Consider the following 50,469-nt stretch of genomic DNA (forward strand, 5'->3'; position numbering starts at 1 on the left):
CATACACCTGCTGAAATGTTCAGCGAATGCGTTGCATCGACCGGTTGAATCCGCCCCTCTTGGGAGCTCCCCTCTGCCTGGTTGACCAGCAACACGAAGATGGCGTACCGCAGATCCGAGTCGCGGGTGTCGATTGCCAAGCTGTACAACTCATCGGCAGTCGCTGCGTCGAGCGCGCCCAGCTTGCCCAGCGCTTTGACAGCAGCCTGCGCGATTGGGAGATTCTCCTCGTCGTAGTAGGCCGCCTGAGTCGACCATCCGTTCTTAGAAAGCAGCAACAGTGCGGCAAGATGGTCGGGATGAGGCTTCGCGTCGAGCAGATCCACGAGAGTCCGACAGACGCGACTACCCTTGTTCTCGGCGAGAGCAAGAACCGACGGAGGCAGCGGAGCCTGCAGTGGCGCCGCTACGGCAGTCAGTGCCGGCGCGACGACATCTGCGAACCGATGCGTCAGGCCAGCCTGAACATCCTCAGTCAGGCCGTGCCGGATGGCGAAGTCAATCGCGAATTCCGCAGCCGTCTCATCATCCGTCCACCCGCTCACCGTAGGTCTGCGCGTGCAGCGCCGCGTAGCAGTCCAGCGTGGCCTTCAGTTCCGCCGACAAGGTGACGATGAGCTTGACTGGCTTGCTCTTGGGTAGCGGCCCGAGCCGCAGCTTGTTCGTGCTCACTGCGACGATCCCCGGTTGAAGAACAAGGGCTGGTAGGGCCGCAGCACCAGATCCTTGTTCACCATCACGCGCATCGGAAACCCTGGCCGGATCGTGAGCGTCGGCTGGACGCTGAGGTTGCGCTTGGTGATCTCCTGGCCCACCTGATTCACCGTGTCCTGCGCGCTCTCACGGCCCGCGATGATCACGCGGTCGCCGGTACCACCGTTGATCGTGCGGGTCTCGGGCGCGGCCAGCTCGGCGCCGATGCCCAGCAGCGTCGAAAGCGCGGCCCCAGCGAGGATGCGGTCCCAGTGCCAATCGACGCCATCCTCCAGGCCGGCATAGCCCGCGGGGTCGATGCCCGGCAGGCGGTCCAGCGCCACCGAAGACGTGTCCGGCAGAATTAGCCGCGTCCACACCAGCAGCACGCGCCGCTGTCCGAAGGCGACCTGGCTGTCGTAGCGCCCGATCAGTCGCGAGCCCTGCGGAATCAGCAGATGGCGCCCAGCGGCGGTGTCATAGACCGCCTCGGTCACGGTGGCGATCACCTGGCCCGGCAGGTCGGAACTGATGCCCGTCACCAGCGCGGCCGGAATGATGGTGCCCGCCATGACTTGGTACGGCGATGCCGGCAGCTGCAGACTTCCGGGATTGCGCGTGGCCACGTCGCCCGCCTTGGCAACGAAGGCCTCCTTCTGGTCCTGGCGGTTCTGCACTGCGGTGGGGTCGGCTGGTGGCGCCGCCGTTGTGGGAGTCACGGCGCCGGCCAGCGCATCAAAAGGCTGCACCGCACGGGCCTCGCCGGCCGGCGCGGCCTGAGCAGGCTTAGCCCCGGCGCCGCCCGTGGCGCGGAAGAACACCCCGGAGCGTGCCGCCTCCTCGGCCGCCAGTTGCGCCGCATGCGCGGGGTCTACACCGCCACCCGGCACGCGCGTCTCCATCGGCTGCTGCGACTTCACGATGGCCGGCCCGAGGTCGCCGGGCAGCGGCTCACCCAATTGGGGCACCCCAGGCCGGGCCGGCAGTCCCGCATAGTCCTTGGGCAACTGGTCCAGGCTCTCGGCCTTGGCCACGCGATCGACGTTGTACAGTTCGGCGGCCGGGTTGCGTTCGCGCCTGTGCGGCTGCAGCGACCACATGGTCGCGCCGAGCACCACGGCAGCCAGCGCGCCGACTATGACGGCCAGCATCCGCCGGTTCAGGCGCACCACCGAGCGCGGCGGCGCGCGCAACGCCATCGCCTCCGGGTCGGCCTTCGGCGGGACGGTGGCAGACTCGCTCATGATCCGTTGCTCCCCGTCGCCGCACGGGACACGCCGTCGGTGCGCTCGATGCGCACCACTTCGGCCTTGCCGCCTTTGGCGCCTCCTACATAGCCGCCCAGGCGTAGTTCGGCCGCGCCGAACAGCCGGTCCACCACGTAGTACGGCGCGCGGAAGCGGTAGTTCACAAGCTGGCCGTCGCCCTGCGGGCCGATCACGAACAGCGGCGGCAGCTCGCCCTGCGCGATGCCGCCTGGGAACTGGATGTAGACCTTCTGCCCGTCGTCGAAGACGCGCAGCGGCTTCCACGGCGGGCTGTCGCCGCTGACCGCGTAGCGGAAGCGAAGGTTCTCTATCGACAAACCAGCGTCTACTGGGGCCGCCGCCTGCGCCTCGCGCGCCTGCTTCTGCAGCGCCAGCATGCGGTCCTTCGGGTAGTCCCAGGACACGGACGCCATCCAGGCCTGCGGCGTCGAGGACAGCTCGACAAAGTAGGTGCGCCGGTTGGTCGTGATCACCATGTTGGTCTTCAGGCCCGTGCGTGTGGGCTTGACCATGACGTTCACGCGCTGCGCTGGCCCGGCGCCGCTGGTCGTGTCGCCCACGATCCAGCGCACGGTGTCGCCGGCTGAGACGGTCACCAGTTCCTCGCCCTCCTGCAGCGCGATGACGGTGACACGGCCAGGGCTCGTGTAGACCTGGTACAGCGCTCCCTCGGTGAAAGGCCAAACCTGGATCGCATTGACGTAGCCCTCGCGCGTAGGCGAGATGCGGGCCTCGTCGTTCGCCTTGGACACGCGCATCTTCTCGTCGGCGGGCTCCGGGGCGGGCGGCGGCGCCTCGGCCGAGGGCAGCGCCTTCATCTGCTCCGGCAGAGGCAAGGGCTTGGGCACCTCCACCACTTCGATGGGCGCGGGCGGCGCGGGCAGGCGCTGCGCCTGCACGGGCTCGTCCAGCGTGATGGCCGGCGGTGGCTTGCCCTGCGTCGCGCAGCCGGAGAGGCCAGCGATCAGCAATGCCGGTATGACGTAAAGGCGGAAATGGGGAATGGGTTGATTCATGGTTTCCTGGCTCCTTCGGTGGCATCGAGTTCGCGGCTCCACGACAGACCATTGACGTAGATGCCCAAGGGGTTCTTGCGCAGCCGCTCCTCGGTGCGCGGTGGCTGCAGCACGATGGACAACACCGCGGTCCATCGCTGGGTGGTGGACGGCGCGCCGTTCACGTAGCCGCGCTCGATCCAGCGCACCTGGAACGAGGAATCGCTGGCGCGCACGACGCTGGTCACCTCCACCGCGACCGAGTTCTGACCGATGCGCGAGAACGGATCGTTGGTGCGGGCGTAGTCGTTGAGCGTGGCCGCGCCCCGGTCGGTGGCGTAGTCGTAGGCTTCGAGCCAGTTGCGTCGCACGACGATGGGATCGACGGACAGCGAACGCACGTCGCTGACGAAGCGCGCGAGGTGGTGTGCGATCTGCGCATCGCCCGGCCGGTACGGCGTGGCGGCCTCGCCGACCGTGCGCACCTGGCCGGCCTGGTCCACCTCAATCACGTAGGGCGTGACGATGGACTGCGCCGAGCGCCACACGAGGCCACCGGCCATCAGCAGCGCCAGCGTGAGGGAGCCGAAGGCCATCAGGCGCCAGTTCTTCGCCTGCACGCGGGCCGAGCCAATGCGCTCGTCCCACACCTGCGCGGCGGCCTGGTACGGGGTGACGGGCGCCGGCGTGTCGGAGTAGCGCACCTGGGGTCGTTTGAATCGCATGAAGGGTTCTCCTTAGCTGTCCTTAACTGTCGTCCCGCAGGCTGGGACTGGCACCGCTGCCGCCGCTGTCGCCTGAGCGCAGCGCGTGGGCGGCAGCCGTCGCACCGTGCGCGAGGCTCTGGTGACGTTGGAGGCGCTGCGCCCAGGCGGGCGGCGCGGTGGGCGCCGCTGAAGCACCGGCAGGCGCTGCCGATGCAGCCGCTGGTGGCGCGGCCGCCTCGGCCACGAAGTTCGCCACGCGGTCGCGCACGGCCTTGGCGCCCGAGGCGACGCGATCACCGACTGCCCCGGCGCCGCTGCGCGCGACATTGGCCAAGCCCGCGCCGGCCGCGCGCAGGCCACTATTCCCCGAGGCCGCAGCCCCAGCTTGGTAGGCCGAGCGCGCGCCGCCGGCGAGTGTGCTGGCCGAACGGCCTGCAGCCGCAGCGCCGCTGATCGCGCTGCGCGCTGCGCCGGGCGCCATGCGCGCACCGGCCGCGACCGCTGCACCAGTGCCGGCCACGGCCGCGCCACCAGCGACCGCGAGCCCTGCCCCACCGACCAAGGTCCCCGCCGCAGCGCCGGCGCTGAGCTGCGGCGCGCCGGACACCAGCCCGGTGGCAATGCCAGGGCCTTGCAGGCTTCGCGCAGTTCCTTCAACCGCTGCGGATTGGCGACCAGGGATTCGACGGACTCGATGGGCGCGGGCTTCTTCTCGCACGCGGCGAGCGCAAGGGCGAACAGGCTGAGAGTCAGGATTCGTCGCATGGCGGCTTCTCCCTCAGTTGCCGTAGAAGTTGACGACGGCGGGCGTGTACGGCGTGCCGTCTCCCTGGAAGCGACGGCGCACCTCGCGGGCGCGCTCCTGCACGGCGACCTGGCGTGCCTGTTCGAGCGCCGCCGCACGGTCCTGCGTGATCTGGAGTTGCTGCGCCTGCATCGCCTGGCGCGACTGCAGCGCGAGCAACTGGTTCGTCGCCTGCGTCGCCTGCAGTGCCCCCACGGCCGACTGGCTGCGGTTCACCAAGTCGGTCAGCGTGCGCTCGTCGGCGGCGAAGTTCTGCACCGCCTGCGACTGCACCTTGGTGGCCGTGCGCAGCGCTTCCAGAGAATTGCGCCAGCGTGAGCGCGCATCGGTCGCCATCTGCGTGCCCGAGGTCGCGGCGCTGTAGGAGTCCGGATAGAGGCGGCGGAAGTCCGTCTCCATCTGCGAGACGTTGAAGGCCAGCCCCTGCGCCTGTTGGATCAGCTGGTTGGTCGCCGAAAGCGTCGCGCGCAGTTCGGCCAACGCGCTGAAGTCCAGACTGGTCAGGTTCCTGGCCTGATTCATCAGCGACTGCGCCTGGTTCTGTAGCTGCTTGATCTGGTTGTTGATCTGCTCCAGCGTGTTGGCCGCGGTCAGGATGTTCTGCGCGAGATTGGTCGGGTCGATCACCACCCATTGCGCATGCGCGCCGGGCGCCAGCGCAATAAGAATGGCCGCAGCGGCGGCCAGCGAAGTCTTCTTCATGGCTGAATCTCCTAAAGTGAAGGCAAGGAACGGAAAGAGGGGATGAGATCCGCGGCCCAGCCCAGGCCGCTGTGGCGCAGCCAGTGGGCAGCGAAGTCCGGTGCGCCGTGCGCGGCGAGCACGGCATCGATGTCGCGCTGGTGCTCGGGCGTGGACGCGCCCGCGAAGGCGAGCGCCACTGGTCCCAGGTCCAGGTCGAAGACCCGGTTGCCCAGCCGCGACTGGTAGTAGTAGTCGCGCTTTGGCTGGGCGGTGGCGACGATCTCGATCTGCCGGCTGTTGAGGCCGAAGCCCTCGTAGATCGTGCGAATCTGCGGCTCGGTGGCCTGCGGGTTGGGCAGGAAGATGCGGCTCGCGCAGCTCTCGATGATCGCGGGCGCGATGGCCGAATCCTTCACGTCGGCGAGCGACTGCGTGGCGAAGACGATCGACGCGTTCTTCTTGCGCAGCGTCTTGAGCCACTGGCGGATGCGCGCGGCGAACACCGGGTCGTCGAGGAACAGCCACGCTTCGTCAAGTATCAGCAACGTGGGCGCGCCGTCCAGCCGCTCCTCGAAACGTGCGAACAGGTAGCGCAGCACGGCTAGCACCGCGGCCTTGCTGTGCATCAGCTCCTCCATCTCGAAGCCCTGCACGTCGGCGCCGCCCAGCCGGTCGTGGTCGGCGTCCAGCAGCTTGCCGTGCGCGCCACCCAGCACGTAGGGCGCGAGCGCCTGGCGCAGCATGTTGGACTGCAACAGCACTGACAGGCCCGTCAGCGTGCGCTGCTCCACCGGCGCGCTGGCCAGGCTGCCGAGCGCCGACCAGACCGCTTCGCGTTCCTCCGGACCGACGGCCACGCCCTCGTGAATCAGCCGGCCCTCGACCCATTCGGCCGCCCAGGTGCGGTAGCCTTCACGGTCAATGCGCGCGAGCGGCTGGAAGGCGATATCGCCACCCTCTTCCTGCGATGTGCCGAGGTCATAGTGCTCTCCACCCAGGCCCAGGATGGTGGCGCGGATCGAGCGGCCCATGTCGAAGGCGAAGATTCGCGAGCCAGCGTAGCGGCGAAACTGCAGCGCCATCGTCGCCAGCAGCACCGACTTGCCCATGCCGATGGGGCCGACCACCAGCGTGTTTCCAACGTCACCGATGTGCGTCACGAGTCGGAACGGCGTCGCGCCGTCGGTGCGCGTGACGATCAGGGGCGGGCCGTCCAGATGCGCGTTGCGCTCCTGCCCGGCCCAGACCGCAGACACCGGCATCAGGTGCGCGAGGTTCAGCGTCGAGACGATGGGCTGACGCACGTTGGCGTATGCGTGGCCTGGGAGCGAGGACAGCCAGGCCTCGACCGCGTTCAGCGTCTCGGGGATCGTCACGAAGCCGCGTCCCTGGATAACGCGCTCGGCGGCGCGCAGCTTCTCGTCGGCCGCTTCCGCGCTCGCGTCCAGCACGGTCAGGGTGGACGTGACGTAGCCGTAGGCCACCTCGTCGCTGCCCAGCTCCTGTAGCGCCGCATCGGCGTCGGCCGCCTTGTTGGCAGCATCGGAATCCACCAGCGGCGACTCCTGCTGGAAGATCGTCTCGCGCAGCAGCGCGACGATGTTCTTGCGCTTGGCGAACCACTGGCGGCGCAGCCGGCCCAGTTCGCGCTCGGCCTCGGCCTTGTCGAGGAACAGGAAGCGCGTGCTCCAGCGGTAGGCGAAGCCCAGGCGGTTCAGCTCGTCGAGCAGGCCCGGCCAGGTGGAGGTCGGGAAGCCACGCACCGTGAGCACGCGCAGGTGCCGCGCACCCAGCATCGGCACCAGGCCGCCCGTCAGCGCTTCGTCGGCGAGCAGCGCATCGAGGTGCACCGGCACCTCGGGCACGGCGACCGCCTGCCGGCGCGTGGAGACACTGGCGTGCAGATGCGCGAGCGTGGCCGCGTCGTAGAGCCAGCCGATCTCGGGCATCACGCCTTCGAGCAGTCCGTGGAAGCGCTCGGTCTCGGCGACGAAGCCCTGCAGGCGCTCGCGCCAATCGACGCGGCGCTGGCCGCGCGTCTCGCCGGCGTTCTCGTAGATCAGGCCCGCGGCGCGCGAGCGCGATTCTTCCGGCGGCAGGTAGAGCTGCGTCACGTGGTAGCGGCTCTCGAAATGCGAGCCGGCTTCCTCGAACCCGGCGCGGCGCTCCTCGTCCACCAGCCAGGACAGCGGCTCGGGAAACGTCGAGCGCGGATAGTCCGCAGCCTCGCGCCGTTCGGCTTCAACGAACAGCGCCCAGCCCGAACCCAACCGGCGCAGCGCGTTGTTCAGGCGCGCGGTGGTGGCCACCAGTTCGCCGGCGGTGGCGCTGTCCAGGTCCGGGCCGCGGAAGCGCGCAGTGCGCTGGAACGAACCGTCCTTGTTCAGCACCACGCCGGGCGCGACCAGCCCGGCCCATGGCAGCCAGTCGGCGAGCAGCGCCGGGCGCTGGCGGTATTCGGCGAGGTTCATCATGGCCGTGCCTTCAGGTATCCAGCAGCACGCGGTGCTTGATGTGGCGCGCGAACACCTGCATGAATTGGGGGTCCGCACGTGCGCCCCAGACCGCGAGTGAATGGCCCACAATCCAGAGCACGATGCCCGGAACCCAGAGCTGCAGGCCCAGGCCCACGGCGGCCGCGAGCGTGCCGTTGGCAATCGCCACCGTGCGTGGCGCGCCACCCATCAGGATGGGCTCGGTCAGGGACCGATGAAGAGGGACTTCAAAGCCCCGCACCTCGAAGCCCGGCGCATCATGCGAGTTCATGTGCGGGCTCATGCCAGTACCGCCCCGCCGGTGAACGAGAAGAACGACAGGAAGAAGCTCGACGCGGCAAACGCGATCGACAGCCCGAAGACGATCTGCACCAGCTTGCGGAAGCCCCCGCTGGTGTCACCGAAGGCGAGCGTCAGGCCCGTGGCGATGATGATGATCACCGCGACGATGCGCGCCACCGGCCCCTGGATAGATTCGAGGATGGACTGCAGCGGCGCCTCCCAGGGCATGTTGGAGCCGGCGGCGTGCGCCGGCAGCGCGAAGGCCACCAGCAGCGCAGCCAACAGCATCACTTGCAGCGCTAGACGCAAGCGCCCGGTGTGCAGAGACGGATTTACGGAAATGCTCAAAGGCGTCATGAAAGTTCTCCTGGAAGTGATGGCAATGAAGGAAGTGAAGGCAATGGCGCGAGCTCCAGTTCGTAGCTGAGCCGGTAGCCGTTTGCGTCGAGGCCGACGACGCGTGCAATGGCCTCGACGCGGCGCGTGCGGCCGCGCCCGGCGATGAAGACAATGACGTTGATGGTCTCGGCGATCAGCGCGCGCGGCACGTTCACCGAAACCTCCTGCACCAGCTGTTCGAGGCGCGTGAGGGCGCCCATCGCCGAGCCCGCGTGCACAGTGGCGATGCCCCCCGGGTGGCCCGTGCCCCAGGCCTTGAGCAGGTCCAGCGCCTCCGGGCCGCGCACCTCGCCGACGACGATGCGGTCCGGTCGCAGGCGCAGCGTAGAGCGCACGAGCTCGGTCATGCTGACCACACCAGGGCGCGTGCGCAGCGGCACGTGATCGTGCGCCGTGCATTGCAGCTCCACCGTGTCTTCGAGCACGATCACGCGGTCGCCAGTGGCGGCCACCTCGTCGAGCAGCGCGTTGGCAAGCGTGGTCTTGCCGGTGCTGGTGCCACCGGCTATCAGTATGTTCTGCCGGTCGCGCACGGCCAACCGCAGGAACGCGGCCTGGTCGGCGGTCAGGATCCCGTCGGCCACGTAGTCTTCCAAGCGGATCAGCGCGACGGCCCTCTTGCGCAGCGCGAACACCGGGCCGGGCGTCACGGGCGGCAGCGCGCCCTCGAAGCGCTCGCCGGTCTCGGGCAGTTCGGCCGTCAGCAGCGGCTTGTCCGCATGCACCTCGGCGCGCACGTGCGCGGCGATCAGGCGGATGATGCGTTCGCCGTCGGACGGTGACAGCGTGACGCCCATTGGCGCACGCCCACTGCTGAGGCGGTCCAGCCACAGCGAGCCATCGGGGTTGAGCAGCACTTCGACCACATCGGGATCGGCCAGCGCCTGCGCGATTTCCGGTCCCATCGCCGTGCGCAGCATGCGGATACGACGGTCCAGCGCCAGCGAGGCCGGCGCGGCAGGCTTGTTCGGATCGCGCGGCGTCCCGGTCATGAAGCCGCCTCCGGTTTGCTGCCGGCCGGGGTCGCCGGCCGATCGTCTCCAGTGGTGTTTCCCACGGGATCACCTAATCCGAAGAACTGGCTGTCCTCGGGCTGGATTTCCTCGTACACGTCCTTGACCAGGCTGCGCCCGCGCAGCAGGTGGCGGCCGAGCTGTTCGATGAACTGCTCGAAGCGAGCGCGGCCCTGAGCGCGCGCCGCCTCCTCATGCACCTCGGGGACGGGCGTGCTGACGGTCAGGAAGTAGCGCACGTACAGCGCCACGGTCTCGATCAGGATGTTCTGATCGCGTTCGAGCTTGTCGTACTGGCGCGAGAGACGGTCCAGCCGCTTGGCGATGGCGGCCTCGCGCTGGTCGCCGCTGTCGGGCGAGAGGAACGAGGACAGCGCGGCGGCGATGATCGAGGACTTGGACAGGCCCTTCATCGCGGCCAGCTCGTCGAGCCGGCGCGCATGGTCGCGTTCGAGGAAGATGTTCAGACGAGCGCGGCTCATAGCGCGATTCCGTCGTCTGGGTCGAGCACGGCCAACCGCGCGGCGCGCTGCAGGCGCGGGTCGACCTGAGTCGGCAGGGGAAGCGGCACGTCGTCGTCATCGAGCAGGCCGAGATCGTCGGCGCCGGGCTCAGGTTGGGGGGTGTAGGCGACCTCGTCCAGCTCGGGCTGATGCTGGCGCCCGCCGTCATCGACGGTGCCGGCCTGGCCCGCCAGGGCCATGTCCAGCATTGGAGCAGCCAGCGGTGCTAGCCCGCTCCAGTCGTCCGCGCGCGGCGCCGGGGCGTCGGCGTAGTGACCAGCCGCGGTGAGCAGCGGCGCTGGCTTCACGCGCACCGCGAAGTTGCGGTCGAGGTAGTAGCGGATCTTGTGCGCGCGAATCGGTGCATGACCCGACACCATCACCACGGCGTCGTCGGGAGGGAGCTGCATCACCTCGCCTGGTGTGAGCAGCGGCCGTGCCGTCTCCTGGCGCGAGACCATCAGGTGCCCGAGCCACGGCGCGAGCCGGTGGCCGGCGTAGTTGCGCTGCGCGCGCAGCTCGGTGGCAGTGCCCAGCGCGTCGGAGATGCGCTTGGCGGTGCGCTCGTCGTTCGTAGCGAACGCGATGCGCACGTGGCAGTTGTCGAGGATCGAATGGTTCTGGCCGTAGGCCTTGTCGATCTGGTTGAGCGACTGCGCGATCAGGAAGGCGCGCAGGCCATAGCCCGCCATGAAAGCCAGGGCGGACTCGAAGAAGTCCAGACGCCCGAGCGCCGGAAACTCGTCAAGCATCAGCAGCAATTGATGCCGCCGTGCGATGCCATCGCTACCGTCGAGCGACTCGGTCAAACGCCGGCCAATCTGGTTGAGGATTAGCCGGATCAGCGGCTTGGTGCGGCTGATGTCCGAGGGCGGCACCACGAGGTACAGCGACACCGGATGCTTGGCCGAGATCAGGTCGGCGATGCGCCAGTCGCAGCGCGAGGTGACTTGGGCCACCGTCGGATCGCGGTACAGGCCGAGGAAGCTCATGGCCGTGGACAGCACGCCCGATCGCTCGTTGTCGCTCTTGTTGAGAACTTCGCGGGCAGCAGAAGCGACCACAGGATGCGGTGCCCCACCTTCTTCGTTCGCGAGGTGCCGCGTCGTCATCATCCGGTGCAGCGTCACCTCGAACGGACATGCGGGATCGGACAGGAAATTGGCGGCGCCGCGCAACGTCTTGTCCTCGCCGGCATAGAGCACGTGCAGGATGGCTCCGACGAGAAGCGCGTGACTGGTCTTCTCCCAGTGGTTACGCCGCTCCAGCGCGCCCTCGGGATCGACGAGGATGTCCGCGATGTTCTGTACGTCGCGAACCTCATGGGCGCCGCGGCGCACTTCAAGCAGCGGGTTGTAGGCCGCCGAACGCGCGTCGGTGGGATTGAACAGCAGGCAATGTGAGAAGCGCGCGCGACAGCCGGCCGTGTGCGTCCAGTTCTCTCCCTTGATGTCGTGAATCACGGCGGAGCCGGGCCAGGACAGCAGCGTCGGCACCACGAGACCCACACCCTTGCCCGAGCGCGTGGGCGCGAAGGCCATCACGTGCTCGGGGCCGGCGTGGCGCAGGTAGCTGTCGTCCTTGCGACCAAGGAAGACCCCGGCCGGCCCGGTCAAGCCGCTTTGCGAATCTCTTCGCTCTCTGCCCAGCGGGCGGAGCCATAAGTGGTGACGCGCCGGGCCACACGCGAGCGCCACACCGCCATGCCAATGGCCACGCCTGTGGCGAGCAGCCCGCTTCCCGCGGCGATGGCGCCGCCTCGCAGGAAGACATCCGGCGCATAGGCGTCGTACCAGTACCACCACTCGAACAGCTTCCAGGGCTCGTAGATTCGCAGGCCAGCCACGTTGGCCCACGCGGGCCCCAGCCGTGGCTGATAACTGAGCGCATGGGCGGTCCACTGCGTGGCTGTCCACACGCCGGTCAGGACCACGCCGAAGACGGCCGCGACCTGGCCGAGCAGAATGCCTGTTTGGATGCTCGATCCGGCCGCCTCACCTGTTCCCTGTCGAAAAGCCATCTCCGAAGGCCCCTTCGGCGCAGCTGCGCCATGCGCATGCGCGCCCCCATGGCGCGCATGGCACGAGTCTGGAATCGATGTGCCGCGCGGTACACCCACATGGGCGTAGCTCAGCGAAGCTGGCGCACACGTCGCAAGAAAGTTCGGGATTCCAGGAAGCTGGCGGCGTAACAGCCCCAGCGTCTCGGACCATGAGCATCCTCAGGATGCGGCCAGACGTCCAATGCTGATGATGCAGTCCGACCGTGCGTCGAAACCGCGCTGCGTAACGATCACGACAAACAGCCGACGTGGGTAAGAAAGCGTTTCACAGGGGCAGCAGTGCCAAAGCGCTGCTGCTTGTGCAGCACGAAGGTGGTGATGTGCTCCTCCTCGGCCAGCGGGAGTGCTAGCACGTCGCTGCGCCAGAGAGTCTGCACATGCCCCTCGTCACCCAGTCCAACGCCCGCGCCGGCCGCGATGCGGATCACGTAGCCCGACAGGGTGCAGGCCTCACCCGCGAGGGTAGCGCGGTCGATGTATTTACGCACGATGGCGCGCATCTGCCAGAGCAAACCCGGCAGGCACTTCTCGTTGCAAGACAGCAGCGGGAACGCCAGCAAGTCTGACAGGGCGACGATCTCCCGACTGGCCAATTCATGGCTCTGCGGTAGCACCGCCATGAGACGGTAGCGCCACGCAGGAGCCTGCGCGATGGCCTCGTCATTGGGAACACCGAAAGAGAATCCGACCTCGATTTCTTCGCTCTTGAGTGCGCCGACAAGTTCGCCTGCACGCATCTCTGCGAGTTCCAGCGGGACCTCGGGCGCCACGGCACGCCAGCTCGTGAGGCATTCGGAAATGCTTGGGTTGTGCAATGCCATCAGCAACGCCGACACGAAGCGGTGCCCGGTACAGGGTATGCGTCTGGCGGACCGTGCGTTTGATTCGCTCTAACCGGATGAGAAGCCTGCGCGCTTCCTTCAGCAACCTCGATCCAGCCGGCGTCAAGTGCAGCTTGCGCGGGAGTCGAACGAACAAGGGCACGCTCAACTGATCTTCAAGATCGCGGATCGCCCGCGACAGCGAGGTCTGATCGATGTGGATCCGCTCTGCGGCGCGGCGAAAGCTCAGGTCTTCCGCGACGGCAACGAAGTAGCGCAAATGCCGCAGTTCAATCATTTGGACTTGCCGATGAGAGATGACGCCCAAAGATCGAGGACGCCCAGCCCGTTCCGGCAGCCATCTTAGGCAGGCGTTCTGAGAACGTATCCACGATCTGCCGTGAAGCAGGCACAGGAACGCAACCGCCGGTTCTTGGACCCAGCGAGATCCAAGCTGGAGTTAGATGACCACAGGCGTTTCGTAGTCCAGCATCTTTCACGGGCTCGTCTCCAAGCGCATGGCGACGGCATCCGGATCGGCTTGGCCATATGACGAGAGGTCTGCATCCTTGGGAAGGTACTGACGCACCAACCAGTTAGTGTTCTCGTTCGTTGCTCGCTGCCACCGCAGAAGTCGACGTGCAAATTGGCTGCCGCCTCGGCTAAGGCTAGCGTTTCACGACCAGGGCATCCACTGCCAAGATGCGCTCCGCGGTGCAGATCAACGGGTTGACATCGACCTCCGACAACATTGCGCGGTGGTCGGAGATCAGTTCCGACACGCGTTGAACGATGGCGCACAGAGCAGTCTCGTCCACTGGTGCTGCGCCACGAAAGCCTTGCAGCAACCGATAACCGCTGAGGCGCTGGAGCATCTTCAACGCTTCGCCGGCAGTAACAGGCGCTTGCTGTACCACGCTGTCGCGGAGCAACTCTACCAGGATGCCGCCCATCCCCACCACGATCAACGGGCCGAACAGGGGATCGACTCGACCGCCGACCATGATCTCGACTCCTGCGGGCACCATCGGTTGTAAAAGCACGCCGTTGATACGCGGTGCCGGCACAACCCTGTTCGCGTTCTCCATGACCTCTGCGTAGGCGCGCTCCACGTCCGCACGGCTACGGAGATTGAGCCGCACCACACCGGCCTCAGTCTTGTGGGGTAGATCCGGCGACTCCACCTTGAGCACCACCGGGAACCCCATCTCCATGGCGGCTATGACCGCGCCATCGATGTCTTTCACGAGCCGATCAGAAACCACCGGCACCCCGTAGGCTGCGAGCACCGCTTTTGATTGGCTTTCCGGCAAAGTGCGAGTGGACGTCGATGCTTCCAGTAAGCCGGCGACATCATGCACTGCGTTCGTCTGGCTCAGCCGGACGAGCTGTCGATCTTCCTCGTCAATACGCTCCCACCAATGCGTCCAGGCGGCAAGGGTTCTGAAGCATCTGGCCGTCGTCCGGAACAACGCAACGTCGGGATCCGTCTCCAGATCGAACGAGCCCGGACCTTCCAGCCAGCCCGTGAGCCAGTATGCGCAGACGATTTTCCCCGCGGCTCGTGCCATGGGTCCGATCGCCTTGATGCGCTGCGATCCAGCCTCGTGCGCATAGCCATTGGGCACCGCGATCGCGCCAATGTTCGGCTGCAACAGAAAGCCTTCTGCACATGCCGGAAAGGACACCGGGTTGTTGAGGATTTGCGCCGTCACGTCGCACGGATTGCGCGCCGCGCCAAACAGCGGGATGTGTTTCGCGAGCAGCTGCTGCAACTCCGTACCCGGCTGCGGCATTGGCACAGCGTGCAGTTCGGCCTGGTCTGCCGCAAGGATTCCCGCGCCGCCCGATGGCGTGAGCACAGCAACACCTGGAGCCACAGGCCGCGGTGCCTTGGCAAAGAACGCGGCGGTCTCCAAAAGTTCCTCAAACTCGGTGACGCTGACAAAGCCTGCTTTCTCGAAGAATGCCTCGTAGGCTGCCGCTGAACCCGCCAGGGCCCCCGTATGGGACTTTGCCGCCTCGGCACCACTCTCCCCCGTGGCCAGCTTAAAGATCACAACGGGCTTGCGTGCCTTGCGTGCCAACTCCCCGGCTTCCAGAAGGCGCTGAGGCGAGTCAGTGCCTTCAAAGACACAGGCGATTACGTCGCAGCTCGAGTCACCGCTCAGGTAAGAGATCTGGTCTGCAACATCCACGTCACAAGCATTCCCCAGCGTGAAGACATGGCTGAAAGAAACGCCGCGCTCGCTGGCTTGAGCCAGGCCCATGCCCAGAGCACCGGACTGGCTGATCAGCCCAATACGCCGACCACCGGGATGGATGGGCTTGGCCGGGGCGTTCGCGAAGACCGCATGGAATCCGGAGACGCCGTTGACCACACCAAGGCAGTTCGGGCCAAGCAGACGCGTTCGCGAGCCTTCGGTGAGCGCGACGATCCGTCGCTGTGCTGCCTCCCATTCGGGGTCGCCAGACTCCCCGAAGCCTGACGCGAAGATGATCAGCCCGCCGACGCCAATCTGGACGCTCTCGCGTACCAAGTCCTCGACAGCATCACGAGGCACCGCAGCAACCACACAGTCCGGCACCTCCTCGATAGCAGAGATGCTCTTAAAGCAAGGACGGCCATTGATCTCTTCGTACTTGCCATTGACAAGGTGAATTGCGCCGGAGAACTTGGACAAACTAGCCAAGGTCCGTGCTCCGAACGAAGCTGCGTTCTGCGATGCGCCCACGATGGCGACGCTCTTCGGATCGAACATCCGAACCAGTTGATCGTGGCTGTAGACGCCACGGGCTTGTTTCAAGCTCATAGAACTCCTTGATCGATTGCGCGTACTTAGGAACCGCCAGCGTGCACAGAGGCACACCGCTTCTCAACTTCGGGTCTCGTCCGGTTGACGAAGAGCATTATGGTATCTACATTTCATTGGTCTTGCCATTTCATTGAAGGAGAATACATGAGCCCACGTCGTCGTGCCTGCATTGCTATCGCCAGCGCCTGCCTTTTCGCCCTCCCCACTGCGCATGCAGTCGACAAGCCAGTGCGTCTGGTTGTCTCCATCGCGGCAGGAGGAGCAACCGATGTGGTGGTCCGAACCATCGGCATCGGGATGGCCAAGACGTTGGGAACCACGGTCATCGTCGACAACAAACCGGGCGGGAACGGCACCGTGGCCGCGGCAGCAGTCGCGACCGCACGACAGGACGAGATCACGATGCTCTTCATCCCGAGCAGCATCGTTCAGAACGCCTCGCTCCGCACGGACATCCCGAACTATCTTCCCAAGTTGACGCCTGTCGGCCTCGCCGCCGTGATCCCGGTAGCCCTCGTGGTATCGCCCGATCTCGGCCCTAAGAACCTCAAAGAGTTCATTGCACTGGCAAAGTCCAAGCCAGGCACGCTTTCGTTCGCCTCGCCAGGCAGTGGTTCGTCGAGCCATATCCTGGGCGAGGTCCTTGCGCGCGAGACTGGGATCAAGCTGATCCATGTGCCGTACAAGGGAGAAGCGCAGTCTGTTCCGGACGTCTTCGGCGGTCGGCTGTCGAGCGCATTTGGTGCCGTGGGTTCCCTGGAAAAGTACGAGGCAAACGGCAAGAAGCTTGTCTTGCTCGCCGTCACCGGTGCGCAACGACTGCGCAGCGTTCCCAACATCCCGACTTTTGAAGAGCAAGGCGTTCCGAACATGACGATGCTGGGTTGGATGGGCACCTTCGTCGCCAACTCAACGCCGAAGGAGACCGTCAACAAACTGGCGGAGGCACTGAAGCTCGCTGTGGCAACACCCGAAGTTCAGTCGGTGTGCACCCGCGTGGGCTTCGAATGCCGCGCCACGTCACCTGAGGAGTTCTCGGCTCACCTGGACAAGGAGCTGAAAGCATGGCCTGAACTCGTGAAGGGCCTGGACATCAGCTTCCAGTAGCCATTGCTCGAGCAGATGAGTTGTGGCGCCGCCTTCGCGCGGCGCCTTGCTCGATTCGGAGGAACCGCTTTGCTCCGCTCAGCAGAATCTAGCGATCCCTCGGCTAAGCAGATGCCCCCAAACGGTTCGTTGCGACAGGGGATCCGCTCCGCCTGGGTCGGATCCCCAACAATGCAGAGAACGAGCAGCGACCGCTTCAGGACGACGACAAAGCCTTGAGCCGAACCAGGCCATCCCCGAACGGCTGATCACGCCGACGGATGGCGTCCCGCACCCCATGCTCAGCTACATCGCTCGAGAACTGGTTCATGGCCTGCGACGCGCTGTGCACCCTCGCATCTGTTTCCGCGGCAAAGCGTTGCAGTTGGGCCGCCCCACACAAGTCCAAGCCCATGTTGACGACCCGCTTGTGCGCGGACAACAGGTCGCTGTGAACCAGGGCCATGCGGCGGACCAGTTGGTCGACCTCGGCGTCGAGCTGGTCACGCGGCACCGCGTCAGACACGAGGCCGATCCGAGCTGCATCCTTGCCGCTCAGGCAATCACCTGTGAACATCAAGCGCTTGGCCCACTGGGGGCCGACATGGTAGAGCCACATGTTGCTCGGCGGCGTTCCGTTCGCGCGCGTCGCCGGGTAGCCGATGCGCGCATCGTCGCTGGCAACCAGCACATCACACATTAGTGCCAAGTCCGTACCACCGGCCAAGCAGTTGCCGTGGATCTTCGCGACTACCGGCTTGTGGATGTCCCTGATGGCAACCATGAACGCCTGCTTTCGCTCCAACCGCAGGCACTCATCATCTGCGCCCGAACCGCTTCGGTACTTTGGAGCGTCGACGCCCTGATCGTTGGCAGTGCTCGGCCCATAAGCAGAGTCCAGGTCGAAACCAGCGCAGAAATCGATCCCCGCCCCCTGCAGCAGAATGACCCTCACGTCCTCGCGATCGTCGGCCTCGTACAGAGCATCGCGTAGCTCTACTAGCAGAGCAACGCTGAGCGCGTTGCGCTTGGAAGGCCGATTCAGTGTGATCGTCGCGACGTGCGATGCCACGGAGAATTCGATGAATTCGGTCGACGTGAGCCAGCGGTTCATCGGGCATCTCCATGTTGCTTTGCCAGGTACTCGGCCTGCTCATCCGCATCACCAAGGATGCTGTCAAAAACCACGAAGCGTTGCAGGTAATGGCCAACCGAGTACTCCTCGGTCATCCCGATTCCGCCATGCAGTTGAATAGCGTCTTCGAGCGACTTGCGGCCATGGACGCTAAGGATCAGCTTCGCTCGGGCAATGTCGCCTGCCATCGCAGAGCCCGGGTCGTCATAGGCGATGGCTGCCAGCAGCGACATGCTCTTGATCGACTCCAGGCCGACCAGCATCTCAGCGATCTTGTGGCGCACGGCCTGGTTGTCTGCAAGGGGCTTGCCGAACTGACGCCGGTTTCTGACGTACTCGGCTGTGAGTCGGACGGCAGCTTCGACCGTTCCAAGCCCGTCCGCGCAGGCGGCAGCCGTCCCCGCGCTTCTAACCCGCGCCATCACCTGTGCATATCCGTGCGACGTATCGCCGTCGAACAGCGGCAGAGCGATGGCGTCGAGAAAGCTGACCGTCGCCGCAGGACTGGCGTCCACCAGGCAATACGGAGCGGCCTTGACAGCGTCGGGCACCTGGTTCTTGCGGTCCACCAAGAAGATGCCCTCAGCAGGTCCCGAACCGGGCGAGACAAACTGCGCAGCGACGATGTAGCCACCAGCCAGCGCGCCGCATGCCACGTTGCGCACGCCACCGCTGACCCGCCAATGTTTTCCATCGAACGTTGCTCTTGTCGCAGGTACGCCGCCAGCGCGCTCGCCTGCCCAGCAAACCATGAGATCACCCGAGGCCATGAGCGGCAGGTAGTCCTTCTGAAGGCTAGAGGCACCCGATTCGACGAGCGCAACGGTAGACATAACCATGCTACTGATCAAGGGTGCGATGAGCAACGACGCGCCCGCTTCTCGCAAGACACCGTGGAGGTCGCCCATCGAGCCGCCGAACCCACCGTAGTCCTCCGGCACTAGCACGCCTGTTAAACCGAGGTCGGCAAGCTCGCGCCAAACCCGGGGCACTGCTCGGCCGGGGTCTGCGAGCAACGCCTTGCGCTGCTCGAAGCTGAAATTGTCGCGCAGGTACCGTGCAACGCTGTCGCGCAGCATCGCCTGCTCATCGCTGTACGAGAAGTCCATGGCTAGCTCAAGAATGTCTTTGAAAGAATGTCCTTCTGGACCTCGCTGGCTCCGCCGTAGATGCTCGAAGCGCGGCTGAAGAAATACCGCGAGACCAGCGGCGACGCCCAATCCGAGGAGCCGTTCGGCAGATCGTTGGCAGCCCGCAGGCCATCTGCGCCCGCCAGCTTCGCGAGAAGAGCCAGCACTCTTTGCTGGACCTCGCTGCCTTTGAGCTTCAGGACCGACGCGAACGCCTGGGGCACTGCACATGTGTCGGGCGACAGCAGCAATCGCCAGTTCGTCATTTCGAGACTGCGAATCTCGGCGTCGAGAACGGCAAGCTCCTTGCGGACACCGGGAAGCTGAGCCAGAGCATGGCCGTCGCGTTGATGCGCGTTGGCGATCTCGACGGCATAGTTCCATCGCTCGCGGCACAGTCCAACGTTGGCGATGCCCGTACGCTCGTTGGACAGCAGGAACCTGGCGTAGCTCCAACCACGCCCCTCTTCGCCAACCAGGTTGCTCACCGGCACACGGACGTCGTCGAAGAAGACCTCGTTGAGGTGGTGCATGCCGTCGATCGACGGGATCGGGCGAACAGTGATTCCAGGTTGTCGCAGGTCGATGAGCAGGAAGCTGATGCCATCCTGCTTCTTGGCCTCCGTGCTCGTCCGCACGAGGCAGAAGATCCAGTCGGCGTGGTGCGCGGAGGTGGTCCAGATCTTCTGCCCGTTCACCACGTAGTGGTCACCATCGCGCTCGGCTCGGGTCTTCAACGAAGCCAGATCCGACCCCGCCTCGGGCTCCGAGAACCCCTGGCAGAACCACAGGTCCATGTTCAGCAGCTTGGGCAGAAAGGAGCTCTTTTGCTCTTCCGTGCCGAACTGCAACAGTACGGGCCCAAGCATGGTGATGTTGAACACCTGAGGCAGCGGCGCCGAGGCTCGAAAGATCTCGTCCAGCAAGATGAGGCGCTCGACCTGGCCCAACTCCGCACCGCCGTAGCGCTTCGGCCAATGCGGTGCCGCCCAGCCGCGCTCATTCAAGATGCGCTGGAAGGTGACAGTGTCCTGCTTGGTCGCGGCGAACCCTCTGCGCAAGCGGTCACGCGTGTCCGTCGGAAGCCGCGCCTCGATGAACGCACGCACCTCTTTCTGGAAGGTCGCCTGCTGATCCGATAGTGTTATGTCCATGATTGCATCGTCCTGATGTCGCGCTCTCGATCGCGAACGGTCATTTGGCCGCCAGGGTGGCTGTTCCGTTTGACAGCACCCTCACACCACGCTCCGCGACTGCAGCTTCGAAGCGAAGGTCCGTCTTGTCGAGCCAGAAGCGCAGTTGCAGCACATCGCCGGGAAACACCGGCGCGGAAAGCCGCGCTGCAAACGACGTGATCTCGCCAAGGCCGGCCTGGTGGAGGTGCGTCGTGAGCATGCGGCAAGCGACCCCATACGTCGCAAGTCCATGCAAGATCGGTTTGTTGAATCCCGCCTTCTTGGCCACGGCCGGGTCTGCATGCAAGGGATTCCAATCGCCGGAAAGCCGGTAGAGCAAGGCAGCGCTCGTTGCAATCTGGCTCATCAGCTGCCCATCCGGCTCTCGCGTAGCCACGAAGTTGTCGGCCGGCGCGGGCATGTCCGAAACGCCGCCCTCGGAGAACCCCCCATCGCCGCGGCAGAAATAGACTTGCTCGATCGACGCGATCGCCTCCATGGTGCCCGACTCCAGGAGTTGGCGCTCCACGGTCACAAGCGCACCTTTGGCAGCGCCCTTGTCGACGATGCGGGTGACACGGGTCCGTCCGTAAACCGTGGCCTCGGGTGCAAGGGCGCGATGCATGACGACCTTCTGCTCACCATGCACCAGTCGCATGTAGTCGATCCCGAACTCGGGGTTGTCCTTCATCCAGAAGCCGGGGGTCGCCAGTACGCTGCACATCGTCGGAAGTGTGCTGAGCCCTTCCTCATAGACGTAGCGCAGCTCGGCCGGATCCAGCGGGTTCACGCCAAAGCCGAGCCCGAGGTTATAGAGGATGGTGTCTTTGCGGGTGTAGTGGTGACGAACGTCCTGCGGCGCCCACGACTTGATCTTCTGGTAGTTAAGCATCCATGCTCCACTTCGCCGCGATGCGGCACTTGAAACTCGAACAGGCCAGGATGGACAGACCTCCCGGCTTGAGAAGCCTGCACATCGTGTGTGCAGGCACTTCGTCATGCAACGCCAGTGCAACGTTGCCAACCGACGGAGAAGCGCCAGCCGACCCCTTGGGGTCCGCTCCTCGCTTACATGGAGTCAAAGGCTGATGTGGTATCCGCCGTTCACGCCGAGGTGTTGGCCGGTCACATAGCTCGCGGCGTCCGAGAGAAGGAAGCAAACCGCTTTGACGACCTCGTCCGGCGTCGACCAACGACCCAGCGGGATCTGGCTGAGGATCTTGTCGCGGAACTTGTCACCGCGGATGACCTCGGTCATCGGTGTTTCCACGACGCCGAAACAGATGGAGTTCGCACGAATGTTGTACTTGCCCCACTCGCGCGCAGTCGTCATCGTCACACCCAGGATGCCGGCCTTGGCGGCGGCATAGTTGACTTGGCCGATGGCACCCTTGCGACCCGCGTCCGACGAGATGTTGACGATCGATCCGCCTTTGGTGTCACCAGCCTTGGCACGCGCGATCAGGTGCTGACCCAGTGCCTGGGACCAAAAGAACGAAGCGGACAGATGAACGTCCAGCACATCGCGCCAGTCCTTCACCGTCATCTTGTCCATCATCGCAGGCCGTGTGATGCCAGCGTTGTTGCACAGCCCATCGACACGTTCGAACTTCTCGACCGCCTGGGCTACCACCCGTTGGGCAGCCTCCGGATCGGACACATCCGCAACAGCCGGCATGAGACGGCCTGCGGGCAGTTCCCCCTCGAGCTTCTTGAGCGTCTCTTCGTTCCGATCGACGGCGACCACATTGCCGCCCAACTCGATGACCAGCCGCGCGATGCCCTCACCGATCCCCTGGCCCGCGCCCGTCACCACGATCGTCCGGTTCTTCAAGCTCACCAACTCCGACATGAATGCCTCCATTTGCATTACCAATTGAATGGCAAGACCATACTAGAATGTTGTGCAGTTGTCCATCGGCTTGGGCTGCCGGCGCTGACTGCTGGCTCGAGGATCGTGGTCGTCACGGTCAGGTGTGGGCTGCGCAGATGCAAGATCGACGGTGGGCACAACGGTTCATCCAAGGAGACGTGACATGAGCATTCATCGAGCCGCAGCCATTGCGGGTGCCTTCGAGCACCCACTGCGCAAGGCTCCCGACAAGACCACCGCACAGTTGCACGCCGAATGCGCGCGTGGAGCTTTGCAAGATGCCGGCTTGAGCCTGAGCGATGTGGACGGATACTTCTGCGCGGGCGACGCCCCCGGCCTCGGGGCGCTCAGCATGGCCGACTACATGGGCCTTCGCCTGCGGCACATCGACACGACCGACACTGGCGGATCTGCGCCACTGGTGCATGTTGCCCACGCCGCACAGGCAATCGCGGCTGGAAAATGCAACGTGGCACTGATCACCCTGGCAGGCCGTCCGCGGACCGAGATAGCCAACGCGATGGGCTCGCCAAGGGGCAGCGCACCAGCTACGCCTGATGCGGCCTTCGAACTGCCGTATCGGCCGTCCACGCTGAACATGTATGCACTGGCCGCGGCGCGACACATGTACGAATTCGGAACGACTTCGGAGCAGTTGGCTTGGATCAAGGTTGCTGCATCCCAGCATGCGCAGCACAACGAGAACGCTATGCTGCGCAAGCCGGTGACCGTCGAGGAAGTGGTCAACTCGGCGCTCATCGCCAGCCCCTTGCATAAGCTGGACTGCTGTGTTGTCAGTGACGGTGGGGGGGCACTGATCGTCGTACGGCCGGAGATCGCAAAGTCCCTCTCGCGACCGCTCATCTCAGTCTTGGGTGGGGGCGAAACCATCAAGGGCCAAGCTGCCGGAAAAGTCGACCTCACGTACTCCGGCGCTGCGATTTCTGGCCGGCTCGCGTTCGAGGAAGCAAAGGTGCAGCCGCGCGATATCCAGTACGCGTCCATCTACGACAGCTTCACCATCACCGTGCTGATGCAGCTGGAAGACCTCGGCTTTTGCAAGAAGGGAGAAGGCGGCCGCTTTGTCCAGGACGGCAACCTGATCTCTGGGGTCGGGCGAATGCCCGTCAACACCGACGGCGGCGGGCTCTGCAACAACCATCCGTCGAACCGCGGCGGGATCACCAAGATCATCGAAGCTGTCCGTCAGCTACGCGGCGAGGCACATCCCAAGGTTCAAGTTCCCAACTGTTCACTGGCACTCGCGCAAGGCACGGGCGGGCTGCTCGGTTCGCGGCACGGAAGCGCAACCTTGATTCTGGAGCGAGCACAATGAGCCCCCCCCCTATGTCCCCCGCCCTTCAGTCCGTCGTCGACGACGCCGCAACCCATCCTTACTGGCAAGCCGCGGCGCAGGGCAAGCTCTTGATCAAACGTTGCAAGGAATGTTCGCAGGTGCACTTCTATCCGCGGGCGCTTTGTCCCCATTGCCTTGGAGACACGGAATGGGTGGAAAGCCGCGGTGTCGGCCGGGTCTACAGCGCGAGCACCGTCCAGCAGGCCGACGGCAACTACGTCATCGCATACGTTGAACTGGACGAAGGCGTCACCATGCTCACCAACCTGATCGATGCTGGCGACGGCGTCGCCATCGGTGCGCGTGTGCGCCTCAGCATGCAGCCGGCCGCCAACGAGTTGGCGATTCCGATGTTCTCTCTCGACAAAGGCGCGTAGCCCGTTGCCTGCGGGCGGGGCCTCGACACCCGACAATGGGTCAAGGCCTTGCGCCTGGCCTGGCTCGGCTCGGCTCGATCAGCCTCGCTCTAAGCGAAGCCCCAGTTCTCCGTGCCCCTTGAATTCGAGCAGCAGCGGCGCGCTGCCCATCGTCTTGATGGCCACCACTGACTGTTATGTGCCGGCGCTTCGCCCTGCGCTATTCGGAAGGCCACTGGAACTGAGCTGGCTCTCTGGCAGAGAGGCGACGGACCGACTCCGCGAAGTAGGTCGTGTCGGTGGCTACCGCCTGCGCCGCCGACTCCAGGTTCAGGATGACCTGCAGGTCGCTCGTGAAGGACTGGGCCAGGCCTGCCTTGATGCATGAGATCGCAACGGGAGAGGCGTTGGTCAACGAGGCGGCCAGCTCGATTGAGCGCGTCAGCAACTGCTCGGCCCGCACCACTTCCAGTGCCAGGCCGAGATGCTTGGCCTCTTGTGCATTGACCTCCCGCGCCGACAGGAGGAGTTCCCTGGCCCGCTGCATGCCGACGGCTCTTGGTAGCGTGTAAAGCGCGCCAAGATCAGGGACCAGGCCGAGCCGCTCGAAAGCCATGCACAGGCGTGCGCGGTCGCTCACGACGATCAAGTCAGCAAGCAACGCGAGGCTGAACCCCGCTCCGAAAGCGACGCCGTCGATGGCGGCAACGACAGGCTTCGTGTAGCTGGCCAGCACCGTTGTGAGCCGGTGGTACGGCGCGAGCGCCCCGAGCCGCTCCTCGGGCGAGCGCTGCCTACCCTCTGACTTGCGCACGTCACCACCCGCGCAGAAGTGGTCGCCGGCACCTCTGAGCACCACAGCTCTGGTCCGCTGATCAACGCGCAGATCATCCAGGATGGCAGCCATGCGAAGCGCGGTCTCGCCGTCGATCGCATTCCTGCGTTCGGACCGGCAGATCGTGAGGACCGCGACTGCACCGGTCCAGTCAAGCGAGATCGGCCCGTCTGGCACGGCCTCTCCCGCGCTCATTGGGAGCTCCTGGCTTGTGCCGTAGGAGGCTGGGCCTTGGTTGTGTGCGCACGAGGTCCAACGCGCGTCGATACGGGCTCAAGCCCCGCGATGACACCTTCCAACAGGTCGCCCTCCTTCACGGCCGAAACGCCAGCCGGCGTTCCCGTGAAGATCAGGTCACCGGCCTCCAACTTCATACCCCGGCTGGCAATCGCAATGATCTCGGGAACGCCCCAGATCAGCTCCGAAAGATCACTCGACTGCCGCATCTCCCCGTTGACTCGCAGAGAGATCGCCCCCTTGGACAGGTGACCGACGTCGGAAACGCGCGACAGCGCAGCGCAGGGGGCGCTCAGATCGAAGCCCTTGCCCCAGTCCCAAGGCCGCCCCATCTCCCGCGCGGCCAGTTGGATGTCCCGGCGCGTCATGTCCAACCCCACGGCGTAGCCGTAGACATGCTGCAAGGCGTCTTCCTCGGCGATGTCTGCTCCGCCGGTGCCAATGGCCACGACCAACTCGACCTCGTGATGGAGGGACGTAGTCAGTGGCGGATATGGCATCGGAACGCCGCTATCGATCAGGGTGTCGGTGGGCTTGAAGAAGAAAAATGGGGGCTCACGATCGTCGTTGCCCATCTCCCTGGCGTGATCGGCATAGTTCCGGCCGACACAGATCACACGCCGCACAGGGAATCGGGCATCGACACCTCGCACCGCGACAGAGATCACAGCAGGTGGGGAAAACAGATAAGTGGTCACAAAGGCACTCCGTGGAAATTTTGATGGGTTGGGTTCGGCAGCGGGCTCTACGCTGAATTCAGCGCGGCGCGTCAGTGCATGCGCGTGGCTTCTGCATCTGCAAGGATGAGATCCGCGGCCTTTTCGGCGATCACCAAGGTGGGCGCGTTGATGTTCCCGGAGGTGAGGAACGGCATTACCGAAGCGTCCGCAATCCGCAGATTCGATACGCCGCGCACGCGCAACTGGGGATCGACCACCGAATCCGCGTCGCCCCCCATGCGGCAACTCCCACAGGGGTGAAAGCAAGTGCTCCCGGTCGCCCGCACGTATTCAAGGAGATCCTCGTCGCTGCGTACGGAGGGGCCCGGGAGGTACTCCTCGGAGATTTCCGAGCGGATCGGATCGACCTGGAAAATCTGGCGCAGCCGGCGCATTGCCTTGACAAAGAACCGGCGGTCCTCCTCGGTACTGAAGTACCGAGGCTGGATGGCAGGTGGCGTCGCGGGATTGGCATCCTTGAGACGGATGTAGCCCCGACTGCTCGGCCACGACTGGGTCAAAGTCAGGCTGAACGCAGAGAACGGATGGAGTCCCTTGCCGGCGCCATCTGCACTGTAGGGTGCGAAAAACGCCTGCACGTCGACGCGAGGAATTCCGTCGTCCGACTTAAAGAACATGCCCGCTTGTGCCGCCGCGTAAGTCAGAGGTCCCCGGCGTCTGAAGACATAGTTCATGCCGATCCGCAGCCGTCCCCACAATGTGCCCATCTCGTCGTTCAAGGTCACCGGCCGCTTGGTCTTGAACACAAAGCGCGCGGTCAAGTGGTCCTGCAGGTTCTGGCCCACTTGCTCTCGATCTGCAACCACCTGCACGCCGTGCTCTTGCAGATGGTTCACGGGCCCGACACCGGACAGCATCATCAGTTGGGGCGTGTTGATCGCACCGGCACACAGGATCACCTCCCTGGCGGCCTTCGCTGCAACAAGCTCACCTTTGGAGTTCCTATAGGTGACACCCGTCGCACGGCTGCCGTCGAATGTGACGCGCTCCACCATGGCACAGAGTTCCACCCGCACATTGCCTGCGCGCACGACCGGCTTGAGCGCGCCGATCGCCGAGTTGGACCGCCGCCCGCGCCGTACCGTGAGGTCGTAGTAGCCTGCGCCTGCTTGAGATTCACCATTGAAGTCGTCGTTGCGCGGGATGCCACACCTGGCAGCCGAGGCGATCATGGCTTCGCCCAAAGGCGCCCGGTCCAGCGGCTTGAACACCGCCACAGGTCCACCTGAACCGTGTAGTGGCGTGTCTCCCAGGTAGTGGTCCTCCATGCGCTTGAAGTACGGCAGCACATCCTGCCAACCCCAGCCAACGCATCCAGCGTCGCGCCATCCGTCGAAGTCCTCACGTTGCCCGCGGATGTGCACCAGACCATTGATCGCGCCCGAGCCACCAAAGATCTTGCCCCTGGGCCAATAGATCGACCGGTTGTTCAACTCCGCCTGCGGCTCGGTCTGGTAGGCCCAGTTCAGCGACTTGTCCAGGATCATCTTTGCAAAGCCGATCGGGACGTGCACCCAGAGACGCCGGTCCGAGCCGCCCGCCTCCAGCACCAAGACAGAGTACTTGCCGCTTTTTCCGAGCCGACCTGCGAGCAACGAGCCCGCGCTGCCGGCGCCGACGATGATGAAGTCGTGTTGTTCTGTGCTCTTTGGTTCTTTGGTCATCTCATACTCGGCTCAAATGCTGCGGCTCAAAGCGCCGCGGCAGTACGCTCGCGCTGATCACGCAGACATCTCGACACGCTTGCCCAGGAAGGCCTCGTTGATCTTCGGGTCGACCAACAGGTCTTGCGAATAGCCTTCTCGTGTCAGCGAGCCGGTGGTCAACACATAGCTGTAGTCGGAAAGGCGCAACGCCGCCTTGGCGTTCTGCTCCACCAACAGAATGGCCATCCCCTGTTCGTTCAAGGTTCGAAGGACGGAAAAGATCGTCTTCACGACAAGCGGTGCCAGACCCATGGACGGCTCGTCGAGAAGCAACAGCTTGGGCCTGGTCATCATTGCGCGTCCGATGGCCAGCATCTGCTGCTCGCCACCTGACATCAGGCCTGCAAGCTGCGCCTTGCGCTCAGCAAGGCGCGGGAACAAGTCGAAGACCTCGTCCATGTCACTGGGCTTGAACTGCCTGCGGTGGAGGTAGGCGCCGAGCCGGAGGTTGTCGACGACGGTCATCTGGGCAAACACGCGCCGTCCCTCAGGAACCTGCACGACGCCAAGACCGACAACGTCCGACGCTGGCATCTGGGAAATGGTCTGCCCGTCGAACGTGATCGTTCCGCCACAGGTCGGAACGACGCCGGAGATGGCGTTGAGCAAGGTGGACTTGCCGGCTCCGTTCGCGCCAATCAAGGACACCACCTGACGCTCCTTGACGCGGAGGGACACGCTACGCAGCCCCTCGATCATGCCGTAGCGCACCGAGACATTCTTCAGTTCAAGCACCGACGTCCTCAACTCCGAGATAGGCCTCGATCACCTGTTCGTTCGCCTGGATCTCCGCCGGCGCTCCTGCTGCAATGAGCCTGCCGAAGTTCATGACAACCACCGCATCCGACAGACTCATGACCATCTCCATGTCGTGCTCGACCAGCAAGACCGTGAGCCCGCTCGCACGCAGGTCGGAGATGAGTTGGGCCAACTCCTCCGTCTCGGTCGGATTGAGACCGGCCGCGGGTTCGTCGAGCAACAGCAGTCGCGGCTGAGCCACCAGCGCCCGAGCAATCTCCACCCGGCGCTGCAAGCCGTAGGGCAAGGACACGGCATCGCGCCAGAACAGATGCTCGGACACCTTGACGCGATCGAGCATCACCCTTGCGGCCGCTTCCAGCGCCTTCTCCTCGCGCCGCACGGACGGCAGGCGCAGCATGGCCGCAATCGGCCCGGAGCGGCCAAGCCCATGCGCACCGGTCATCACGACCTCCAGCACGCTCATATCCTCGAACATCTGCAAGTTCTGGTAAGTCCGTGCGACTCCATGGCGGGCGATCTTGTGGCCCGGCAACCCCGTGAGTTCCTTGCCTTCGAAGGTGATCGAGCCCGAGGTCGGTGCGAATACACCGCTGGCCATACTGAGCGCAGTAGTCTTGCCAGCGCCGTTAGGACCGATGAGCGCCGTGACCTTTCCCGTCTGCGCGACAAAGCTGAGTTCGTTTACCGCGGTCAGCCCAGCGAAGCGCTTGGTCAACTTCTCCACACGCAAGCTCATTTCGCCCCTCTTCTTCCGAACACCTTGGAAACACCTTCTGCAACACCGTGGAACAGCCCGTCGGGAAGGAAAAGCATGATCAAGACCATCACGACGCCGTAGATGAACAGCTTGTAGTCGTTGAAGTGCTCCAACGCCGCCGGCAGCAGGGTGATGATCGCGGCGCCGAACAAGGCCCCCCAGATCGAGCGCAGCGATCCCACGATCACGATGATGAGCAGCTCAATGGACAACGGGAAGCCGAACGCCGTGGCGTTGAACGAGCGCATGAAGAAGGCATACATCGCACCTGACAGACCGGCCATACCCGCGGCGATTGAGAAGATGACAGTCTTGAAGTGCACGGTGGGGACACCGGCCCCCTCCGCTGCGGCCTCGGAACTCTTCAGTGCGCGCAGGGCTCGACCGAAACGAGAGTGGATCAGGTTGATCCCCACATACAGCGTCAGCAACACGGCAACGCTGCACACCCAGAACATCTCCCTTGTGCCGTCGAAGGCCCAGGGCCCCAGCGAAAACGGGCGGTTCAGCATGAACCCAGGGTCTAGTCCGCCCGTCAGCGAACTCACCTGGCTGAAAACCAAGTACATCACCATGCCGAAGGCCAACGAAGCCATCGTCAAGTAAGTCCCCGACAGTCGCAGCAACGGACGGCCTATAAGCCAGCCCGCCGCCGCAGGCAAGGCGACAGCCACAGCAACCGCAGCAAGCGGCGGCCACGCCATGCGCTCGACCAGCAGTGCGGCACTGTAGGCGCCTAACCCAAAGAAGGCGGCCTGGCCAAGCGAGGCCAGTCCGGTGAAGCCGAACAACAGCGTGAGACCGACGGCAGAGATGGCCGCGATCAACGCGAAGATCAGCGTCGTCAGGTAGAACGAGTTTGAAACCGTGACCCCGACAAAGGCCAGAACGACTGTGGTGAAGGCCAAGCCCCACAGGTTGCGCGTGTAGACCAAGTTGATCTCTGACATCGCTCAGACCCTCTTCACGCTGGAGCCACCGAAGATGCCGGTCGGCTTGACGAGCAACACCAGGATCAGGATCCCGAGCGCGATAGCGTCCTTCCACCCTGAGGACACATAGCCTGCGGCCACGTTCTCGATCACACCCAGCAGAAGTCCACCAAGCACGGCACCCAGCGGGCTCCCCAGCCCGCCGAGAATCGCTGCGGAGAATCCCTTCAAGCCGAAGAACAGGCCGCTCGTGTAGTTCGCGGAAGCCAGGGGTGCGATCAGTGCGCCTGCGAGTGCGCCCATGGCGCCGGCCATGGCGAACGCCATGGTCGAAACCCGGCTGGGCGAGATGCCCATGAGCAAGGCAGCCCGAGGGTTCTCGCCCGCCGCGCGCATGGACCACCCCAGCCACGATCGCGCAAAGAGTTGCCAGAGTGCGATGGCCACGACCAGGACCGTGCCCAGGATCCAGGCGCCCTGTACGGGAAGATGAATCCCCGCAATGCTGGGTACCTCGCCGTCCGAGAAAGACGGTGGGAACTGGAAGTCCTTGCCGGTCGAGAACAGCATCGCTCCCCGCAACACGATGGCGAGACCGATCGTCAGCATGACGAGCGTCAGGTGGGCCTGACGCCGTGCGCGTTGCAAGCAGCCCCAGTCAATGAGGGCCGCAACCACCGCCACGATGATGATGGCCACAGGAACAGCGATGATGGGCGACCAACCCAACGTCAAGTTGAGCGCGGCCGAGATCACGCCTCCCATCATCACGAACTCGCCGGCGGCGAAGTTGATCAGACCAGTGGCGTTGTAGACGATCGTGAAGCCCCAGGCCACGAGCACGTAGATGCAGCCGATCAGCAGACCCGACACCAGGATCTGCACGGCCATTGATAGTTGATCCATGAACTGCTAGACCGTGGGCGTTGAGCGCGCTCGGACCATCACTGGGGCGTGAAGGCGTTGTTCACGACCTTCAGGAACACGATCGGTGGGTCCTCATCGCTCACGCCGTGGACGGTGGGTGAGAATTTGAACTGCCCGTTCGCGCCATGCAGTTCCGTCTTCTCGATGGCATCGCGAAGCGACTCCCGGTCGATCGCACCCGAGATTCTTCCAACCGCCGCGTCAACGATGGTCATCGCGTCCATGGCGTGTTGCGCGCTGGGGTTCGGCGCTTCCTTGAATCGGGCCTGGAAGGTGCTGTAGTCCTTCATGATCACCGCCTTGTTGGGGTGCGCATCCGGCAGGGCCGCAGGCAACAGCATGGCCGCCGCCATGACGAACGTGTTCTCCGATGAAGCGCCCGACTGCTTCAAGAACTCTTGGGACGCCATCGCGAAGCTGTTGTAGATCGGCTTCGGATAGCCCATCGCCTTGGCATTTCGTAGGATGATCGCGGGGGCGGGGAAGGTGCTCCAGACCATCAGCACATCGGCATTCGCCTGTCTGGCCCTTAGCACTTGGGCAGTCATGTCCGTGTCCTGGCGGTCGAACTGTTCGTTCACAAGCGTCATGCCGTACTTCGGAGCCATCTCCTTGAAAAGTACGAGGCCGGACTGACCGAAGCCGTCTGTCGAGGTCAGCAGCGCAATCTTCTTGAATCCCTTCTTCTGGAACTCCTTGAGGACAACAGGAACCCCGACGCGGTCATACTGCGCGGTCTGAAAGACATAGGGGGTTGCCGGGTCCACAACGCTCTGTGCCCCCGAGTGCGTGATCATCGGCACTCGACTTGAGTTGGCAATTGGCGCAACGGCCAAGGCTTCTCCGGTCGTAGACGGCCCGAGGATGAGGTCGACCTTGTCGGTCTCGATCGCTTTGCGAACCAACTGCACCGCTTTGTTGCCGTTGCCCTCGGTGTCGTAGAAGACCACCTCGACCTTGCGCCCCTTCCAGCCGCCGCGCTCGTTGATCTGCTCGGCTCGCATCTGGACCGCCTTTTGCTGTGGCACGCCGTAGGGAGCCACCGGCCCGGTGATGGCGTAGACCGCGGCGATCTTCACCGGCGGCTGCTGTGCGTGAACAGACAAGGCCGTGATACCCGCGGCCACCATGGCCACGATACGTTTGAATTTCATCGCTGTCTCCTTGCGTGGTTGATCGTCAATCGGCCCTGTAGACGGCCTTGATGTTCATGTGGTCGAGCAAGCCTTCCTTGCCTTGGGCAACGCCCAAGCCGCTGTCCTTGACGCCCAGGAACGGCATCTCGGGAGCGGTGACATTGAAGGTGTTCATGCCCAGGGCTCCTACCTTGAGACCGTCCTGGATGCGTCTCGCATTGCGCAGCGAGCGCGTGAACGCGTAACCTGCGAGGCCGAACTGCACGTCGTTGGCTTGTTGCAGGGCTTGGTCGAGCGACGCGATGCGCACGAACGGCGCGATCGGGCCGAAAGGCTCTTCCTGCAGAATCCTCGCGTCTTTCGGGACGTCGGTGAGGACGGTTGGCTTCCAGAAGAAGCCGGGGGCGCGCGTGCGCTCCGCCATGCCGGTCACGAGGCGTGCGCCCCGGCCAACCGCATCCTGTGCAAGCTCTTCCATGGCATGCAGACGGCGCTCATGCGCAAGCGGCCCCATCTGGGCGGTGTCAAGCATGCCGTCCTCGACGCGCAGAGCACTCGCAATCTCAGAGAACTTGCCAACGAAGGCGTCGTAGATCGCGTCGTGCACGAAGAAGCGTGTTGGCGCGATGCAGATCTGGCCGGCGTTGCGGAACTTGCTGGCGACCGACAGCGCAACAGCCAGGTCCAGGTCGGCGTCCTCCATGACGATGACTGGCGAATGCCCGCCCAACTCGAAGGTCACCTTCTTCAACGCTCTGCCGGCCAACGAGGCCAGGTGCCGGCCGACGGACACCGAGCCAGTGAACGAGATCTTCTGGATGTGCGCAGACTCGACGAGCGTCTCCGATACCATCGCCGGTACGCCGAACAGCACGTGGATTGCGTCCGCCGGAACACCTGACTCGAGGCACAGCCGAGCGAGATGCAGTACCGCGCTGGGCGCTTCTTCCGCGGGCTTGATCACGACAGAGCATCCGGCCGCCAAGGCGTGCGCGACCTTCCGGGCAGCCAGCGCCAACGGGTAGTTCCAAGGCGAGAAGGCGGCGACAGGCCCAACTGGCTCGAGCAGTACCAACTGCTGGACATCGGGCGAACGCGATGGCACGACACGTCCGTACAGGCGCTTGCCTTCTTCCGCGAGCCAATCGAAGAGATCGGCAGACCCCAGCACCTCGCCCTGAGCCTCTTTGAGCGTCTTTCCCTGCTCACGGGTGAGCATCTGGGCCATCTCAGCGGCATCACGTCGCATCGCCAGGGCCACGCCGCGCAGTACGTTGGACCGGACGAGCGGCGTCTTCACGCTCCACTCGAGGAAGCCCTTCGCTGCGCGATCCGCCGCATCGCGCACGTCGTCCTGGCTGGCGAGCGTGAGTTCAGCGATCGCCTCGCCCGTCGCAGGGTTCAGCACCGGTCGTGTCTGGCGACCACCGCCAACCAAGCTTTCCCCGCCGATCAAAGGGCCAATCGATTTCACCTTGCTCACAACGTGTGCTCCAAAAGAAGATTGATAAATGAATTGTCGGACTCTACGAATGGACAGTCCATTTAAAACCAAGAATTACCCTTAGGCATTGGTCGATCAAGGCAAGTGCTTAAGCCAGATATACACGCGCCGGGCGGCCGACGTGCAGTGGAGATGCCGCTACAGGCGTGTGAACGAACGAAGCCCTGGACGGCGGTGGTGAACGGCGTCGCAAAGTTCCGGACAAACCATCAGCCGCCCGGACGCGGCACACGCTCGCTCAAAGTGCCTCTTCAGCCCACCAGGTGCCCGAGGTCAGCCGCCTGTGATACCGGCGTCAGCGATCACTTTGCGCCAACGCTGTGCGTCGTCCTTCAACCGGGACGCGAACTCGTCGTCACCAAGCGGCGGCGCACCAGATCCGGTCCTGTCTATGGCATCGCGCACCGACGGGTCGCTCATCGTTTCGCGCAACGCTGTCAGCAGGATCCTGTGCACCTCGGGGGGCAGCTTCGCGGGAGCTACGACGCCGATGGTCGATTCAACGACGAAGTCCTTCACGCCCGCTTCCTTCACGGTTCGCACGTCGGGGATCTCGGGCAGCCGATCTGCTCCGCTGACAGCCAGCGCTCGCACCTTGCCGGCCTTCACCTGCGGCAGGATCGACGACGACGACTCGAACATGAAGTCCACGGTGCCCGACATGAGCTGCGCCACGTTCTCGGAGCCGCCTTTGAACGGAATGTGCGTGGCCTTGAACCCAGTGCTTCGCGTGAAGAGTTCTGTGGCCAGGTGGTGGCTGCTGCCAACGCCCGACGAGCCATAGTTGAGCTTGTTGGGATTCGCCTTGCCGAAGGCAACAAGCTCCTCCATCGACTTGAAGCTCGACTGCGGCGAGGCCACGAGGATGAATGGCGCGCGCGCAGCCATCACGAGCGGGGTGAAATCACGCACCGCCTCGTAAGGTGGAGGCGTCATGAGCAGCGGCGCGATGCCCAGGTTCGTGCTGCCCCCGATGCCGATGACGTAGCCGTCCGCCGGCGAGTTCGCGACGACCTTCATGCCAAGGGTTCCAGCAGCTCCCGCCCGGTTCATGGCGACCACCGGTACCTTCAGCCGCTCCGAGAGCCCTTTGGCCACGATGCGGCCGATCAGATCGGAGGTACCACCCGCAGTGTAGGGAACGACCAACTCGATGGTCCGCTTCGGATACACCGTCTCGGCCCGGCCAAGGCCAGCCCAAGCACCAGCCGCGGAACCTGCAGCTCCCAGGAGAAGCGCCCGGCGGCGGGGCATACGCGGGCTACCGCTTTGCGAACGGATGTTCTTCATCGTGTGTCTCTTTCGTTGTAGTGGGAAGCGGGCCGCGACTTGCGGCCCTGCCAGCCGCTTCAGAGCGGCTTCTTGGCGGCCTCGATGTCGATGCGGAAGATCCGGGCGGCGTTCAGGCCGAGGATCTTTGCCCGCTCTTCGTTGTTCAGGTCGGCCATGTTGCGCTCGATCGCCTGTGCCGAGTGCGGCCACGTGCCCTCGTGGTGGGGGTAGTCGTTGGCCCAGAGGAAGTTGTCCATGAGCCCGAACTTCTGCGCGAACACCAGGCCGGCCTCATCCTCGCCGAACGTCGAGAAGCCATTGGAGCGGTAGTACTCGCTTGGCAGATTCTTCAGCTTCGGTCGGACGGCGAAATGGTGCTTCTTGTAAGCCTCGTCCATGGTCTCCATCATCCACGGGATGAAGCCGATGCCTGCCTCGACGGAGCCGAAGCGCAACTGCGGGAACCGCTCGATCACACCCGATGCGCACAGGTTCACCATGGGCTGGATGGCGGGTGCCAAGGCGTGCCATACATAGTTGACAACGGCCCCGCCAACGCCGCGCGTGGTTCGAGGATCCATGCCAGTGGCAACGTGGAAGCACAGCGTCATGTCCGTGTCCTGCAACGCGGCCCAAATCGGATCGAAGTCGGGGTTGTTGTAGTTGAGCTCGCCAACCTGCGGGGGGCCGAACATCGGCTTGACCGGGAATGCGACCGCGGTGTAGCCCAGCTTCGCTGTGCGTTGGATCTCGGCGATCGCCCCTTTGATGTCGGCCGGTGCGATAGCGGCCACGGGAATCAGCTTCTTGCTGTACGGGCCGAACTCTTCCCAAGCCCAGTCGTTGTAAACGCCGCACTGGGCTTGCGAGAACTCGGGATCCGGCGTGTACCACATGGCCAGACCCTTGTTCGGGAAGATGATCTCCGCGTCGATGCCGTCCAGCGCATGGTCTACCAAACGGTTCTTCGCGCCGGCGCCCGAGCGCGAGCGAACCTGGTCCTGGCCCGAGAGATCCGCGAGGACCAAGCGGTCAGGACGGTCGCTGCCTTCGGACTTGCGCCAACGCACGCCGTTCTCGTCGACCCAGGTCTTGGGCAGCCGGTCGCGGTACTTGGCTTCGATACGCTTTTCCCACAGATCAGGCGGTTCGTTGGCATGGGTGTCTGCCGACACCATGAAGTACTTGTTCGGGTCCTCCGGACGTGCGGTCTGCGTCCAGCCCTCGGCACCGGGGGTCTTGAGCCGCCAAGAATTCACCTCATCGCACGCAACTTCGCGTTTCTCGATCACATCAGCCATTTCCTGCTCCTTTGGGTATGAAATCCGCCGTCTCTGCTACGGTGAGCCGGCGGTCGTGGAAAACTCAGTTCAAGCGCTCAGTACGCGCGCAGCAAAGAGCGGCCCGTCATCGAATGCCATGACAACCATCCGCACCTTGCCGCCCACGATGACGGGCACGCCATCCGGCACGACCAGGGGACAGGCCAAGCGGATGCGACCGCCCAGCTCGACGATGCCGACGGCGTAGGGAGCCAGCGGCTGGAAGACGGCCGGCGCGGCATGGATGCGAGTCCAGCTGTACAGGTCCCCCTCGATGGGCATGTCCACCCACGCGTGCTTGTCCGACCAACAGTGCGGGCACACCAGCTTCGGCGGAAAGGTCTGACGGTGGCATTCACCGCATTGCGTCGTCGTGAAGCGCCCTTCGCCCAGGGCGCTCCAGAAGGGTTTCGTGAAAGCCGAAACGCGGGGTGGATAAGGACGCGTCGCGGCGACCTGGTGAACTTCGAGCGTCATCGCACCCCCTCAAACACGTGAACGATTGCGGCGTTGTAGTTGCCCAGCTCACCAGTCGTTGCCGCGAGCCGCGCGTCCTTGACCTGGCGATCTCCGGCAATGCCACGCAGCTGCTCGGCAACTTCCACCAGGTTGTACAAAGAGGTGACCAACGCAGGATGCCCGCGCGAGGTCAGGCCGCCCGAAGTCGAGATGGGGATGTCGCCACCCAGACGGGTGCGCCCTTCCGCCGCGGCCTTCGCACCGTGACCGCGTGGGACAAGCCCGATAGCTTCGCTGACCAGCACCTCGACGATCGTGCACGGCGCGTAGAGTTCGGCGAAGTCCAGGTCCGATGCCTGGATACCGCTGGAGCAGTACGCCGCTTGCGCTGCCGTGCGAGCCGCATTGAACGCGATCATGTCGCCCGGCACGTCATCGATCTGATGCACGCCTTCGTGGAAGAAGCCCCGGCCCTTGAGCAGCGCATACGGCTTTCCCAGGCTCTTGGCGACGTCCTCCGATGCGAGCACCAGACACGCAGCCCCGTCGCCACGTGGAGGCACATCGTAGAGCCCGAGCGGCTCAACGATCGCACGTTGCTCGAGCACCTCGCTGAGGGTGAGCGGCTTGCGGTACTGCGCAATCGGATTGAGCTTGGCGTGCGCGCGGTTCTTCACAGCCACGGCACCGAGCTCCGCACGGGTCGCACCGAACTCGTGCATGTACCGCATCGCATCCATGGCGTACCACGAGATCGGCGTGAAACCCCCGGGCGTGTGGAAGTCCACGTCGCCAGTGCGCCGCATGCTGTCCATCATATGCTCGTAGGAGGGCGTGGCACTCTCCATGTTGATTCCCAGGCACAAGGCGACGTCGGCATGGCCCAGCAGAATCTGGTTCGCCGCCTGGTCGAACGCCAGCGCTCCCGTCATGCCGTTGCCCATCACCTCCATCGCGACACCCGTGTACTTCAGGCGCAGATGGCTCGTCAGGAAGGTGTGGAAGTAGGCTTGCTGGGTGTACGGACGAGGCACGGTGAACACCGCGCTCTGAATGTCGTCCCGCTCGACGCCGGCATCTTTGACAGCGTCGCGCACAACCTTCACCATCAGCTCGTGTTCGAGCACTTGCAGTAAGTCCTCTTTGGAGGTCTGCAATTTGCCGACAGGCAGCGCACTTGCGCCGATGATCGCTACTCTTCTGGTCATAGTGCGACTTAAGCTGCCAGCGGCGGAGTTGGGATCTGCACAGGTTGAACGTTCGGCTCGACCAGCAGCGCGAGATAGCGACCCAAAGCCTCTTCCGCAGCCGCCCGATCGCGCAGTTGGAGGTGTTTCAAGATCTCTCTGCGCAACGGCACGAGTGCGCTGCGCGGAGGCGATGCCGCGGCATCGGTCAGGTTCTGGCGCATCACGTCCGCCAGGCTGTTGGCCAATGTTGCAACGATCTCGTTATGCGTTGCTGCACCGATCAGGCGGAAGAACTCCACCCCCGCCTCGACGCGCGGCTGGGGAGCACCGGCTTCTGCGAAACGCTCCATCTCCAGCAGCTTGGCGTCCAACGCCTGGAAGTCTTCTTCGGTGGCATTCCGGCACGCCAATTCCAACAAGGCACCGTGGATCAGGCGACGCGCCTCAACGACTTCCGCGACACGCTCCGGGGACTGCTGCGACGACTCGAGCAAGGCCTTGCTCAGGAGCATGTACGCCCCCTTGCAGAAGACGAGCGGGTGGTGGCTGATCTCGTGTTCGAAGCGCCGTACCTGACCCAAGAAGAGCCAGTGGTCGCCTGCGTCGTGCACGGCAAAGGTCGTGCACTCGAAGGTCGCGGCGCAGTGGCTGAGCACAGGCATGCCATTGAGGCCTGCCTCCCACGCAACGCCTTCGAATTTGTCAGCGATTGAGCTGCTCGCGAACCGGCCCGAGAGACCTTGCTGCGCGCCCGAGAGGATGTTGATCGCAAAACCCTTGCCGTTGCGGAAGGAAGAGGCCGCGCGGCTCTCCTTACGCAGCCCCCAGGAAACCAGCGGTGGATCGAGGGAAACCGAACTGAAGGAATTGCAGGTCAGACCAACAGGAACGCCCTGCTCGGAGACCGTGGTGAGGATCGCCACGCCCGTCGGGAAAAGTGACAGCGCGCGCCTGAACTCTTTGACATCCAGGCTTGGCTCGAAGGTTGTCTCCATTGCTATGCTCCTTGGACCAAATATCTCATTATATTAAATGGTCCGTCCATTCTCAACGTACTTTAGATCACTGTCAACAGGCTTGGACGGGTCCGCGGACGGTAGCTCTGGTGGGCGCGGCTTACTTCAATGCCGAGAAGGCGGCAGGACTCAGCAGACGATTGCTCATCGAACTGATCATCGGACGGACTTTGGCGAGGTAGTCCTTCCAGGCCTGTTGAGACGCAAGCTTGGTGCGTCGCGCTTGGCGGTCTTCGAAGCTCTCGTAGCGCCACAGGCTCACGACAGCGTTCAGTTCACCCGTCTCGGTCGCGAAGTAGCCGAGCGGCGAGCCCAGCGCCTCGCTCTGCACCGCCAGGCCCTCAGCTTCGTAGAGTTTCAGGTAGTCGGCGGGGGTAGCAGAGGTGTGCAGGACGTAGCAGCGTTCTTCGATGATGGCCATGGTGTGTGGACGGTGTTGGTTGGAAGGCGACCGACTCGGTCGAGGGATGGATGGCAGACGAAGGGCTCGCGAGAGCGCACTACTTGAGCTCTTTGCCAGCCAGTTCACCGACGAGGAAGCGATTGGGCTTCAGAAACATGCTCAGTACCAGGGCACCATTTGGCGACCGAGCGATGTGGCGATTGCCCTGGGGACGCCAGACGTAGTCACCCTCGCGGACCTCGCCCTCGTCGTCGACAATGCTGCCCTGCAGGACGTAGGTTTGCTCGATCTCGACGTGTTCGTGCAGGGGAAGCTCAGTGCCCGGCTCCCACCGGAACAGAGCGGTCATCAGACCCGTCTGCTCGTCCAGGAGCAAAATCTTCATGTCGATGCCTCGCGTCGGCGTCGGCTTCCATGGCAAGTCGTTGACCGCGACATAGCGGGAGTCAAGCGGGGCCAGTTGCGCCTCGCTCGTCATGTGTGGGGTATGGGCAGGCATCTGTCGTCCTCTGGTAAGTCGCCTCAAAATTGCGTTGCGCTTTGCAATGGTAAGTCCATTTTGATCGCAAGATCAAGTGTTCTGCTCGCAATGTCACCTCCTGCTCGCAAGACAACGTGTCCAGGTGATGCGCCAGCACCCATTGCGCAGCGCTCGGCACAACCCGTTTGATCGCCTGCGAGGCCGCGGCCATGGTTGAACGATGTGCGCCATCACGATCACACAAAAGGGCCCCGAGGGGCCCTTCTAGATTCGCCGCCGCAGTTCATCGCTGCGACATGATCATGAACTTCCAGCCGATCAGGCCTTGCTACGCGACTTGGCCGGTACCGGTGGCTTCGACTTCACAACCGGCTCGGCCCGCACGGGCATCCGGTTCAATACATCGCTATGCACGATCTCAAGGTAGTGATTCATCTCCGCGACCGCCTTGGTCGTTGCGCGCGCGCGCAGGTGCTTGAGCATGTTCCAGCGCACGGGGATCAGCTCTGGACGGTACTTCGCGGGTTGTCGCTCGATGGCGAAATGACGCAGAATGGCACCGAGTGAATCCATCAGCACGACCAGCACGTCATTGCGTGTGGCCTTAGCCAGCAGTTGGAAAAACTCGACAGCCGCCTCTGCACGACGCGTGAGGTCCCCGGCGTCCGCCCACCGCTGGATGTCCTCTATGTTGGCCTGGATGGCATCGAAGTCTTCAGCCTCTCCACGCTCGCACGCCAAGCGCACCACGGCTCCGCTGATGATGACGCGGACTTCGGCCAGGCTGCTCGGCGAGATGTGTCCCAGCATCGCCAGGTCCTGAAGCGACCGCGTCAGCATCTCCGGACTGCCTTCACAGACGAAGGCCCCGCCCTTGGTTCCCTTGCGTGTCTCGACGATGCCGGACATCTCCAGCGTCCGAAGCGCTTCTCGAACAGCAGGCCGCCCGACACCAAACTCGACGGCCAGATCTCGCTCTGCAGGCAAGCGATCTCCAGCCTTGAGTTCGCCGGACATCAGCTTGTTCTTGATCTGCTCGGACACTCCCTCAAACACGCGAGCGGTCTTCACACGTTGGAAAGTCCGACGAGGCGCGGTAGCCGGCTCTGCTTCAATGCTCATAGGTTGGTCGCGCACAAGGCGCGTCGCGAAATACTAGATGACCACCATCTTACAGAAACACTGATTTAAAAATGCAAAAGGTCTGTCCAATACCCCAGAATTGAAAGTCTCGCACCTTACTGGAAGTTGATTCCGCCGTCCTTGATCAAGTTCTTCCAGGCCAGGGACTGCTCGTCCACGTACTTCGTGAACTCCTGCGCGGTCGTCGGCGCCGCCGTGATGCCGATCTTCTTCAGCTGCTCCTGCGTGGCTGGCGACGCCAGGACTTGGTTCAGGTCACGGTTGATCTGCGCCACCAGCTTGGGCTCCAGCCCACTTGGCGCCACGAGCCCGTTCCACACCGGCATGTTCACGTCGTAGCCCTGCTCCACCGCGGTCGGCGTGTTGGACAGTTCGGGGGCACGCTTGATGTCGCTGATGGCCAGCGCCTTGAGCTTGCCACCATTGACGAGCGGCACGGCGGTTCCTGCCACCACGAAGCCAGCAGCAACCGTCCCCGCCGTCAGGTCAACCAACGCAGGAGATTCCCCCTTGTAGGGAACGTGTGTCAGGGGTACGCCCGACTGCTGCCGAATGCGCTCGCCAGCCAAATGCATGAGCGATCCGGTGCCCGAGCTAGAGAAGGTTCCGCGTTCCGGGTTCTTCTTGGCGTACTCGACGTACTCGCGAAGGGTCTGGTAAGGCGCATTGAGAGACGTCACCATCACCATGTAGGTCTTGCTGACCTGACCGATCATGGTGTAGGCCTTGGTCGGCTCGTACTGTGCGCCGTGCTGAATCGGATTCAGCATCATCTGCCCGATCGAGCCAAGCATCAGCGTGTAGCCGTTGGCAGGAGCCTTCAACAGCGTCTGCGCAGCAATGAGGCCGTTTGCACCAGCACGGTTGTCCACAACGACCGCCTGTTTCCACCTTTCTTGCAGCCCGGCAGCAACAGCGCGCGCGGTGATGTCAGAGCTGCCGCCCGCGGCTGCGGCAACGATGATCGTAACCGGCTTACTCGGGAACGATTCGGCTCGCGAAGAAGTCGTGAGCGCCGTGAGAGCGAAGGCTAAACCGAGGGCCAGGGACTTGGCCATGTGCGTACCGAGTTTCATCGTGGGTCTCCATGTTGTATGCGCGGGGGAAGGAAGCGGCGGTCAGCGCCGTTCGGCTGGAGGGCCGAAGGCTCCGCCGGACATCAGCTGATCCACGCGCCCCTCGTCATAGCCGAGCGTGCCTTGAAGTATCTCCCGCGTGTGCTGGCCAAGAATGGGTGCCGCAAACGGATCGGCGAGAGGCGTGTCAGAGAAGATGAAGGGCAGCGCGATCTTGGGCACCTCGCCCGCAGTGGGGTGAGGTAGCCGCGTCACCAAGCCACGGGACGCGGTCTCTGCCGAGCGAAGCGCTTGCGGTACGGTCCGTACCTGGCCGGACGCCACGCCGGCTGCGCGCAGGCGCGGCTGCCAATATGACCACGGTTGCTTTCCGAATTCCTCGTTCAAGACGGAAAAGAGTTCGTCCCGTCGCTTGAGCCGACCGGCGCGGGTCATTAGCTCCTCATCTTCTGCCATGTCGGGGCGCTCGATGACCTGCGCAAACAGCCGCTGAAAGATGCCCGTGTTGGACGACGAAATGTAGAAGGAGGTGTCCTTCGCGCGGAACACGCCGGTGGGTGCCGTGTCCGGACTCGTGTTCCCGTTTCGGGTGGGCTCCACACCCGAAAAAAGATGCTGCATCGCCTGGAAACCGATCATCAGCATCGCCGTGTCATGCAACGACAGCTCCACGTACTGCCCGCGACCGGTGCGTTCGCGCGCGAGCAGACAAGCCTGGACGGCATTGCACGCCATCATGGCCGTCGCGATGTCCATCGTCGACGCGGCCGTTCGCACGCCTTCGCGGTCCGGGTAGCCGTTGGTGGCGATGAAACCGCTTTCCGCCTGCAGGACGGGATCGAAGCCCAAACGGTCGGAGAACTCACCAGTCCGGCCGTAAGCAGAAATGGAGCAGTAGACCAGCCTGGGGTTGATCTTCGACAACGCGGCGTAGCCGAGACCAAGTCGGTCCATGACGCCCGTCGAAAAGTTCTCGACCAGGACGTCTGCACCGCGCAGAAGGTCGAGCACGACCTCGCGACCCAGTGGATTCTTCAGGTCGATGGTGATGCTGCGCTTGTTGGAGTTGCCCCAAAGAAAGGGAGCGCCCTGACCGTCCAGGGTCGGCTCGGCTGGTGGATAGTGGCGGAAGTCGTCACCCTTGAGCGGTGCCTCCACCTTGATGACATCAGCACCGAACTCTCCCAGCATCATCGTGCAGAAGGGACCGGCAATGAAGTGGGTGAAGTCGATGACGCGCAGACCGCCAAGAGGCGTTGGCTTCTTCGCGTCGCGCTTGATCGGCTCAGGGAATTCGGCGGACAGTGGGGGACGTTGTTGAACTTGCATGGCTACTCCGGAACGTGGTGAATCTGTGAAAGTCGAAGCAGCTGCTCACTTGCCGCCAGCTTTGAGCATCAACGCCGCGGCGTCGGCCGCGCGCATCCCCTCCTTCACGCCCAGAGCAAGCGCGCTCTTGTTCACCGCGGAGATGACCCCGTCGTTGTACGTGCTCAGAGCGTCGCCGATGCGCGCACTGTCCGTGGACACGGTGGCGGCGGGAATGCCACACAACTCTTCCACTGCGTCGAGGCCACTGACGCCTGTCCGGTTAAGCCCAATGCCCGCATCGTTTGCGATCAGCCCCTTGGGCTTAGCGCGCAACGCGTACTGCGCCATCACCTTGCCACCGTGGGACGCCACGCAGAAAACGTCCTGGGGATGTTCGCCTTCTACGCGCGAAAACGACCACACCGCGTAGATCTTTCCTTGGGGCGTCGACAGGACTTCGTGGACGCTCTCGTCAACGATGCCGTCGAAGTTGATGGGCTTGCCCGCTGGGGCCTTCAGCATGAGCTTGCCAGCTTCGCCTCCAGTCATGCCTACGCGCACACCCAGAGCCTCGGCCGCCTTGTTGACTTGCTTGACGTGACCGGTGACCAGCGTCATCCCCTCGGACAAACCAGCCTCCATCGTGGCGATGGAGGCGGCAGGCACTCCGTAGCGGTCGGCCAGGGCCAAGCCACCGGAGCCCGCGTTGTCTTTGCCGGGCCCGCCTTCATGGGCGATCCACGCCTTGACGCCAGGCCGCATTGGCATCGCGCCTGTAGGCGCACCGGCAAACGACGCGCCGAGCACTACATCGTTGAGCCAGGGCTCATGTTCGAAGTAGCTCAACGAGTCCGCCACCATCACCCTGCCGTCCGTGCCACCGTCGAACCAAACCGTGGGGCCCATTCCTTGAATCTGATCTGCCATTTCTGCCTCGTGAGTCGTACTAGAAAAACATCTCTATATTATCTAATGGTCTCACCATTAAGCAAGTCAATCGCTCGTGGAACTTGAGCGCAGGACGCGGGTTTAGGGCGCGTCCGCACTGGTGCCTTGAGGCGATCCAAGTGCACAGTACTTGATTGAGGTCACGGCTGCGCGGGCGCCGAGCAAGCCTATGCAGCGAGACCTGAGGTCACGCTACGCGGGTCTGGTGCAGGGCCGACGGCAAGAGTGCAAGCGCGCAAAGTCGCCTGGGCGCCGAAGAAGTTGATCGAACGCGGAAGGTCGCGCGCGCCAGGCCTGTCGGCCAGCACGCGCTGCAAAGGTCACGGACGGACCGGTGCCCCTACAGGACCGAATTGCTTCCCGTCGAACTGGATCAGCTGGAATGCATCGAAGAGTTGGTAGTTCGCGGCCGTCGTCTGCATGGTGATCCCGGGGAGCAGCATGGGAAGAGACAGCGACCTGATGCTGGTTGCTTGCTTCAGGATGTTCTCGCGTGTAAGTTCGTCACCCGCGGCGGTCACAACGTGCACCATGACCTGTGCCATGGTGTAGCCAAGGACCGTTTGAGAGTTGGAGACGTCCTCGCTAGGCAGGTACTTCTTCATGAAAGTCTTGAACTCATGCGTCGCGGCGTCGTTCGCCCAACGCGGATCCGAGGCATCCTTGAAGTAGATGGTCGACATGACGCCTTTGGCCGCTTCGGGGCCTGCGGGCTCCATCACCGTCTTGACGTAGGCAGACGACGACGCGACATATTGCTCCGCTACGTTCCAGTTGATGTCTTTGACTTTCTTGATGGCCTGGGCGGCCGCGCGTGGCATGCTGAAACTCACGAACACGTCGGCCCCCGAAGACTTGAGCTTGACGATCTGGGAGTCGACGGTGGGATCTGACGACTCGTAGCTGGCCTCTGCGACGATCTGACCGCTTCCCAAACCACTCTTCAGGCCCTCCAGGTAAGCCTTTCCCATGTCGTCGTTCTGGTACAGAACGGCGACCTTCGCGTTCGGATTGGACGACTTGATCTTGTTGGCGAACACGCGCCCCTCGAACTCGAAGCTGGGTGTAAACGGGGTCGTGTACGGGTATGCCTTCGGGTCGGAGAACTTGGGCGCCCCGGTCAGCAAAAACAGCTGGGGAACCTTCTTCTGGTTGAGGTAGCGGTACACCGCGCTGTTGGTTGCTGTACCGAGGCTGCCCATGATCGCTAGGACCTGATCCTTCTCGACGAGCTTGCGCGTCTGCTCGACCGTCATTGGTGGCGAGTACTGATCGTCGTAGCTAAGCCAGACCAACTTTCTCCCGTTCACGCCTCCCGTCTCGTTGACCTTCTGAAAGTAGGCGCCGATGACCTTGCCAGCCGCCGAGAACGAGGACGCCGAGCCACTGTAGGGCATCGTGTTGCCGATCTTCACCTCGGTGTCGGAAGCACCTGCATCGTACTTTTTTGCCCAGGCCAAGTTGCCAACACCACATGCGCCAGCGCACGCCAGTGCAACGATCGCCTTGTTCATCCACTTCATCGTTTCGTCTCCTGTAGAAAAGGTCGGTTCATCCAAGGGCTCATTGCCATCGTCACCGCGCATTCCGAGACGGTCGTGGGAAACGCGTTCCGGCTACGCCTTTCGGCATCAGGAACACGACAGCGATGAGGATGCAACCGTATATGGCCCACGGCGCGCTCTTGGAGATTTGTTCTGCAAACGAAGGCACGAACATGATGAACAAGGCACCAACGAGTGCGCCCCAAAAGGTTCCAACGCCACCAACCACGATGCCAACCAGCAAAGAGATCGACAGGAACAGCGTGAACGAATCGGGCGAGACGAACTGGACAGCGATCGCAGACAAGGCGCCGCCGACCCCCGTGTACGCCGCCGACACGCCGAAGATCAGCGACTTGTAGTGCGACAGATCGATCCCCATGGACTCCGCAGCCATAGGATGGTCCCGAAGGGCTCGCAGCGCTCGTCCGCTGCCGCTGTTGAGCAGGTTGGCAGCGAGCCCAAATAGCAGAAGGCCCACTGCCAGGGAGAAGAGGTAGAGCCACTGATCGGGATTCAATGGCAGCCCGAACGGAGCATCCGGTTTCATCAAGATCAAGCCTTGCACGCCGCCAGTCCAAGGCTCAAGCAGCTTGTATTTCAACAACTGGGGCAACGCGACGCCAAGGGCAAACGTCGCGAGTGCTAGGTACAAGCCCTCCAGCTTCAATGCAGGACGTCCAAAGAGGTATCCCACCACAAAAGCGACAAGTGCCGCGGCTGGTATCGTTGCCCAGTACGGAATTGGTGCAATCGTCATCAGCACGCCAGCCGTGTAGGCGCCTACTGCGTAGAACGCGCCGTGCCCCAGTGAAATCTGTCCGCTATAGCCCGTGAGCATGTTCAGGCCGAGCAGCGCGATAGCGTACGAAACGACCATAGTCAGCTGAAACAGTTGCCAGTCGGCCAGGACGAATGCCAAGCCAAGTGCGATGAGTACACCCAGGACGACGACAGGAGAGCCGAATCGCCTTTCAGCCCGTCCCGGCGAAGGGACTCGGCTTGAGCTTGCGGCAGACGGTTCGCCGAGGAAGCGGTCGAATTGAGCTTCAGACACGGGAGACCACCCTCTTTCCAAACATGCCGGCAGGCCGGACGATCAGCACACCGATGATCAAACACAAAGCCACCGACAGCTTGAGCTCAGTGCCCACGACGTAGGTACCGATCAAGTTCTCCAGGACGCCGACGACGAAGCCCCCCAGAACTGCGCCACCCGGGCTATCGATCCCGCCGATCAGGGCGCCGGCGAATGCGTACAGCAAGATGCCGGACATCATGTTGGCGTCGAGGAAGACCACCGGTGCGACCATCATTCCTGCCACGGCGCCGATCGCACCTGCAAGCCCCCAGCCCAACATGAGCATCCTGCTCACGCTGATGCCAACCAAATGCGCGGAAGTGGGGTTCTGCGCCGCGGCGCGCATTGCGAGGCCCAGCGGCGTCAGTTGGAAAAAGGCGAAAAGCAGTGCGACTAGGACAAGAGTCACCACAATGGCCCCAAGATCGTGAGTGGAGATCAGACCGCCGTATGGCCAATCCGGGACCACGAATGGGCTTGGGAACTGCCTGATCGTCGAACCGAAGAGCCAGCTGGCCAGGCTATGGAAGATCACCAGGAGCCCGATGAACACTACGACGATCGCCAGCACCGGCTTGTCGTGCATGGGACGTATCACAGCAAACTCCACCGCCGCTGCCAAGATGAATGAGAGCACGACTGTCGCGGCGAAGGCGCCCCAGTAGGGCAATCCGGCTTGGAGGAGCGCCCAGGCGATGAACGTGGAGAACATCGCCATCTCGCCTTGCGCGAAGTTGATGTGCTGGGTCGCCTGGTAGATCATGACCAGCGCCAAAGCGACGCTGGCATAAATCCCGCCGGTCGCCAGACCCGCGACCACTTGGTGAAAGAACTGTTGCATGGGGATCCTAGTCGCCGAGATAGGCGCGTCTCACAGCGTCGTTGCTTCTGACCTCATCTGAGGTCCCGCCGAGCACGACGCGGCCGTTCTCAACGACGTACGCACGCGTCGCAAACTTCAGGGAAAGACCAGCGTTCTGCTCGACCAGCAAGATCGCCACCGACTGCTCATGACAGATTCGGCGAAGAATGGAAAAGATCTCCTTTACCATCAACGGCGCCAAGCCGAACGACGGCTCGTCCAACAGCAGCAGCTTGGGGCGTGCCATGAGGGCACGCCCAATCGCAAGCATCTGCTGCTCTCCGCCCGAGAGCGTTCCTGCCTGCTGCGTGCGCCGCTCCTTCAGCCTCGGAAAGTACTCGTAGATTCGTTCGATGTCCTGCTCGACACCATCGCGCTCGGAACGCGCGAAGCAGCCAAGCCGGAGGTTCTCTTCGACGTTGAGCGCCAAGAACGTTCCTCTGCCGTCTGGTACGTGACCAACGCCTAGGCGGGCAATCTGCTCGGTTGCCTTGCCGCGGATCGGTTGGTCAAACAGCTTGACCTCGCCGGAGGTCCTGACGAGCATTTGGCAGATCGCGCGCAACGTGGTCGTCTTGCCTGCTCCGTTGGCCCCCAGCAGAGCAACGGCCTCGCCGTCGCCCACATGCAGGGTGATGCCATGCAAAACCGATGTCGATCCGTACGAAGCGTTGAGGTTGACGACCTCAAGAGCTTTCCTCATGCGTGCACCTCGATCGGTGTGGCGGCTAGTGTCCCTACTGGAACGTCATGCTCGTCGCCCAGGTAGGCCTTCACGACATCGGGATGGACGGCGACCTCTTTGGGAGATCCTTCGGCGATTTTTCGCCCGAAATTCAATGCCACCACCCGATCCGACACGCCCATGACAAGCCCCATGTGGTGCTCGACCAAAAGAATTGAGATCCCCAACCGGCTCCTTATGTTGCGGATAAGCTCACCGAGGTCGCTGATCTCGGCATGGTTCAGACCGCATGCAGGTTCGTCCAAGAGCAATAGCTTGGGCTCTGTCGCCAGCGCGCGGGCAAGCTCAACGCGTTTCTGGGTTCCGAATGGAAGCTCTGAAACCAAGTCCTCTGCGCTGTCTTGAAGCCCGATCAGATTCAGCAGGGCATCAGCCTGCGCCTGCGCGGACGCTTCTGCGCGCCGAGCCCGGCCAAGACGAAAGGAATCCGGAAAGACCCCGCCGCGCATTCCTGTGTGACAGCCGACGAGAATGTTCTCCCTGACCGACATCGACCGGAACAATGCGAGGTTCTGGAATGTGCGTCCAATGCCAATGCGAGCGATCTCATGGCGGGGCAGGTCTGACAGAGCAGTGCCACAGAACTCGATGCGCCCTTCGCTGACGTCGTAAAGCCTCGATAGGCAGTTGAAAAGCGTGCTCTTTCCCGCACCATTCGGGCCAATCAGCGCGCAGATCTCCCCCATGTGCACCGAGAATGTGACCTGATCAAGCGCCTTTATGCCGCCAAAGCGCACGGAGACTCCGACCACGTTCAGCAGTTGGTTCGTTTGCGGAAGAGCAACACCACGATCACCTATATATATTTTCATGGTCTTACCATTATTATGGACGGCACTTGAGTGTTTTTCAACGTTATCCCTGATTGACAAGCAATTTCGCGAAGCAATCGCATCAAGCATGGCGGGATGTTCCACGGAGCGGGCTCACTTAGAGCGACGTGTATGCACTGCCGCCTTCAAGTTGCAACACTTACAACACGAGCCCGCGTTGCCGCGCGATCTCCCATGTAACGCCGCTCCCATGTACGGTCGCAGCGACCTGTAACCCGAGGCGTTGATCGACTACTGGCTTCCACGGCACAAGGGTGAAGCCCAAGCCGTCGTCCAGCATGGCAAAGCGCCCGCTCGCCAGCAGCACGTTGCGGCGGTAGACGCCGGACACACGCTCACCGTCCACCGCAGGCCGGTACGGCAGGCCGGTCTCGCCGGCAATGCTGCGAGCGGCCGCATCGAGGTCGCGCTGCCGCAACGTGCCGGGCAGATTGCGCGCAAGCACCACGCGCGTGCCGCGCCGTTCGGCAAGCCCCTGTTCGACAAGGAAGTCGCTGCGCTGGCGCAACGACTCGCGCAGCTCGCTGCCAAAGCCCTTGTCGGCAACGCCGGCCGCTCCGCCGATCAACTGCCGGTCCAGCCAAGTCGCCCCGATCACGCGCGTCTGCCGCTCGATCGGCAGGTGCGACTGCAGCGTCACGCTGCCGCCTGCCAGGCGCTGCGCATCATGCTGGCGCGCCCGTTCAGGCAGATGGGGGTGCGGACAAAAACTTGGACTGGTTTTATGCCGCAAGTCCAAGGCTCACCCGGTACTCGATGGGGCTGAGGGAGCCAAGGGAGATCTTGATCCGCTTCTCGTTGTACCAGCGGATGTAGTCATCGACCACCCGAATGAACTGCTCGATGGTCGTGCCCTTCCAGTCCCGAGGATAGAACAGCTCATTCTTCAGCCGGCCGAAGAATCCCTCGCAGGCTGCGTTGTCAGGCGAGCAGGCCTTGCGGGACATCGATCGGGTAAGGTTCGCTTCGCTCATTCTCGATAGCCAGCCTGGCCAGCGGTAATGCCCTCCGCGGTCTGAGTGGACCACTGGTCGGTCGCTGGTCGCCGTTACAGTCTCTATTGCAGCATCCAGCATGGTGTTGACCAGTTCAGCGTCCGGGCTCGTGCCAATGGTCCAGCTCACCACCATCCCGTCGAAGCAATCGATGATCGGCGACAGGTAGACCTTGCCCGCAGGGATCTGGAACTCCGTGATGTCGGTCAGCCATTTCTCGTTGGGGGCAGCAGCCTGGAAGTCACGGTTGATGATGTTCTCTGGTGCCGGGCTGATCTCGCCCAAGTAAGACGCATACCGCCGCCTCTTGGGCTTTGCTACAACCAGGCTCTCCTGCTTCATCAGCCGCTGCACCACCTTCTCCGAGATCGGGCCTTGCTGTCTTGCAAGAGAGGCTTGCAGCCTGCGGTAGCCGTAGCAGCGATGATTCGACTCAAAGATGTCGGTGATCGCACGACGCGCGCAGAGGTACTTGTCGCCCGCCGCTGCACGCGCCCGATGGTAGAAGTAGGAGCTGCGCGCAAGAACCAACTGTGCAAGGAGTGTTGAGTTCCATGGAATCCTGACCCGCGATTTCCATCGAATATTGACCCACCC

General features: G+C 63.5%; 47 protein-coding genes and 4 pseudogenes. 3 read left to right on the forward strand and 48 right to left on the reverse strand.

The features are described 5' to 3' along the window. The 16 genes and pseudogenes from QRN67_RS08250 to QRN67_RS08330 form a co-directional block, all read right to left on the reverse strand. A partial coding sequence (locus QRN67_RS08250) for a hypothetical protein (protein ID WP_285411418.1) occupies positions 1 to 326 on the reverse strand: 326 nt, incomplete at its 3' end. Between the two features lie 205 nt (positions 327 to 531). After that, a pseudogene (locus QRN67_RS08255) lies at positions 532 to 672 on the reverse strand (DUF2274 domain-containing protein); the annotation flags it as partial. Further along, complete coding sequence (locus tag QRN67_RS08260; RefSeq protein WP_285411419.1) at positions 669 to 1,937, reverse strand: TraB/TrbI/VirB10 family type IV secretion system protein; 1,269 nt, start codon at positions 1,935 to 1,937, stop codon at positions 669 to 671. The pseudogene QRN67_RS08255 and the gene QRN67_RS08260, both read right to left, overlap by 4 nt. Beyond that, entirely contained in the window at positions 1,934 to 2,977 is a 1,044-nt protein-coding gene (trbG, locus tag QRN67_RS08265) for a P-type conjugative transfer protein TrbG (RefSeq protein ID WP_285411420.1), read from the reverse strand. Before trbG ends, QRN67_RS08260 begins: the two co-directional genes overlap by 4 nt. Beyond that, positions 2,974 to 3,681 (reverse strand): conjugal transfer protein TrbF, encoded by a 708-nt coding sequence (gene trbF / locus QRN67_RS08270; RefSeq protein ID WP_285411421.1) that lies wholly within the window; start codon positions 3,679 to 3,681, stop codon positions 2,974 to 2,976. The genes trbG and trbF overlap by 4 nt, the downstream gene beginning before the upstream one ends. Before the next feature lie 22 nt (positions 3,682 to 3,703). Further along, positions 3,704 to 4,183 (reverse strand): hypothetical protein, encoded by a 480-nt coding sequence (locus QRN67_RS08275; protein WP_503010883.1) that lies wholly within the window; start codon positions 4,181 to 4,183, stop codon positions 3,704 to 3,706. A 258-nt stretch (positions 4,184 to 4,441) separates the two neighbouring features. Then, positions 4,442 to 5,170: a P-type conjugative transfer protein TrbJ gene (gene trbJ, locus QRN67_RS08280; protein ID WP_285411422.1), complete on the reverse strand. Its 729-nt coding sequence runs from the start codon at positions 5,168 to 5,170 to the stop codon at positions 4,442 to 4,444. An 11-nt stretch (positions 5,171 to 5,181) separates the two neighbouring features. Continuing rightward, on the reverse strand, positions 5,182 to 7,626 hold the full coding sequence (trbE, locus tag QRN67_RS08285) for a conjugal transfer protein TrbE (protein WP_285411423.1): 2,445 nt from the start codon (positions 7,624 to 7,626) through the stop codon (positions 5,182 to 5,184). A 10-nt stretch (positions 7,627 to 7,636) separates the two neighbouring features. After that, on the reverse strand, positions 7,637 to 7,918 hold the full coding sequence (locus QRN67_RS08290) for a VirB3 family type IV secretion system protein (protein WP_285411424.1): 282 nt from the start codon (positions 7,916 to 7,918) through the stop codon (positions 7,637 to 7,639). An 8-nt stretch (positions 7,919 to 7,926) separates the two neighbouring features. Further along, positions 7,927 to 8,286, reverse strand: coding sequence for a TrbC/VirB2 family type IV secretion system protein (locus QRN67_RS08295; protein ID WP_285411425.1), 360 nt, complete (start codon positions 8,284 to 8,286; stop codon positions 7,927 to 7,929). Beyond that, on the reverse strand, positions 8,283 to 9,320 hold the full coding sequence (gene trbB / locus QRN67_RS08300; RefSeq protein WP_285411426.1) for a P-type conjugative transfer ATPase TrbB: 1,038 nt from the start codon (positions 9,318 to 9,320) through the stop codon (positions 8,283 to 8,285). The genes QRN67_RS08295 and trbB overlap by 4 nt, the downstream gene beginning before the upstream one ends. Next, the gene (locus QRN67_RS08305; RefSeq protein WP_285411427.1) at positions 9,317 to 9,823 is read right to left on the reverse strand and encodes a CopG family transcriptional regulator; all 507 of its coding nucleotides are present in this window, start codon (positions 9,821 to 9,823) and stop codon (positions 9,317 to 9,319) included. Before QRN67_RS08305 ends, trbB begins: the two co-directional genes overlap by 4 nt. Then, positions 9,820 to 11,864 (reverse strand): annotated as a pseudogene (locus QRN67_RS08310) (conjugal transfer protein TraG). Before QRN67_RS08310 ends, QRN67_RS08305 begins: the two are co-directional and overlap by 4 nt. A 272-nt stretch (positions 11,865 to 12,136) precedes the next feature. Then, entirely contained in the window at positions 12,137 to 12,727 is a 591-nt protein-coding gene (locus QRN67_RS08315) for a LysR substrate-binding domain-containing protein (protein WP_285411428.1), read from the reverse strand. 172 nt (positions 12,728 to 12,899) lie between these two features. Then, positions 12,900 to 13,025 (reverse strand): annotated as a pseudogene (locus QRN67_RS08320) (LysR family transcriptional regulator); the annotation flags it as partial. A 370-nt stretch (positions 13,026 to 13,395) separates the two neighbouring features. Further along, positions 13,396 to 15,540, reverse strand: a complete 2,145-nt coding sequence (locus QRN67_RS08330) for an acetate--CoA ligase family protein (protein WP_285411429.1) — start codon at positions 15,538 to 15,540, stop codon at positions 13,396 to 13,398. Positions 15,541 to 15,687: 147 nt separating this feature from the next. Here QRN67_RS08330 and QRN67_RS08335 point away from each other — a divergent pair, with 147 nt between their 5' ends. Next, positions 15,688 to 16,650, forward strand: coding sequence for a Bug family tripartite tricarboxylate transporter substrate binding protein (locus QRN67_RS08335; RefSeq protein ID WP_285411430.1), 963 nt, complete (start codon positions 15,688 to 15,690; stop codon positions 16,648 to 16,650). A gap of 196 nt (positions 16,651 to 16,846) precedes the next feature. Here the strand turns inward: QRN67_RS08335 and QRN67_RS08340 are convergent, their stop codons facing one another. The 5 genes from QRN67_RS08340 to QRN67_RS08360 all read right to left on the reverse strand — a co-directional run bounded on the left by QRN67_RS08340 (position 16,847) and on the right by QRN67_RS08360 (position 21,939). After that, positions 16,847 to 17,743, reverse strand: a complete 897-nt coding sequence (locus QRN67_RS08340; protein ID WP_285411431.1) for a crotonase/enoyl-CoA hydratase family protein — start codon at positions 17,741 to 17,743, stop codon at positions 16,847 to 16,849. Beyond that, a complete protein-coding gene (locus QRN67_RS08345; protein ID WP_285411432.1) occupies positions 17,740 to 18,873 on the reverse strand; it encodes an acyl-CoA dehydrogenase family protein in 1,134 nt (377 codons plus the stop codon). The genes QRN67_RS08340 and QRN67_RS08345 overlap by 4 nt, the downstream gene beginning before the upstream one ends. Positions 18,874 to 18,875: 2 nt before the next feature. Further along, positions 18,876 to 20,048: an acyl-CoA dehydrogenase family protein gene (locus QRN67_RS08350; RefSeq protein ID WP_285411433.1), complete on the reverse strand. Its 1,173-nt coding sequence runs from the start codon at positions 20,046 to 20,048 to the stop codon at positions 18,876 to 18,878. A gap of 40 nt (positions 20,049 to 20,088) precedes the next feature. Beyond that, a complete protein-coding gene (locus tag QRN67_RS08355; protein WP_285411434.1) occupies positions 20,089 to 20,961 on the reverse strand; it encodes a MaoC/PaaZ C-terminal domain-containing protein in 873 nt (290 codons plus the stop codon). A gap of 186 nt (positions 20,962 to 21,147) precedes the next feature. Continuing rightward, positions 21,148 to 21,939 carry an SDR family NAD(P)-dependent oxidoreductase gene (locus tag QRN67_RS08360; protein ID WP_285411435.1) on the reverse strand — a complete coding sequence of 264 codons (792 nt, stop codon included), beginning with the start codon at positions 21,937 to 21,939 and terminating at the stop codon, positions 21,148 to 21,150. Positions 21,940 to 22,105: 166 nt separating this feature from the next. On the opposite strand from QRN67_RS08360, the gene QRN67_RS08365 reads away from it, so the two are divergent. Together QRN67_RS08365 and QRN67_RS08370 are read left to right on the forward strand one after the other, a co-directional pair. Then, complete coding sequence (locus QRN67_RS08365) at positions 22,106 to 23,278, forward strand: thiolase family protein (RefSeq protein WP_285411436.1); 1,173 nt, start codon at positions 22,106 to 22,108, stop codon at positions 23,276 to 23,278. Positions 23,279 to 23,289: 11 nt separating this feature from the next. Then, entirely contained in the window at positions 23,290 to 23,676 is a 387-nt protein-coding gene (locus QRN67_RS08370) for a Zn-ribbon domain-containing OB-fold protein (protein WP_285411437.1), read from the forward strand. Positions 23,677 to 23,875: 199 nt separating this feature from the next. On the opposite strand, the gene QRN67_RS08375 is transcribed toward QRN67_RS08370, so the two are convergent. The 27 genes and pseudogenes from QRN67_RS08375 to QRN67_RS08505 form a co-directional block, all read right to left on the reverse strand. Then, the gene (locus tag QRN67_RS08375; protein ID WP_285411438.1) at positions 23,876 to 24,685 is read right to left on the reverse strand and encodes an enoyl-CoA hydratase/isomerase family protein; all 810 of its coding nucleotides are present in this window, start codon (positions 24,683 to 24,685) and stop codon (positions 23,876 to 23,878) included. Further along, a complete protein-coding gene (locus QRN67_RS08380; RefSeq protein ID WP_285411439.1) occupies positions 24,682 to 25,425 on the reverse strand; it encodes a fumarylacetoacetate hydrolase family protein in 744 nt (247 codons plus the stop codon). Before QRN67_RS08380 ends, QRN67_RS08375 begins: the two co-directional genes overlap by 4 nt. Positions 25,426 to 25,496: 71 nt before the next feature. Further along, positions 25,497 to 27,131, reverse strand: a complete 1,635-nt coding sequence (locus tag QRN67_RS08385; RefSeq protein ID WP_285411440.1) for a GMC family oxidoreductase — start codon at positions 27,129 to 27,131, stop codon at positions 25,497 to 25,499. Positions 27,132 to 27,188: 57 nt separating this feature from the next. Next, the gene (locus QRN67_RS08390; protein WP_285411461.1) at positions 27,189 to 27,872 is read right to left on the reverse strand and encodes an ABC transporter ATP-binding protein; all 684 of its coding nucleotides are present in this window, start codon (positions 27,870 to 27,872) and stop codon (positions 27,189 to 27,191) included. Positions 27,873 to 27,900: 28 nt separating this feature from the next. Then, a complete protein-coding gene (locus QRN67_RS08395) occupies positions 27,901 to 28,671 on the reverse strand; it encodes an ABC transporter ATP-binding protein (protein ID WP_285411441.1) in 771 nt (256 codons plus the stop codon). Beyond that, positions 28,668 to 29,642: a branched-chain amino acid ABC transporter permease gene (locus QRN67_RS08400; protein ID WP_285411442.1), complete on the reverse strand. Its 975-nt coding sequence runs from the start codon at positions 29,640 to 29,642 to the stop codon at positions 28,668 to 28,670. Before QRN67_RS08400 ends, QRN67_RS08395 begins: the two co-directional genes overlap by 4 nt. A gap of 3 nt (positions 29,643 to 29,645) precedes the next feature. After that, positions 29,646 to 30,515: a branched-chain amino acid ABC transporter permease gene (locus QRN67_RS08405; protein WP_285411443.1), complete on the reverse strand. Its 870-nt coding sequence runs from the start codon at positions 30,513 to 30,515 to the stop codon at positions 29,646 to 29,648. A gap of 53 nt (positions 30,516 to 30,568) precedes the next feature. After that, positions 30,569 to 31,705 (reverse strand): ABC transporter substrate-binding protein, encoded by a 1,137-nt coding sequence (locus QRN67_RS08410; protein ID WP_285411444.1) that lies wholly within the window; start codon positions 31,703 to 31,705, stop codon positions 30,569 to 30,571. Between the two features lie 25 nt (positions 31,706 to 31,730). Further along, a complete protein-coding gene (locus QRN67_RS08415) occupies positions 31,731 to 33,170 on the reverse strand; it encodes an NAD-dependent succinate-semialdehyde dehydrogenase (RefSeq protein ID WP_285411445.1) in 1,440 nt (479 codons plus the stop codon). A 294-nt stretch (positions 33,171 to 33,464) separates the two neighbouring features. Continuing rightward, positions 33,465 to 34,481 (reverse strand): Bug family tripartite tricarboxylate transporter substrate binding protein, encoded by a 1,017-nt coding sequence (locus QRN67_RS08420; protein WP_285411446.1) that lies wholly within the window; start codon positions 34,479 to 34,481, stop codon positions 33,465 to 33,467. Positions 34,482 to 34,540: 59 nt separating this feature from the next. After that, positions 34,541 to 35,764: an amidohydrolase family protein gene (locus QRN67_RS08425; protein WP_285411447.1), complete on the reverse strand. Its 1,224-nt coding sequence runs from the start codon at positions 35,762 to 35,764 to the stop codon at positions 34,541 to 34,543. 69 nt (positions 35,765 to 35,833) lie between these two features. Beyond that, a complete protein-coding gene (locus tag QRN67_RS08430) occupies positions 35,834 to 36,262 on the reverse strand; it encodes a Zn-ribbon domain-containing OB-fold protein (protein WP_285411448.1) in 429 nt (142 codons plus the stop codon). Beyond that, positions 36,259 to 37,452, reverse strand: coding sequence for a thiolase family protein (locus QRN67_RS08435; RefSeq protein ID WP_285411449.1), 1,194 nt, complete (start codon positions 37,450 to 37,452; stop codon positions 36,259 to 36,261). Before QRN67_RS08435 ends, QRN67_RS08430 begins: the two co-directional genes overlap by 4 nt. Positions 37,453 to 37,460: 8 nt before the next feature. Beyond that, complete coding sequence (locus QRN67_RS08440; RefSeq protein ID WP_285411450.1) at positions 37,461 to 38,429, reverse strand: flavin reductase; 969 nt, start codon at positions 38,427 to 38,429, stop codon at positions 37,461 to 37,463. A gap of 121 nt (positions 38,430 to 38,550) precedes the next feature. Continuing rightward, complete coding sequence (locus QRN67_RS08445; RefSeq protein WP_285411451.1) at positions 38,551 to 38,871, reverse strand: NIPSNAP family protein; 321 nt, start codon at positions 38,869 to 38,871, stop codon at positions 38,551 to 38,553. 79 nt (positions 38,872 to 38,950) lie between these two features. Beyond that, positions 38,951 to 39,352 carry a cupin domain-containing protein gene (locus QRN67_RS08450; protein WP_285411452.1) on the reverse strand — a complete coding sequence of 134 codons (402 nt, stop codon included), beginning with the start codon at positions 39,350 to 39,352 and terminating at the stop codon, positions 38,951 to 38,953. Between the two features lie 300 nt (positions 39,353 to 39,652). Then, positions 39,653 to 40,405: a FadR/GntR family transcriptional regulator gene (locus tag QRN67_RS08455; protein WP_285411453.1), complete on the reverse strand. Its 753-nt coding sequence runs from the start codon at positions 40,403 to 40,405 to the stop codon at positions 39,653 to 39,655. Positions 40,406 to 40,572: 167 nt separating this feature from the next. After that, on the reverse strand, positions 40,573 to 41,553 hold the full coding sequence (locus QRN67_RS08460) for a Bug family tripartite tricarboxylate transporter substrate binding protein (RefSeq protein ID WP_285411454.1): 981 nt from the start codon (positions 41,551 to 41,553) through the stop codon (positions 40,573 to 40,575). 42 nt (positions 41,554 to 41,595) lie between these two features. Further along, positions 41,596 to 42,882: a CaiB/BaiF CoA transferase family protein gene (locus tag QRN67_RS08465; protein WP_285411455.1), complete on the reverse strand. Its 1,287-nt coding sequence runs from the start codon at positions 42,880 to 42,882 to the stop codon at positions 41,596 to 41,598. A gap of 45 nt (positions 42,883 to 42,927) precedes the next feature. Continuing rightward, positions 42,928 to 43,791, reverse strand: coding sequence for a hypothetical protein (locus QRN67_RS08470; RefSeq protein WP_285411456.1), 864 nt, complete (start codon positions 43,789 to 43,791; stop codon positions 42,928 to 42,930). Between the two features lie 341 nt (positions 43,792 to 44,132). Then, positions 44,133 to 45,335 (reverse strand): ABC transporter substrate-binding protein, encoded by a 1,203-nt coding sequence (locus QRN67_RS08475; protein ID WP_285411457.1) that lies wholly within the window; start codon positions 45,333 to 45,335, stop codon positions 44,133 to 44,135. Between the two features lie 52 nt (positions 45,336 to 45,387). Continuing rightward, complete coding sequence (locus tag QRN67_RS08480) at positions 45,388 to 46,413, reverse strand: branched-chain amino acid ABC transporter permease (protein ID WP_503010884.1); 1,026 nt, start codon at positions 46,411 to 46,413, stop codon at positions 45,388 to 45,390. Next, a complete protein-coding gene (locus QRN67_RS08485) occupies positions 46,406 to 47,278 on the reverse strand; it encodes a branched-chain amino acid ABC transporter permease (protein ID WP_285411458.1) in 873 nt (290 codons plus the stop codon). Before QRN67_RS08485 ends, QRN67_RS08480 begins: the two co-directional genes overlap by 8 nt. 7 nt (positions 47,279 to 47,285) lie before the next feature. Beyond that, a complete protein-coding gene (locus QRN67_RS08490; protein WP_285411459.1) occupies positions 47,286 to 48,002 on the reverse strand; it encodes an ABC transporter ATP-binding protein in 717 nt (238 codons plus the stop codon). Then, positions 47,999 to 48,856 carry an ABC transporter ATP-binding protein gene (locus tag QRN67_RS08495; protein ID WP_285411463.1) on the reverse strand — a complete coding sequence of 286 codons (858 nt, stop codon included), beginning with the start codon at positions 48,854 to 48,856 and terminating at the stop codon, positions 47,999 to 48,001. The genes QRN67_RS08490 and QRN67_RS08495 overlap by 4 nt, the downstream gene beginning before the upstream one ends. Positions 48,857 to 49,016: 160 nt before the next feature. Continuing rightward, a pseudogene (locus tag QRN67_RS08500) lies at positions 49,017 to 49,568 on the reverse strand (DUF3363 domain-containing protein); the annotation flags it as partial. 31 nt (positions 49,569 to 49,599) lie between these two features. Next, positions 49,600 to 50,469, reverse strand: an 870-nt coding sequence (locus QRN67_RS08505; RefSeq protein ID WP_285411460.1) for an IS3 family transposase, incomplete at its 5' end; no start/stop codon positions are given.

The organism is Variovorax sp. efr-133-TYG-130, from assembly GCF_030208835.1.
Taxonomy (GTDB): domain Bacteria; phylum Pseudomonadota; class Gammaproteobacteria; order Burkholderiales; family Burkholderiaceae_C; genus Variovorax.

Bases quoted from the DNA above. Each gene is read 5' to 3' on its own strand.
- trbB (WP_285411426.1), bottom strand. From the start codon at position 9,320: ATGACCGGGACGCCGCGCGATCCGAACAAGCCTGCCGCGCCGGCCTCG.
- QRN67_RS08470 (WP_285411456.1), bottom strand. From the start codon at position 43,791: ATGGCAGATCAGATTCAAGGAATGGGCCCCACGGTTTGGTTCGACGGT.
- QRN67_RS08465 (WP_285411455.1), bottom strand. From the start codon at position 42,882: ATGCAAGTTCAACAACGTCCCCCACTGTCCGCCGAATTCCCTGAGCCG.
- QRN67_RS08405 (WP_285411443.1), bottom strand. From the start codon at position 30,515: ATGGCCGTGCAGATCCTGGTGTCGGGTCTGCTGATCGGCTGCATCTAC.
- QRN67_RS08340 (WP_285411431.1), bottom strand. From the start codon at position 17,743: ATGAACCGCTGGCTCACGTCGACCGAATTCATCGAATTCTCCGTGGCA.
- QRN67_RS08360 (WP_285411435.1), bottom strand. From the start codon at position 21,939: ATGCAAATGGAGGCATTCATGTCGGAGTTGGTGAGCTTGAAGAACCGG.
- trbF (WP_285411421.1), bottom strand. From the start codon at position 3,681: ATGCGATTCAAACGACCCCAGGTGCGCTACTCCGACACGCCGGCGCCC.
- QRN67_RS08485 (WP_285411458.1), bottom strand. From the start codon at position 47,278: ATGCAACAGTTCTTTCACCAAGTGGTCGCGGGTCTGGCGACCGGCGGG.
- QRN67_RS08330 (WP_285411429.1), bottom strand. From the start codon at position 15,540: ATGAGCTTGAAACAAGCCCGTGGCGTCTACAGCCACGATCAACTGGTT.
- QRN67_RS08355 (WP_285411434.1), bottom strand. From the start codon at position 20,961: ATGCTTAACTACCAGAAGATCAAGTCGTGGGCGCCGCAGGACGTTCGT.
- QRN67_RS08475 (WP_285411457.1), bottom strand. From the start codon at position 45,335: ATGAAGTGGATGAACAAGGCGATCGTTGCACTGGCGTGCGCTGGCGCA.
- QRN67_RS08445 (WP_285411451.1), bottom strand. From the start codon at position 38,871: ATGGCCATCATCGAAGAACGCTGCTACGTCCTGCACACCTCTGCTACC.
- QRN67_RS08385 (WP_285411440.1), bottom strand. From the start codon at position 27,131: ATGACCAAAGAACCAAAGAGCACAGAACAACACGACTTCATCATCGTC.
- QRN67_RS08435 (WP_285411449.1), bottom strand. From the start codon at position 37,452: ATGACCAGAAGAGTAGCGATCATCGGCGCAAGTGCGCTGCCTGTCGGC.
- QRN67_RS08395 (WP_285411441.1), bottom strand. From the start codon at position 28,671: ATGAGCTTGCGTGTGGAGAAGTTGACCAAGCGCTTCGCTGGGCTGACC.
- QRN67_RS08425 (WP_285411447.1), bottom strand. From the start codon at position 35,764: ATGGCTGATGTGATCGAGAAACGCGAAGTTGCGTGCGATGAGGTGAAT.
- QRN67_RS08400 (WP_285411442.1), bottom strand. From the start codon at position 29,642: ATGTCAGAGATCAACTTGGTCTACACGCGCAACCTGTGGGGCTTGGCC.
- trbG (WP_285411420.1), bottom strand. From the start codon at position 2,977: ATGAATCAACCCATTCCCCATTTCCGCCTTTACGTCATACCGGCATTG.
- trbE (WP_285411423.1), bottom strand. From the start codon at position 7,626: ATGATGAACCTCGCCGAATACCGCCAGCGCCCGGCGCTGCTCGCCGAC.
- QRN67_RS08315 (WP_285411428.1), bottom strand. From the start codon at position 12,727: ATGGCATTGCACAACCCAAGCATTTCCGAATGCCTCACGAGCTGGCGT.
- QRN67_RS08450 (WP_285411452.1), bottom strand. From the start codon at position 39,352: ATGCCTGCCCATACCCCACACATGACGAGCGAGGCGCAACTGGCCCCG.
- QRN67_RS08345 (WP_285411432.1), bottom strand. From the start codon at position 18,873: ATGGACTTCTCGTACAGCGATGAGCAGGCGATGCTGCGCGACAGCGTT.
- QRN67_RS08495 (WP_285411463.1), bottom strand. From the start codon at position 48,856: ATGAAAATATATATAGGTGATCGTGGTGTTGCTCTTCCGCAAACGAAC.
- QRN67_RS08365 (WP_285411436.1), top strand. From the start codon at position 22,106: ATGAGCATTCATCGAGCCGCAGCCATTGCGGGTGCCTTCGAGCACCCA.
- QRN67_RS08375 (WP_285411438.1), bottom strand. From the start codon at position 24,685: ATGAGCGCGGGAGAGGCCGTGCCAGACGGGCCGATCTCGCTTGACTGG.
- QRN67_RS08335 (WP_285411430.1), top strand. From the start codon at position 15,688: ATGAGCCCACGTCGTCGTGCCTGCATTGCTATCGCCAGCGCCTGCCTT.
- QRN67_RS08490 (WP_285411459.1), bottom strand. From the start codon at position 48,002: ATGAGGAAAGCTCTTGAGGTCGTCAACCTCAACGCTTCGTACGGATCG.
- QRN67_RS08410 (WP_285411444.1), bottom strand. From the start codon at position 31,705: ATGAAATTCAAACGTATCGTGGCCATGGTGGCCGCGGGTATCACGGCC.
- QRN67_RS08430 (WP_285411448.1), bottom strand. From the start codon at position 36,262: ATGACGCTCGAAGTTCACCAGGTCGCCGCGACGCGTCCTTATCCACCC.
- trbJ (WP_285411422.1), bottom strand. From the start codon at position 5,170: ATGAAGAAGACTTCGCTGGCCGCCGCTGCGGCCATTCTTATTGCGCTG.
- QRN67_RS08260 (WP_285411419.1), bottom strand. From the start codon at position 1,937: ATGAGCGAGTCTGCCACCGTCCCGCCGAAGGCCGACCCGGAGGCGATG.
- QRN67_RS08440 (WP_285411450.1), bottom strand. From the start codon at position 38,429: ATGGAGACAACCTTCGAGCCAAGCCTGGATGTCAAAGAGTTCAGGCGC.
- QRN67_RS08290 (WP_285411424.1), bottom strand. From the start codon at position 7,918: ATGAACTCGCATGATGCGCCGGGCTTCGAGGTGCGGGGCTTTGAAGTC.
- QRN67_RS08390 (WP_285411461.1), bottom strand. From the start codon at position 27,872: ATGATCGAGGGGCTGCGTAGCGTGTCCCTCCGCGTCAAGGAGCGTCAG.
- QRN67_RS08370 (WP_285411437.1), top strand. From the start codon at position 23,290: ATGTCCCCCGCCCTTCAGTCCGTCGTCGACGACGCCGCAACCCATCCT.
- QRN67_RS08305 (WP_285411427.1), bottom strand. From the start codon at position 9,823: ATGAGCCGCGCTCGTCTGAACATCTTCCTCGAACGCGACCATGCGCGC.
- QRN67_RS08460 (WP_285411454.1), bottom strand. From the start codon at position 41,553: ATGAAACTCGGTACGCACATGGCCAAGTCCCTGGCCCTCGGTTTAGCC.
- QRN67_RS08420 (WP_285411446.1), bottom strand. From the start codon at position 34,481: ATGAAGAACATCCGTTCGCAAAGCGGTAGCCCGCGTATGCCCCGCCGC.
- QRN67_RS08295 (WP_285411425.1), bottom strand. From the start codon at position 8,286: ATGACGCCTTTGAGCATTTCCGTAAATCCGTCTCTGCACACCGGGCGC.
- QRN67_RS08350 (WP_285411433.1), bottom strand. From the start codon at position 20,048: ATGGACATAACACTATCGGATCAGCAGGCGACCTTCCAGAAAGAGGTG.